51 protein-coding genes and 5 pseudogenes (2 of these 56 cut by a window edge) are annotated in these 57,671 nt (G+C 53.3%); 31 read left to right on the forward strand and 25 right to left on the reverse strand.

All coding sequences use genetic code 11. The annotated features are described in order from the left end of the window. Positions 1-375, forward strand: the final stretch of a protein-coding gene (pqqF, locus tag QMZ65_RS00250; protein ID WP_097117201.1) for a pyrroloquinoline quinone biosynthesis protein PqqF. Its footprint begins 1,944 nt before the window's first position; the window shows 375 of its 2,319 coding nt (coding positions 1,945-2,319); the start codon falls outside the window, past its left edge; it ends in the stop codon at positions 373-375. Here pqqF and QMZ65_RS00255 read toward each other — a convergent pair. Further along, positions 366-461 (reverse strand): annotated as a pseudogene (locus QMZ65_RS00255) (helix-turn-helix domain-containing protein); the annotation flags it as partial. The gene pqqF and the pseudogene QMZ65_RS00255 sit on opposite strands and share 10 nt — an antisense overlap. Before the next feature lie 199 nt (positions 462-660). Then, entirely contained in the window at positions 661-1,350 is a 690-nt protein-coding gene (locus tag QMZ65_RS00260) for a hypothetical protein (RefSeq protein WP_283215162.1), read from the reverse strand. A gap of 373 nt (positions 1,351-1,723) precedes the next feature. On the opposite strand from QMZ65_RS00260, the gene QMZ65_RS00265 reads away from it, so the two are divergent. Further along, positions 1,724-2,278, forward strand: coding sequence for a YceI family protein (locus tag QMZ65_RS00265; RefSeq protein WP_283215415.1), 555 nt, complete (start codon positions 1,724-1,726; stop codon positions 2,276-2,278). A gap of 108 nt (positions 2,279-2,386) precedes the next feature. On the opposite strand, the gene dld is transcribed toward QMZ65_RS00265, so the two are convergent. Continuing rightward, entirely contained in the window at positions 2,387-4,081 is a 1,695-nt protein-coding gene (gene dld / locus QMZ65_RS00270) for a D-lactate dehydrogenase (RefSeq protein WP_097117197.1), read from the reverse strand. A gap of 435 nt (positions 4,082-4,516) precedes the next feature. On the opposite strand from dld, the gene QMZ65_RS00275 reads away from it, so the two are divergent. The 7 genes from QMZ65_RS00275 (at position 4,517) to QMZ65_RS00305 (ending at position 9,373) form a co-directional block, all read left to right on the forward strand. Beyond that, positions 4,517-5,497 (forward strand): 6-phosphofructokinase, encoded by a 981-nt coding sequence (locus tag QMZ65_RS00275; protein WP_034827295.1) that lies wholly within the window; start codon positions 4,517-4,519, stop codon positions 5,495-5,497. Positions 5,498-5,507: 10 nt separating this feature from the next. Next, complete coding sequence (locus QMZ65_RS00280; RefSeq protein ID WP_034827292.1) at positions 5,508-5,822, forward strand: PTS sugar transporter subunit IIB; 315 nt, start codon at positions 5,508-5,510, stop codon at positions 5,820-5,822. After that, positions 5,815-7,182 carry a PTS sugar transporter subunit IIC gene (locus tag QMZ65_RS00285; protein ID WP_034827290.1) on the forward strand — a complete coding sequence of 456 codons (1,368 nt, stop codon included), beginning with the start codon at positions 5,815-5,817 and terminating at the stop codon, positions 7,180-7,182. Before QMZ65_RS00280 ends, QMZ65_RS00285 begins: the two co-directional genes overlap by 8 nt. Beyond that, positions 7,169-8,011 carry a class II fructose-bisphosphate aldolase gene (locus QMZ65_RS00290; RefSeq protein ID WP_045814340.1) on the forward strand — a complete coding sequence of 281 codons (843 nt, stop codon included), beginning with the start codon at positions 7,169-7,171 and terminating at the stop codon, positions 8,009-8,011. The genes QMZ65_RS00285 and QMZ65_RS00290 overlap by 14 nt, the downstream gene beginning before the upstream one ends. A 64-nt stretch (positions 8,012-8,075) precedes the next feature. After that, complete coding sequence (locus QMZ65_RS00295) at positions 8,076-8,345, forward strand: hypothetical protein (RefSeq protein WP_097117196.1); 270 nt, start codon at positions 8,076-8,078, stop codon at positions 8,343-8,345. 9 nt (positions 8,346-8,354) lie between these two features. Then, on the forward strand, positions 8,355-8,792 hold the full coding sequence (locus tag QMZ65_RS00300) for a PTS sugar transporter subunit IIA (RefSeq protein WP_097117195.1): 438 nt from the start codon (positions 8,355-8,357) through the stop codon (positions 8,790-8,792). Then, positions 8,789-9,373 (forward strand): P-loop nucleotide/nucleoside kinase family protein, encoded by a 585-nt coding sequence (locus tag QMZ65_RS00305; RefSeq protein ID WP_097117194.1) that lies wholly within the window; start codon positions 8,789-8,791, stop codon positions 9,371-9,373. The genes QMZ65_RS00300 and QMZ65_RS00305 overlap by 4 nt, the downstream gene beginning before the upstream one ends. On the opposite strand, the gene QMZ65_RS00310 is transcribed toward QMZ65_RS00305, so the two are convergent. Continuing rightward, entirely contained in the window at positions 9,346-10,203 is an 858-nt protein-coding gene (locus QMZ65_RS00310; protein ID WP_097117193.1) for an NAD(P)-dependent oxidoreductase, read from the reverse strand. The two genes, QMZ65_RS00305 and QMZ65_RS00310, sit on opposite strands and share 28 nt — an antisense overlap. Before the next feature lie 294 nt (positions 10,204-10,497). Here QMZ65_RS00310 and QMZ65_RS00315 point away from each other — a divergent pair. The 5 genes and pseudogenes from QMZ65_RS00315 (at position 10,498) to QMZ65_RS00335 (ending at position 15,112) form a co-directional block, all read left to right on the forward strand. Beyond that, a pseudogene (locus QMZ65_RS00315) lies at positions 10,498-11,292 on the forward strand (SDR family NAD(P)-dependent oxidoreductase). 197 nt (positions 11,293-11,489) lie between these two features. Further along, positions 11,490-11,840, forward strand: a complete 351-nt coding sequence (locus QMZ65_RS00320) for a hypothetical protein (protein WP_097117192.1) — start codon at positions 11,490-11,492, stop codon at positions 11,838-11,840. A gap of 49 nt (positions 11,841-11,889) precedes the next feature. Further along, the gene (locus tag QMZ65_RS00325) at positions 11,890-13,890 is read left to right on the forward strand and encodes a protein-disulfide reductase DsbD family protein (RefSeq protein ID WP_097117191.1); all 2,001 of its coding nucleotides are present in this window, start codon (positions 11,890-11,892) and stop codon (positions 13,888-13,890) included. Beyond that, entirely contained in the window at positions 13,890-14,612 is a 723-nt protein-coding gene (locus tag QMZ65_RS00330) for a DsbA family protein (protein WP_045814387.1), read from the forward strand. The genes QMZ65_RS00325 and QMZ65_RS00330 overlap by 1 nt, the downstream gene beginning before the upstream one ends. Continuing rightward, positions 14,609-15,112 carry a protein disulfide oxidoreductase gene (locus tag QMZ65_RS00335; protein WP_097117190.1) on the forward strand — a complete coding sequence of 168 codons (504 nt, stop codon included), beginning with the start codon at positions 14,609-14,611 and terminating at the stop codon, positions 15,110-15,112. Before QMZ65_RS00330 ends, QMZ65_RS00335 begins: the two co-directional genes overlap by 4 nt. 265 nt (positions 15,113-15,377) lie before the next feature. Here the strand turns inward: QMZ65_RS00335 and QMZ65_RS00340 are convergent, their stop codons facing one another. Beyond that, complete coding sequence (locus QMZ65_RS00340) at positions 15,378-15,707, reverse strand: cupin domain-containing protein (protein ID WP_034827258.1); 330 nt, start codon at positions 15,705-15,707, stop codon at positions 15,378-15,380. A gap of 128 nt (positions 15,708-15,835) precedes the next feature. Between QMZ65_RS00340 and QMZ65_RS00345 the strand changes: the two genes are divergently transcribed. Beyond that, the gene (locus QMZ65_RS00345; protein ID WP_034827257.1) at positions 15,836-16,471 is read left to right on the forward strand and encodes an RpiB/LacA/LacB family sugar-phosphate isomerase; all 636 of its coding nucleotides are present in this window, start codon (positions 15,836-15,838) and stop codon (positions 16,469-16,471) included. 106 nt (positions 16,472-16,577) lie between these two features. Here the strand turns inward: QMZ65_RS00345 and QMZ65_RS00350 are convergent, their stop codons facing one another. The 6 genes and pseudogenes from QMZ65_RS00350 to QMZ65_RS00375 form a co-directional block, all read right to left on the reverse strand. Beyond that, on the reverse strand, positions 16,578-17,315 hold the full coding sequence (locus tag QMZ65_RS00350; protein ID WP_160832985.1) for an ABC transporter ATP-binding protein: 738 nt from the start codon (positions 17,313-17,315) through the stop codon (positions 16,578-16,580). Positions 17,316-17,333: 18 nt separating this feature from the next. After that, positions 17,334-18,200 (reverse strand): annotated as a pseudogene (locus QMZ65_RS00355) (ABC transporter ATP-binding protein). Then, the gene (locus QMZ65_RS00360) at positions 18,172-19,077 is read right to left on the reverse strand and encodes an ABC transporter permease (RefSeq protein ID WP_283215163.1); all 906 of its coding nucleotides are present in this window, start codon (positions 19,075-19,077) and stop codon (positions 18,172-18,174) included. Before QMZ65_RS00360 ends, QMZ65_RS00355 begins: the two are co-directional and overlap by 29 nt. Continuing rightward, on the reverse strand, positions 19,074-20,099 hold the full coding sequence (locus QMZ65_RS00365; protein ID WP_283215164.1) for an ABC transporter permease: 1,026 nt from the start codon (positions 20,097-20,099) through the stop codon (positions 19,074-19,076). The genes QMZ65_RS00360 and QMZ65_RS00365 overlap by 4 nt, the downstream gene beginning before the upstream one ends. Continuing rightward, the gene (locus QMZ65_RS00370) at positions 20,096-21,727 is read right to left on the reverse strand and encodes an ABC transporter substrate-binding protein (protein ID WP_283215165.1); all 1,632 of its coding nucleotides are present in this window, start codon (positions 21,725-21,727) and stop codon (positions 20,096-20,098) included. The genes QMZ65_RS00365 and QMZ65_RS00370 overlap by 4 nt, the downstream gene beginning before the upstream one ends. Positions 21,728-21,787: 60 nt before the next feature. Continuing rightward, a complete protein-coding gene (locus QMZ65_RS00375) occupies positions 21,788-22,969 on the reverse strand; it encodes a mandelate racemase family protein (protein ID WP_441339528.1) in 1,182 nt (393 codons plus the stop codon). Positions 22,970-23,268: 299 nt separating this feature from the next. Between QMZ65_RS00375 and QMZ65_RS00380 the strand changes: the two genes are divergently transcribed. The 4 genes from QMZ65_RS00380 to QMZ65_RS00395 all read left to right on the forward strand — a co-directional run bounded on the left by QMZ65_RS00380 (position 23,269) and on the right by QMZ65_RS00395 (position 28,082). After that, positions 23,269-24,384 carry an ABC transporter substrate-binding protein gene (locus tag QMZ65_RS00380; protein ID WP_283215166.1) on the forward strand — a complete coding sequence of 372 codons (1,116 nt, stop codon included), beginning with the start codon at positions 23,269-23,271 and terminating at the stop codon, positions 24,382-24,384. Between the two features lie 132 nt (positions 24,385-24,516). After that, on the forward strand, positions 24,517-24,939 hold the full coding sequence (locus QMZ65_RS00385; RefSeq protein WP_166931240.1) for a DUF2231 domain-containing protein: 423 nt from the start codon (positions 24,517-24,519) through the stop codon (positions 24,937-24,939). After that, entirely contained in the window at positions 24,936-26,228 is a 1,293-nt protein-coding gene (locus QMZ65_RS00390) for a PQQ-dependent sugar dehydrogenase (RefSeq protein ID WP_097117183.1), read from the forward strand. Before QMZ65_RS00385 ends, QMZ65_RS00390 begins: the two co-directional genes overlap by 4 nt. A gap of 666 nt (positions 26,229-26,894) precedes the next feature. Then, positions 26,895-28,082: an aminotransferase-like domain-containing protein gene (locus QMZ65_RS00395; protein ID WP_160867259.1), complete on the forward strand. Its 1,188-nt coding sequence runs from the start codon at positions 26,895-26,897 to the stop codon at positions 28,080-28,082. Between the two features lie 33 nt (positions 28,083-28,115). On the opposite strand, the gene uxuR is transcribed toward QMZ65_RS00395, so the two are convergent. The 4 genes from uxuR to uxuA form a co-directional block, all read right to left on the reverse strand. Then, on the reverse strand, positions 28,116-28,883 hold the full coding sequence (uxuR, locus tag QMZ65_RS00400; protein WP_097117281.1) for a Uxu operon transcriptional regulator: 768 nt from the start codon (positions 28,881-28,883) through the stop codon (positions 28,116-28,118). Positions 28,884-28,967: 84 nt separating this feature from the next. Next, on the reverse strand, positions 28,968-30,386 hold the full coding sequence (gene uxaC, locus QMZ65_RS00405) for a glucuronate isomerase (RefSeq protein WP_283215167.1): 1,419 nt from the start codon (positions 30,384-30,386) through the stop codon (positions 28,968-28,970). Further along, complete coding sequence (locus QMZ65_RS00410; RefSeq protein ID WP_283215168.1) at positions 30,383-31,864, reverse strand: fructuronate reductase; 1,482 nt, start codon at positions 31,862-31,864, stop codon at positions 30,383-30,385. Before QMZ65_RS00410 ends, uxaC begins: the two co-directional genes overlap by 4 nt. 56 nt (positions 31,865-31,920) lie before the next feature. Next, complete coding sequence (gene uxuA, locus QMZ65_RS00415) at positions 31,921-33,099, reverse strand: mannonate dehydratase (protein ID WP_058959958.1); 1,179 nt, start codon at positions 33,097-33,099, stop codon at positions 31,921-31,923. 375 nt (positions 33,100-33,474) lie between these two features. On the opposite strand from uxuA, the gene QMZ65_RS00420 reads away from it, so the two are divergent. Both QMZ65_RS00420 and QMZ65_RS00425 read left to right on the forward strand, forming a co-directional pair. Beyond that, positions 33,475-34,776, forward strand: coding sequence for an MFS transporter (locus tag QMZ65_RS00420; protein ID WP_034827231.1), 1,302 nt, complete (start codon positions 33,475-33,477; stop codon positions 34,774-34,776). 15 nt (positions 34,777-34,791) lie between these two features. Continuing rightward, positions 34,792-37,185, forward strand: a complete 2,394-nt coding sequence (locus QMZ65_RS00425; protein WP_283215169.1) for a glycoside hydrolase family 31 protein — start codon at positions 34,792-34,794, stop codon at positions 37,183-37,185. 90 nt (positions 37,186-37,275) lie between these two features. On the opposite strand, the gene QMZ65_RS00430 is transcribed toward QMZ65_RS00425, so the two are convergent. Then, entirely contained in the window at positions 37,276-37,821 is a 546-nt protein-coding gene (locus tag QMZ65_RS00430; RefSeq protein WP_097117177.1) for an NUDIX domain-containing protein, read from the reverse strand. Between the two features lie 43 nt (positions 37,822-37,864). Next, the gene (locus QMZ65_RS00435) at positions 37,865-38,773 is read right to left on the reverse strand and encodes a LysR family transcriptional regulator (RefSeq protein WP_283215170.1); all 909 of its coding nucleotides are present in this window, start codon (positions 38,771-38,773) and stop codon (positions 37,865-37,867) included. A 105-nt stretch (positions 38,774-38,878) separates the two neighbouring features. Here QMZ65_RS00435 and QMZ65_RS00440 point away from each other — a divergent pair, with 105 nt between their 5' ends. Further along, positions 38,879-39,973: an oxidoreductase gene (locus QMZ65_RS00440; RefSeq protein WP_283215171.1), complete on the forward strand. Its 1,095-nt coding sequence runs from the start codon at positions 38,879-38,881 to the stop codon at positions 39,971-39,973. Between the two features lie 63 nt (positions 39,974-40,036). On the opposite strand, the gene QMZ65_RS00445 is transcribed toward QMZ65_RS00440, so the two are convergent. Continuing rightward, a complete protein-coding gene (locus tag QMZ65_RS00445) occupies positions 40,037-40,939 on the reverse strand; it encodes a ParB/Srx family N-terminal domain-containing protein (RefSeq protein WP_283215172.1) in 903 nt (300 codons plus the stop codon). Positions 40,940-41,071: 132 nt separating this feature from the next. On the opposite strand from QMZ65_RS00445, the gene QMZ65_RS00450 reads away from it, so the two are divergent. Further along, positions 41,072-41,704 carry a DapH/DapD/GlmU-related protein gene (locus QMZ65_RS00450; RefSeq protein WP_034827214.1) on the forward strand — a complete coding sequence of 211 codons (633 nt, stop codon included), beginning with the start codon at positions 41,072-41,074 and terminating at the stop codon, positions 41,702-41,704. 2 nt (positions 41,705-41,706) lie between these two features. Here the strand turns inward: QMZ65_RS00450 and QMZ65_RS00455 are convergent, their stop codons facing one another. The 3 genes from QMZ65_RS00455 to QMZ65_RS00465 form a co-directional block, all read right to left on the reverse strand. Then, the gene (locus QMZ65_RS00455; RefSeq protein WP_283215173.1) at positions 41,707-43,026 is read right to left on the reverse strand and encodes an MFS transporter; all 1,320 of its coding nucleotides are present in this window, start codon (positions 43,024-43,026) and stop codon (positions 41,707-41,709) included. A gap of 293 nt (positions 43,027-43,319) precedes the next feature. Continuing rightward, on the reverse strand, positions 43,320-44,306 hold the full coding sequence (locus QMZ65_RS00460; protein ID WP_349306762.1) for an NtaA/DmoA family FMN-dependent monooxygenase: 987 nt from the start codon (positions 44,304-44,306) through the stop codon (positions 43,320-43,322). Beyond that, entirely contained in the window at positions 44,303-44,608 is a 306-nt protein-coding gene (locus QMZ65_RS00465) for a type 2 periplasmic-binding domain-containing protein (RefSeq protein ID WP_283215174.1), read from the reverse strand. Before QMZ65_RS00465 ends, QMZ65_RS00460 begins: the two co-directional genes overlap by 4 nt. A gap of 369 nt (positions 44,609-44,977) precedes the next feature. Between QMZ65_RS00465 and QMZ65_RS00470 the strand changes: the two genes are divergently transcribed. Then, positions 44,978-47,338 carry a membrane-bound PQQ-dependent dehydrogenase, glucose/quinate/shikimate family gene (locus tag QMZ65_RS00470; protein ID WP_283215175.1) on the forward strand — a complete coding sequence of 787 codons (2,361 nt, stop codon included), beginning with the start codon at positions 44,978-44,980 and terminating at the stop codon, positions 47,336-47,338. Positions 47,339-47,393: 55 nt separating this feature from the next. On the opposite strand, the gene katE is transcribed toward QMZ65_RS00470, so the two are convergent. Continuing rightward, the gene (gene katE / locus QMZ65_RS00475; RefSeq protein ID WP_283215176.1) at positions 47,394-49,658 is read right to left on the reverse strand and encodes a catalase HPII; all 2,265 of its coding nucleotides are present in this window, start codon (positions 49,656-49,658) and stop codon (positions 47,394-47,396) included. Positions 49,659-49,944: 286 nt separating this feature from the next. Here katE and QMZ65_RS00480 point away from each other — a divergent pair, with 286 nt between their 5' ends. Both QMZ65_RS00480 and QMZ65_RS00485 read left to right on the forward strand, forming a co-directional pair. Next, positions 49,945-50,145: a hypothetical protein gene (locus tag QMZ65_RS00480; RefSeq protein ID WP_058959946.1), complete on the forward strand. Its 201-nt coding sequence runs from the start codon at positions 49,945-49,947 to the stop codon at positions 50,143-50,145. A gap of 60 nt (positions 50,146-50,205) precedes the next feature. After that, positions 50,206-50,439 (forward strand): hypothetical protein, encoded by a 234-nt coding sequence (locus QMZ65_RS00485; RefSeq protein ID WP_058959945.1) that lies wholly within the window; start codon positions 50,206-50,208, stop codon positions 50,437-50,439. Between the two features lie 284 nt (positions 50,440-50,723). On the opposite strand, the gene QMZ65_RS00490 is transcribed toward QMZ65_RS00485, so the two are convergent. Then, complete coding sequence (locus tag QMZ65_RS00490) at positions 50,724-51,269, reverse strand: P-loop NTPase family protein (protein ID WP_237448743.1); 546 nt, start codon at positions 51,267-51,269, stop codon at positions 50,724-50,726. Next, a complete protein-coding gene (locus QMZ65_RS00495) occupies positions 51,266-51,886 on the reverse strand; it encodes a LysE family translocator (protein ID WP_349306761.1) in 621 nt (206 codons plus the stop codon). Before QMZ65_RS00495 ends, QMZ65_RS00490 begins: the two co-directional genes overlap by 4 nt. A gap of 138 nt (positions 51,887-52,024) precedes the next feature. On the opposite strand from QMZ65_RS00495, the gene QMZ65_RS00500 reads away from it, so the two are divergent. Further along, a complete protein-coding gene (locus tag QMZ65_RS00500; RefSeq protein WP_097117167.1) occupies positions 52,025-52,663 on the forward strand; it encodes a glutamate racemase in 639 nt (212 codons plus the stop codon). Positions 52,664-52,710: 47 nt separating this feature from the next. Here the strand turns inward: QMZ65_RS00500 and QMZ65_RS00505 are convergent, their stop codons facing one another. Then, positions 52,711-53,226, reverse strand: coding sequence for a DUF6622 family protein (locus tag QMZ65_RS00505; protein WP_283215178.1), 516 nt, complete (start codon positions 53,224-53,226; stop codon positions 52,711-52,713). A 468-nt stretch (positions 53,227-53,694) separates the two neighbouring features. On the opposite strand from QMZ65_RS00505, the pseudogene QMZ65_RS00510 reads away from it, so the two are divergent. From QMZ65_RS00510 to QMZ65_RS00525, 4 genes and pseudogenes are all read left to right on the forward strand, one after another. After that, positions 53,695-54,464 (forward strand): annotated as a pseudogene (locus QMZ65_RS00510) (TonB-dependent receptor plug domain-containing protein); the annotation flags it as partial. After that, positions 54,434-55,198: pseudogene (locus tag QMZ65_RS00515) on the forward strand (YncE family protein); the annotation flags it as partial. The pseudogenes QMZ65_RS00510 and QMZ65_RS00515, both read left to right, overlap by 31 nt. A gap of 205 nt (positions 55,199-55,403) precedes the next feature. Next, positions 55,404-56,552, forward strand: a complete 1,149-nt coding sequence (locus QMZ65_RS00520) for an efflux RND transporter periplasmic adaptor subunit (RefSeq protein ID WP_097117165.1) — start codon at positions 55,404-55,406, stop codon at positions 56,550-56,552. A 1-nt stretch (position 56,553) separates the two neighbouring features. Next, positions 56,554-57,671: the 5' portion of an efflux RND transporter permease subunit gene (locus QMZ65_RS00525; protein ID WP_160832904.1), read on the forward strand. It continues 2,044 nt past the right edge of the window; only the first 1,118 of its 3,162 coding nucleotides appear in the window; the start codon lies at positions 56,554-56,556; its stop codon lies beyond the right edge, outside the window.

Raw genomic sequence — 57,671 nt, forward strand, 5'->3', positions numbered from 1 at the left:
CAGCAAATTGGCTATGTGGTGTCGGCACGCTACCAGCGCGTGGCGGATGTCGATGGGCTAATGCTGGCACTGCAGTCGCCACAGATTCCATGGCAAACGCTGCTTGGACACTGCAAACGCTTTTTACGCGAAATCGTGGCAGAGCTAGATATTATCACGCCGCAAACCTTAGCGGCCTGGCAAGCCACACTGCGCGAACAGTGCGATGCCAGCGATAACGCGGAAGTCGCACTGCAGGGGTTACGACAACAGCAGGGATTGCCGACCCTCACGCGCGATGCGGTTGCATCCCTGACACTGCCCCTTATCCAGCAGCTTCATACCCGCTTAATGCGCGAACGCCGCCGCTGGCGAATACTCGTTAATCAAAGTTGAAAAGCGATGTGCTTACCGTTAGGCAAAGTCACATCAATACTTATCTCTCCGCCCAATGCAGCCACGTAACGCCTTATAGTCCGAAGTTACTTCCAAAATTTCTTAGCGAGGAAAATCAATATTCCATACAGTATAAATGTACTTATTGCTAACGTAGCCCAGGTTTTCTCAGGCCATCTGTCATAGGTAAATGATGTAATGATCACCAGAAATATAATGGGTATCACAGTAAATACTTGCATCCAAAGGAAATCTTTTAGTAGGCTTTTTAAATTTCTCATAAGATTACATATTTCCTGACATGGTGAGCAAATGTTTTAAATTTTTAATTACTGTATTTTCGTCGAAAAATGAATCCTTGATGACATGGCCAAGAACCGGTTCCACTATAAAGTACATCATTTCTAATTTTTTAGTGTAAAGAACATGATGAAATAATGGATTTAACATTTTCAATCTTCCAGCTGATTCTGCAGCATCCTGAACAACACCATAAAGCCCTGTCGCCATTACAGGTATAGCCGTCCATTTTCCGACATGAAATCCAGAAATATTTAATCCACGAGTTACAGCTAATGCAATGGATAGGGAAATTCCATTGCTTAAGCCAAAGTTGGATGCTATTCGACTACAATACCCGCTTAACTCTTTAATTATTTTATCTCTACCATGAGAGTTAAGGTTTTTTATTTCATGCTCCACATATATTTGTATTATATCAACTGCAATGCTCTGCCTTTTGTAAATTTCCCGTAGGCCGAGTAAAAATCTAACATCTTCGTCCTTCAATTTAGAACACACGTCGAGATAGTTATCAGTTAAACATGACTTATACCAGCTGAGCCGGGTCACACCAGAGCCAATCTGGCTCATTTGTTTTGCAAGATTTTCACTCACACCTTTGACGGCGTTCTCTAAGCGCAGAGCTAGAGACCTGTCTGACTCGATTTGAGAAATGATGTAGTCGTTGTGCAAGTTGATTTCCTTATCAATAATTCCATTACAGATTGTAGGTATATAAACGAGAACATAGCAAAATACGGGGCAAGCCGCTATTTTTAATTGAACACTACTTGAATGAATCGCCAATCAAATAATGCGGTGTTGTGTGCGCAATCCCACAGTTTTTTCTGCTATGACAGATGTCATAGTTAACAGGCTATGAATACTATCAGTCAAAAAAACTTTCACCACACTAAACCATTACCTACTGATATTTTTGAATATATTTGAAGGTCACGGGCAAATCTCTTCACTATTCCTCAGCCCCCGATTTGGAGACACTCAACAAATTCTCCCGATCTAAAAGGAACTCTGAGTGAAAAACGTTACCCGTTTAGTCCTGCCAATGTTGGCAGCCGCTGCTTTGTATGCACCCGTTTCACAGGCTGCGGCGATGCATTATGACCTCGACCCCGCGCATACCTCGGTTATTGTGACCTGGACGCACTTCGGTTTTTCCCATCCAACAGCTGACATCCCCAACAGCAAAGGAACGCTGGTGTTTGATAAGGTTCATCCAGAGCAGTCGCGCGTCGACGTTACGCTGCCGGTTTCACAGATTGATACGCATGTGCCCGCGCTGACCAAAGAGTTCCTCGGTACGGAATATTTCAATACGGCTAAATATCCTTCAGCTGTGTTCCACAGCACCAAAGTGGTGGCCAAGGGTGACAATAAGTTTGATGTGGAGGGTAATCTGACGTTGAAAGGCATCACTAAGCCGGTGACGCTGCACGCGACGTTGAATCAACAGGGCATGCACCCGATGGTGAAGAAGCAGGCGATTGGTTTTGATGCTACAGGCGTAATCAAACGTTCGGACTTCAAACTGGATAAATATGTGCCAGCGGTAAGCGATGATGTGACGCTGACCCTGTCTACCGAAGCGTACGCGAAGTAATTCGCACTGCATATTAACGTCGCAAATTCACGCATCCTGTCCACCAAACAGCAGCAGGATGCGTGATAACTCAAGCCGCTACAGCTAAAGTCTTTTTACCCTGTAACCTTAACCCCAATACTTCTTCTTACTGGTTTTACCCACGCCAGGGTTGCAGCTATTAGTCGGATCCAACTGCTTCCAATGATCCACATGCTCGCACGATGCCTGATAGAGATGCCCCACATTATGCTCAGCCGGATACTTTGCACCACGCTCAGCCAGATAGACTTTCACCGCCTCCTTAAACGCCTTCGCATCGACCCCTTCCTTCAACACATAATCCTGATGATTCACATAACAGAAAAAGTGTCCGCAGCAGGAATCAACCTGCACCTGCGCTGCTAAGTGATCCGGCAAGGTTAAACGCCAGTCCTCATCATTGCGGCGTAGCGCCACGTCGAAGGCCACCAGCCTTTCATTCGGGTTATAACCCAGCGCATCACAATAAGAGATGGTGCACCCGCCCACGCCAAAGCGCACCAGGAAGGCATCTGCGCCTTCCCGGGCATCACAATGGAAAAAGCCGCCGCTGTGCCCGGCAAAGAACTGCTGCAATAACGTCTGCAATTCAGGTGTCTGCTGGGCATCGACTTTAATCATCAGATGATGTTGATATTCATCACGATAAGCCATGACGCGCGGGGCAATAAAGCTCGGCGTGAGCTGGTTAAAGCATTGCAGCGCCCGATCAACAAAATTACGCGGCAGGAAAGGCAGATGGCTGACACGCACGTCCCACTTCGCTTTATTGCCCATCATTTTAGGAATAGCCTGCGGGCCGAGTTTGCGGATCGCCAGATACATATGCTTGGCGTACCGCACGGTTAAGTCGAAGGCGTTGCGATGAATGTATTCTGCCTGCAGCGGCAGTTCGCTCATCTCGGTGAGGAGAAAACGACGCAGTGCCACCAATTCGCGTTCATCGTTTGTGCCAATGTAGAAGGTATCGCTACCCGCGCTGGCCTCAAAGGTGGGCAAGCGCACCGCAAACACCACCACTTTACCCGCGCTGCCAGAACTGTCGTGCAAATAGCGCAGATCACCATTAAAACGCGCAGGGGAGTCAGCGTTGACATCACGCAAGCGATCGGCGTAATCATCGGCCCAGATTTTGCCGTCCCAGTCTGCCTGGTCGCCGGTCTGATACTGTTGCTCAGTCAGACTCTTCAGCATTGCTTCCGGCGTTTCACCCAAATCGATACCCAGATGATTGACCATTTCTAAGCGCCCATCATCATGAATACGGGCAAACAGTGATTTTTCAGTAAAGGCGGGGCCCCGGCGAATCAGCGAACCACCCGAGTTGTTGCAGATACCGCCCACGACAGAAGCGCCAATGCAGCTGGAACCAATCACCGAGTGCGGTTCGCGTCCCAGCGGTTGCAGCGTGTGCTCTAGTTCGGTCAGGGTGGTGCCGGGGAAGGCGATGACCTGACGCGCCTGATCGATCACCTGCACGCCCTTGAGCTGGCGGGTACTGATGATCACCACTTCGCGGTCATAATCATTGCCATCCGGCGTTGAGCCACCGGTCACACCGGTATTCGAGGCTTGCATCAGGATAATAGCGTCCTGTGCCACGCAGACCTGTAGACTTTGCCAAAGTTGTAGCAAGTTTTGCGGCAATATCACTGCCAGTGCCTCACCGCGACCGACACGAAATCCTTTGGTGTACCAGGCTTTATCATCAGCATGGGTCAATACCTGTTTGTCGCCCACTATGCCAGCGAGCTGACGCAACATCTCCTGCGAGTTGGTCATGTTTTCTCTTCTTCGTCATTTATTTGCTGCGATATTGGACAGCCAGATAAACGTGACGTCAATCATTCATCGGCACTGATCAACAAATAACGTACTGAATCATTATCCCTTTATCTTTCGTGGGGAAAAGTCGGCGTACCGATAAAAATGCGCGGGCAATCACAATTCAGATCGAAAGAAACTCAGGCGCAAACGTGATGGCAGGCTAAATGCGTTTCACACCATGAAATAAATATAACCGGATGATTTTATTGGTTTTGTTAAATAATGGGTAAGAATTGCAATGTGATAAATATCACAAAAAACAATGACTATTAATCCTTGTCAACGTCATAGGGAATGAAATACATGGCAAAAATGTGATCTCTGTTGCAAATGGAAAAGTCGTTCACCGGAAGAATGAATGTCAGACGCGCAGCATACGGAGTGATGACAATGAGAATTGGCATAGTGATAAGCGGTGGCGATGTTACCGGAATAAATAACTTTGTGTTTCAGATATCACGTATGACGCAGGCGGATATGGTGTTATTTAATGGAGGCATTCCCGGTTTATTAGAAAATCGCCATCAGGAAATGTCACAGCGCGATCTGGTGGACTATGCCATCACTTCCATTCCCGTGATGCAATCAGGACGAACCACGCGAAAATTAATTCGCCCTGAGTATGAGATGATCGCCAAACAACTCAAATCGCTGCGCATTGATGTATTAATTATGGCCGGGGGGGATGGCTCATTACAGTTTTTACATACATTAAGTGAATTCGGCGTGAATTGCTTTGGTGTAGGCATGACCATTGATAATGATGTTTTTGGCAGTGACTACACCATTGGTTTCTCTACCGCTTGTGAGCAAGTCTTGAAAGAAGTCTCGAAGTTAAGAAATACCGGCCGTGCATTAACCGGTCGCGTATTCATGGTGGAGTTGCTCGGCGGTTATTGTGGTGAATTGACGCTGCAGTCAGCGATTAAATCCAATGCTGATTTTGCGCTGATTCCGGAGTGCCAAATCCCAACACAAGAGTTGGCAGAGCGCATCACGCAACGGCTTGCTGCACAAAACAGTGTGGTAATCCTCTGTTCTGAAGGCTACACCCGCGAATACTCGCCGGGCTTTCAGGGCGCGATTGATACCTTAATTAAACAGATTGAGCCGCTAATAGGGGTACGAATTCGTAAAACTATTATCGGTTACGGCTTGCGTAGTGGTGACCCGACCTGTGAAGAGATTTATCAAGGCACCATTATGGCCAGTGAAGTTGCGCGCTGTATTCAGTCGGGGATGCGCAACAAAGCGGTGATTATTAATGGCAGTAATCGACCGATACCGATTGATCTTATAAGCATGAAAAAACGCCTGGTTGATACCGAAGGGCATCATTACAAACTTGCTAAACAACTGCATATTCTGTGAGGAAAACGCCATGCTGAAAATATTATGTGTCTGTGGATGTGGTCTGGGCTCCAGTTTCGCTATCGAAATGAGTGCCAAATCCGTATTAAAGAAACTCGAAATTGAAGCGGATATTGATCACACCACGATTTCAGAAGCCAATGCTTTTAAATCCGACATGATTCTAACCCAAAAAGCCTTTGCGGATGTCCTGAATGCCGATGCCAGCCCCGAGCAAATCAAACGGGTGATTATTCTCAATAAGCTGACCGACAAGGCAGAAATTGAAGAAAAAATCGTGGCGTTTATGAAAGAACGTAATCTGAAGGTTGCTAACCATGAATAGTGTGATCAACTTCCTGGTAAAAGACTTATTAGGGCAGGCATCGATTCTGATCGCCTTTATTGCCCTGATTGGTCTGCTACTGCAGAAAAAATCCGCAGGTAAGGTGGTGGAAGGCACCTTTAAAACGCTGCTGGGCTTCTTAATTATGATGGCGGGTATCAACATTATTGTCGGTACGCTGACCTTCCTGAATACCATCTTCACCCACGGTTTTGGCATGAAGGGCTATATCACCGATGTGGCCGCCATTGCCGGATTAGCCAGCCGCGAGTTGGGATCAGAAGTGGCGCTGACATTGTTGGTGATCTTTATCGTCAACATCATCATCGCGCGTCTGACGCCGTTCAAATACATCTTCCTCACCGGGCAGGCGCTGCTGTGGATGGCAACCATCGGCGCGGTGATTGGCTACAAAGCCGGGCTGACAGGTTTACCGCTGATCCTGACGGGCGGCATCTTCGGCGGCATTATGGCGGTCGTGATGCCAGCGCTGGCTCAGCCGGTGGTGCGCCGAATCACGGATTCCGATGATGTGGCACTCGGACACTTCTGCACCATTGGCTACTTGTTGACAGCCGCAGTGGCGAAGGTGGTCGGTAAAGGCTCGCGCTCAACGGAAGATCTCAAGCTGCCAGACAACTTCAAGTTCCTGCAGGACACCTATCTGTCGATGGCAGTGGTGATGGTACCGATGTACCTGATCCCGGCAGTGGCAGCAGGCCCAGAATTTATCGGCCAGTACAGCAACGGCATGAACTACCTGATGTATGCCTTCATGCAGTCGATTCAGTTTGTTGCGGGTGTCTTCGTGTTGTACAGCGGTGTGCGTTTACTGCTGAACGAACTGGTGCCAGCCTTCCGTGGTATCGCTATGCGCCTGGTGCCGGATGCCAAACCGGCACTCGATTGCCCGGTAATGTTCCCTTACGCACCGAATGCTGTGATTGTCGGCTTCCTGGCAACAACGCTGGGTTCCGTGGTCGGTATGCTGGTATTCCCCATGTTCGGTCTGGCGATGATTCTGCCTGGGCTGCTCACTAACTTCTTTGCCGGTGGCACCGCTGGCGTGTTTGGTAACGCGCTGGGTGGACGCCGCGGAGCGATGATTGGCGGCTTTGTACACGGTCTGTTTATCACCTTTTTGCCGGCCATTCTGGTACCGATGCTCGAAAGCTACGGCTTCACCGGTGTGACCTTCAGTGACTCTGACGTCATCAGTACCGGACTGGTATTGGGTCATGCGTTCCAGGGCAACTGGTTGTTCGTCGCACTCTTTATTGTCTTTATCACTCTGATCGCCTGGTTTGTTAACGGAAAATCCCCTAAATCCCACGAGGAAAAGCTTCATGAAACTTTATAACTTTACCGATCTGTTACAGGTGGCTAAACAACGTGAATTTAAAGCGCTAGGTTCCTTTAATTTGCACTGCCTGGAAATGTTACCGGCCTTTTTTAAAGCAGCAGAGAAAACCAACAGTCCATTAATGATTCAGATCTCAACCGGCACGGCGAAATATCTCGGACACAAATTATTAGTGGATGCGATTCGCTCATTATCTGAAAGCCGTAATGTACCGACGTGCCTGCATTTGGATCACTGTTCAGATCTCGATGCGATTCAAACGGCACTGGACGCCGGATTCAGCTCCATTATGTACGACGGCTCGCATTTATCAATTGAAGAGAATATTGCCAATACGCGTCGCGTGATTGATATGGCGCGCCCATTGCAGGTATCGGTTGAAGCCGAACTGGGTGCTATCGGGGGTTCAGAAGACGGTAAAGAAGTCGAAATGAACGATGCGTCCTTTACCACCGTAGATGATGCTAAGCGTTTCGTGGATGAAACAGGCGTTGATATGCTGGCCATCTCCATCGGTACTGTACATGGACTGTATACCGGTAAAGCGCATATTCAGCATCAGCGTCTGGCCGATATTACTGAAGCGACTAAAACCCCGTTGGTGTTGCACGGCGGTACGGGCGTGAGTGATGAAGACATGCGCCTGGCCGTGCGCAGCGGTATCGAAAAAGTGAACGTCGGCACGGAAATGAATGTGCAGTGGGTGGCAAACTGCAAGCAGACGTTTGAAAAAGGTAAAGTGAATGACAGCGTACGCAACTTCCTGGTGCCCGCAAATGATGCCGTTACCAATGTGCTGGTAGAAAAGATTTCACTGTTCCGTTAAGTACGACTCACTCATGACGTAATAAACCTGAGGTGCCCTGGCGCCATTCGGGGCAGGAGACGCTATGTTTGGATTCTTGAAAAAGGGCTCAGAAAATAAAAGCCAGGATTCACAAGAAATAGATCTTCAGGCAGAAACCATCAGTGGAAAAATTAGCGAGCTGGAACAACAGCTCGCTGTTAATCCGCAAGCGGTCGATGCGCAAAAACAATTAATGCTGGAATATAATCGTGCATTAAATATCTTTGCGAAAAGCCGTCGTTTTCGTCAGGAAATTGATCCGCTGTTCGTTAAAATTGATGAACTGCGTAATACCATTCGCAAATCAATTTAAGGAGGCAGTATGAGTATTAAGCGACTGCTGCAAGAAGCGAATGCGATTCAGGTGGGGATCAGCGCCACGGACTGGCGCGAAGTGATCGCGCTGGCCGCACAACCGTTGGTGAGCGGTGGATATGTGAAGAATTCCTATCCGGAGGCGGTGATAGCCAATACCCTGACGCACGGCGCTTATTATGTGTTTGAGGAAGGGATAGCCATTCCGCATGCGCGTCCGGAAACGGGCGTGCTGAAAGATTGCTTCAGCATGATTGTGCTGGATGAGCCGATCTCTTTTGAAGGGAGTGACAAAGCCGATATCGTGATCATGTTCGGCGCGCGCGACAGCAATGCGCACATCGAAGAGGGCATTCGCGCCATCGTCTCATTATTGGAAGATGAAGAGACGCTGATGCGGTTACGCCAGGCCAGCAGTGTGGCGGAGGTGATAGAAATCCTATGACTTCTCACACTGCAGAAAAGGTGGTGGTGCTGGTCAACGGCATCCCCGCGTCGGGGAAAAGCACCCTGACACGCGCCATGGCGGAGCAGTTTGGTTTTCCAGTGCTGACGCTGGACAGCCTGAAAGAACCGTTTATGGCCAGTTTCGCGCCGGTGGACCGACTGCGTAACCGGCAGTTGGGGTGCGCGGCCTATCAGGCGATCTGGAAGGTGGTCGGACAGGCTCCCAACTGCTGCGTTTACCTGATTGACGCCTGGTTTGGTTTCCAGCCCAAAGAAGTGCTGCAGCAAGGATTGCAGCAGGCGGGCATTACCCGGGTACTGGAGCTGTGGCTTTCCATCACACCGGACGAAGCGGTCGCGCGCTATCAGTCACGATTGACCGATCGCATGCCAGGCCATCCAGGTGCCGAGTACCTGCCGGAACTGCGAAAGCTGGCGGAAACGGCGCAGCCGATGGCGCTGGGACCGGTGCTGCAACTTGATGCGGCCGACCCGGATGAAGCGGCCGCGTGTGCCTGGTTGCAGCGTCAGCTGCGGCTGCCGGTGAGTGCTCAGCCCGCTTTGTCTGCATCAGGTTGAAAGAAGTCCGCCAGTAAGGCGCTGAACTGTTGATCGTGTTGGCGATCGTCAGCCAGCTGGCGGCAGATTTCCCCTAATGCGCGATAAAGCTGGTCGGTGGCCAGTTCGCCCTGATTGAGCGTGGCAATCTCATCCATCTCCGCCGCCCAGCGCCAGGCTTTTGGCAGCATGTCCGGGGCGGCTTTTTCCATTCGTTTCAGCAGGGCCTGCTGGCTCTCCTGCATCTCTTCACGTAACGCTTCGGCGGCACCCACGCGGCTGGCATTAATCAGCATCGCCGAGGTCAGCAGGGTAATGCCTTTGTTGATACCGGCGTACGCCATCTTCAATGCTGAGGCGGCGCCGTTTTCAGCGTTCATCACCCGTATCCGCAATCCATAATCACTTAACTGCGCCAGTTTTCCGGCATGGGGTCCTGCAAACCATAAGCGTGGTCCGGTGGGATTTTGCTCGCCCGGCGGCAAGCCAATAATCGCTGCATCGGCAAAGGGTGTGCCGGTGCTTTCGATCACCTGAGCCACCTGCTTTAGCGTCTCCGGACTGATGGCGTTGCAATCTACATACAGCGGCTTATGTGCGGCAGCTTGCAGAAGCGGGGCCATCTGCTGCGCCCAGCTGAGTGCCGATTCGGGCGGCAGGATTGAAAGGATAATATCGGCCTCGCAAATCGCCTCTGCGCTGCAGTTGGCAATATTGGCTTGTTGTGCACGCTGTTGAGATTGGGCGGAGCGTTGGCTTAGCGGGGTAATCACCTGCGCCCCGTGCTGGGCAAGCACAGCCCCGATGGCCGCGCCCATAGCGCCCGGTGCGGCGATAGCAATAGTCGTCATCACGATAACTCCTTCAGGCATCAAGTTCTCAGTATGGAACGTGTTAAAAGGATCGTGTGCAGGGAAGTGCAAGCAAATACAACCGTTAACTCGATGTGGTTTTGCCCCGGCACTTTTATTACTGCTGACGGTGGCGCTGTGGACGATTTGGCGGGGAAGAAAACGGGCCGCAAGCGCTTATGGTCATCCCGGATCGTGATAATAACCGCATGATTTGATAAGGCCTATTTCATACGCTCAACCAGGCTTGATGGATGTTCTGCATGATATTGCGCATCCATCAAGGAGACCTGTATGAAAATTGATTTGCACGGTAAAACCGCATTAGTCACTGCCTCAACGGGCGGCATTGGCTTCGCCATCGCTCAGGGATTGGCTGAGAGTGGGGCCGAAGTGGTGCTTAACGGTCGCAGTGAAGCCTCGGTAAGCCGCGCGCGTGAGAAGCTGAATGGATTGGTGGCGGGGGCCAAAATTCATACTTTTATTGCCGATCTGGGTAGCGCGCAGGGCGTGAAGCAGTTGCTTAATGGGTTACCGCCCATCGATATTCTGGTTAACAACGCCGGGATTTACGGTCCGAAGGACTTCTATGCCACCGATGACTAAACCTGGGAAGCCTACTGGCAAACCAATGTGATGTCAGGCGTGCGACTGTCGCGCGCTTTGTTGCCGGATATGGTGAAACGTGGCTGGGGCCGCGTGGTATTTATCTCTTCTGAGTCGGCACGCAATATCCCTGCCGATATGGTGCATTACGGTGTGACTAAAACCGCGCAGCTCTCACTGGCGCGCGGGCTGGCGAAAGTGGCCGCAGGGAGCGGCGTGACGGTGAATAGCGTGCTGCCGGGCCCCACGATCTCCGATGGCTTTGCCGCGATGATGGAAGATGAGGTAAAACGTACCGGAAAATCGTTAGAGGTGCTGGCAAAAGAGTTCGTGATGGCACAGCGTCCGAGTTCGGTGATCCAGCGCGCCGCCACAGTAGAGGAAGTGGCGAATATGGTGGTGTATGTGTGCTCGCAACAAGCTTCGGCCACCTCCGGCGCGGCGTTGCGCGTTGATGGCGGTGTGGTGGATGATATTGTTTAACCATTTGATGGTAAGCACAAAACCGTAGCGGCGTGATTTATCGCGCCTTCTGACAGCTATCAAACTGCCAGAAAGCATAAATCATTCGCTGCTACGCTATCGACATGCAAAACACCAAGACAAAAGTTTACACAGCAAAGCTTGGTGTTTCTGCTGCATGTGCATAAAATGCCCGCACTTTACTCTGGGGCGATGGCATGACCAAATCAGCACAACGCGCAAAATGGATTCTGGCACTGCTTTGTCTGGTGCTGGCGTTCTGTCTCGCCCAGCGTAGCTTTAATCTGCCGAGTGCCCCTCAGGCGCAGATCAGCGCCTCGTCGTTCAGCGATCATGAAACGTTCGGTGGCGAAAAACTCTGCTCCATCAGCGGAAAATCACTGCACGCGGCTGCCCCGATTATCGACAGCGTCATGCCGTTTTTATTGATGGTCGTGGCTCTGCTTACCACGCTATGTCCGTCCAATGCTGTTAGCGGCTATCGTCGCGAACCCCTCTTTCCGCCGATACAGCGGCGGCATCTGACCTTCTGTGTCTTCCGGGAATAACACCACGCTGTCCATCGCGTAAACCTTGTTATTCACCGGAGAAAAATGAATGAATCTCTTTATCAGGAGCCTATTGCTCCTGTTGGTCAGTTGCACGAGTATTGTGCACGCTGCCGACACAGGCTGGCTGCGTAATGCACAAAACAGCCATGCAGAAGTGCGCTTACGCAACGCAAACAATGGCGCCGATGCGCAAATATTGCTGGATATCCGCCTGGAAAAGGGTTGGAAAACCTACTGGCGGTCACCGGGCGAAGGCGGCGTGGCCCCTGAAATTCGCTGGCAAACGCCCGATATCAATGCCACGTGGTATTGGCCAGCACCTGCTCGTTTTGACGTGAGCGGACTTACCACCCAAGGCTATAAAGGCGATATCACGCTGCCGATCGAGTTGGCTAAGGTGTCAGATAAACACCTCGCCGGCACGCTCACGCTGTCGACCTGTAGCGATGTCTGCATTCTGACCGATTTCCCTTTCACGCTGGATTTCAACCAGCAAGCTGATAGTGATTTCGCCCGTGATTACGCCCAGGCGATGGGGCAGATCCCCGCTGAAAGCGGTTTGACCGATCAACTCGACGTCAGCAACGTCAATGGCGAACTCCAAATCCGCGCTCAGCGTCAGGGTGGTTGGACTAAACCTGAGCTGTTCTTCGACTATCCAAAAGGCAGCATGCTGGCTGCACCGCAGATCACGGTGAAGGGCGACATACTCCGCGCTCGGGTCGCGGTCACCGATGAGTGGGGCGAAGCAGCACCCGATTTGCGGGGCAAAACCTTGTCGCTGGTGGTCGTTGACGCGGGAATTGCCCAGCAGAGTTCTGTGGTCATCGGCGCGCAGCCACTTGTCACAGGCGGAAGCCCACAAACCCTATGGTCGGTGATATTGCTGGCACTGATGGGCGGCTTAATCCTCAATCTCATGCCTTGTGTGCTGCCGGTACTGGCGATCAAACTCAGCAGTCTCGTACAGCAACAGGGGCAATCACGCCGTCAGACTCGCCAGCAGTTCCTCGCCTCCAGCGCCGGAATCCTGTTCTCGTTTCTGCTGCTCGCGGCGTTGATGACTGGCCTGCGGCTTAGCGGCCAGGCACTTGGCTGGGGCATCCAGTTCCAGAGCAGTGGTTTCCTGCTATTGATGGTACTGGTGATGTTCCTGTTCACCGCCAGTCTGTTCGATTTGCTGCATTTCCGTTTACCTTCAGGCCTTAACACCCGACTGGCAACGCAGGGCGGTAGCGGGCTGCTGGGGCATTTTGGTCAGGGGGCATTTGCCACCTTACTGGCGACGCCGTGCAGCGCGCCTTTTCTCGGAACCGCAGTGGCCTATGCGCTTACCGCACCCTTGCCGCAGCTGTGGTTGCTGTTTGCGGCACTCGGTATCGGTATGAGCTTGCCATGGCTGTTGGTGGCGGCATTGCCAGGTTTGGCGCGCTGTCTGCCGCGTCCGGGGCGCTGGATGGTTCATCTGCGTACTCTGCTTGGTCTGTTAATGCTGCTCGCCACCTTCTGGCTGGTCACGCTGTTGATCCCGCATTGGGGTAGCACCGTTGCCACGGTACTGGGTGGCGTATTGCTGCTGGTGCTCTGTGGCTGGTTAATTCAGCGTCGGGCGCTGCAACAAGCCGGTGTGGTATTTATCACTCTGACGTTGGTGGGGGCGGTATTCCTGATGACGCGCATTGAGCCAGAGGAGGAAACGCTCTACTGGCAGCCGCTGACCGAAGCGGCAATCAATCAGGCGCTAGAGCAAGATAAACGCGTGTTTGTCGATGTCACCGCCGACTGGTGCATTACCTGCAAGGTGAATAAATCCCGCGTGCTGAATCAACCTGACGTGCGCGCCGCGCTGAAAGCCGACGATGTGGTGCTGCTGCGCGGTGACTGGACCCAGCCCGATCCGGCGATCGGTGAATTCCTGCGTAAACGCGACCGTGTCGCCATCCCTTTTAACCAAATTTATGGCCCGGCACTGCCGCATGGCCACATTTTGTCACCGTTGCTGAGTCGTGAAGCGGTGATTTCTACTCTCTCTGAGGCCAAAAAATGATGAAAAAATCCCTGTTACTGTCCCTGATGTTTCTGACTCTGCCTGCGCTGGCGGCGGCACCCTTTACACCTGAACAAGAGGCACGCATCAAACAGCTGATTCGAGAAACGCTGGTGCAGAATCCGGCGATTCTGGCTGAAGCAGCGGATGCCTTTGATAAAGAAGCGGCGAAACAGCAGCAGAGCGTTGTCGCGCAGATGGTGAAGAAAAACCACGATGCCTTGTTCAACGATGCGGGTTCACCACGCATCGGCGCTGAAAAACCCGCGCTGACGCTGGTGTACTTCACTGACTACAACTGCGTGTTCTGTAAGAAATTCGATGCGGATATTGAGAAGCTGCTGAAAACCTATCCACAGGTGGCGGTGGTATTAAAACCGCTGCCGTATCGTGCCGAAACCTCTTTGACATCCGCGCGTCTGGCATTGACGGTTTGGGAACAGCAACCTAAAAACTTCCTGAAACTCCACGAGCGGTTGATGGCGAAAAAGGGCAACCACGACGAAGCGAGCATTGCCGCGGCGCTGGATAAAACCGGCATTAAGCTGAAAGAACCCAGCAAAGCCAGCCTCGATACCATCAACGAGAACCTGACGCTGGCGCAGCAGTTAGGTGTTCAGGGCACACCCGCCACGCTGGTGGGCAATGAGCTGATCAGCGGCGCGGTGCCGTATGCGCAACTCGAAGCGGCAGTGAAGGGCGCGTTGCAGGCGAAGCCATGATGCGCATTAAGCGCTGGCTGCGTGAAGCGCTCTGGCTGGTGCTGATCGCCGCTGCTGTCATTTGGGGGATGGATTGGCTGCGCGCCCCGCAGCTGCCAGCCGATCTGGCACAACAGCCGCTAACGACGCTGCAAGGCGAAGTCAATCTGGCCACATTAAGCCAGGACAAGCCGGTGCTGGTGTATGTGTGGGCCACCTGGTGCGGGGTGTGCAAACTCACCACGCCAACGGTAGCCGCGCTCAGCCAGAGCGGTACGCAGGTGGTGAGCGTGGCATTGCGGTCGGGTGATGACTCGCGTGTTGCGACCTGGTTGGAGAAGAAAGGGCTGCAAGGCCCAGCGGTGAACGATGAAAACGGTGCAGTGAGTCAACGCTGGGATATCAGCGTGACACCGACCTTTATCGTATTGCAGCAGGGCAAAGTGGTGAGCACCACCACCGGCTGGAGCAGCAGTTGGGGATTGAAATTGCGGCTCTGGTGGGCGGAAAAATTTAGCTAGCGCGTAAGTGAATGTCAGATCGCGCTAAACAGCGTATTGACTGACAGATAAGATTACTGCTTAGCCAGGCTGTCACTTCTCGGAGTGGCAGCTTTTTTCGTGCTAAGGCAAACGAATGACATGAAGGCTCCGTGTTAGCGGCGCGAGGACCGCCAGCCCCAAAGCGGCCCCAGACTGCGTTAACGCTGATCGTTTAACAGACAAGCGGCAATCCAGCAGGAACGCATGCACTATCCAGAGATGCAACTGCATGTGTATCCGCTATCTACCGCGCTCCGAGGAAATCCTCGCGCTGCGGTGTAAAGGTATCCAGCAGGGTACCCGCTTCCAGACAAACGCAGCCGTGCACCACATTGGGCGCTTTATACAACGTATCTCCAGCGCCGACCTCCTGCGTAAGCCCATCAATCGTAAAAGCGAAACGGCCCGACAACACGTAGGTTAGTTGTTCATGTGGATGATGATGCAACGGTCCAACCGCATCCTTCTCAAAGGTCACTTCGACCGCCATCATCCGTCCCCCGTGGGCCATGACTCGCCTCTTCACGCCGTTACCGAGGTCTTCCTGAGTGGTTGCGCTTTTATAAATAAACATGGGTTCTCCTCACCAGTGACTTCATCAATGTGTGACGTAAATCACACCGAAAAGGGCATTTCAGGGCTGCATTTTAGCGCACCTTGATTAAAATGAAACAGTGTTTCAATTTAATTTGAGGATGGATCATGAAAATCGCTTTGATGATGGAAAATAGCCAGGCCGCTAAGAACGCAACCGTATGGAAGGAGCTGCAAACCGTCGCGCAACCGCTCGGCCATCAGGTATTCAACGTCGGCATGAGCGACGAGCAGGATCACCATCTGACTTATATTCACCTCGGCATCATGGCCAGCGTCCTGCTTAACAGCAAAGCGGTGGACTTTGTGGTCGCCGGTTGTGGCACCGGACAGGGCGCCTTGGTATCGCTCAACCTGCATCCTGGCGTGGTGTGTGGCTATTGTATCGATCCCGCTGATGCCTATCTGTTTGCTCAGATCAACAATGGCAACGCGCTTTCGCTGCCGTTCGCCAAAGGTTTTGGCTGGGGTGCTGAACTGAATCTGCGCTTTATCTTTGAGAAGGCCTTTACCGGCGAAAAAGGTCTGGGTTACCCGCCAGAGCGCAAAGAGCCGCAGGTGCGCAATGCGGGCATTCTCAATGAAGTCAAAGCCGCGCTGATGAAAGACAATTACCTCGATTCACTGCGCGCGCTGGACCCTGAGTTGGTAAAAACCGCAGTGAGCGGGGCGCGTTTGCAGGAGTGCCTGTTCGAACACGGACAGAATCAGGATATCGTGCGATACGTGCGTGAATTGCTTTAATGCGCTGCTGTTAAGCGGATCTTGCTACTCAAATCAGGTGCGCACCCTTGCGCACCTGATCAGAACTCACCTCAGCGCCATCCCCGTTAATGGCAACCCGTACCGTTTAAGCCCTACTCGACTCCACCAACATCTGTGTATACGCCACTTGCGCGCGATTCCCCACCAATGCATCGACATCCAGCGTCTCCAACATTTTCCCGTGCTGCATGACGGCAACCCGATGGCACAGATGCGCCACCACACCGAGATCGTGTGTCACCATTAAATAAGTAAGATTCTCCTGCTGCTGTAAATCACTCAACAGGTTCAGGATCTCTGCCTGTACGGAAACATCCAGCGCCGAGGTCGGCTCATCCAGTAACAGCACGCGCGGTTCGAGGATTAACGCACGTGCAATCGCCACACGCTGACGCTGACCGCCCGAAAGCTGATGCGGATAACGAGTTTGCCAGGCGCGGTTCAAGCCCACTTTTTCCAGCATGGTAATCACGCGCTGGGAACGTTGTCCGATACCGTGAATATGCAGCGGCTCTTCAAGAATGTCGCCAATAGTATGGCGCGGATGCAACGAGCCATAAGGATCCTGGAACACCATCTGCACCTGGCGGCAGAGGGCACGATCAATGCGATGCTCCAGTTTTCGTCCTGCAATGGCGAGATCTCCATCCCAATGGGTAAACAGCCCGGCAAGACATTTCAGCACCGTGGTTTTCCCCGATCCAGACTCGCCGACCAGACCAAAAATTTCTCCTTCACGCACCGACAAATTGACGTCATATAGCACCTGATTGCGCTGCTCGTCCTCGCCAAAGCTGAGATTAAGGTGACTCACACGGATCATCTCGTTCATGCTCACTCCTTAAGGTTGTAACCAGCTGGCCTGGCGCTGTAGCACTGGCAACCGAGAACGGCGCGCATCCATATCCGGCAGCGCGGCCAGTAATCCCTAGGTATAAGGATGCTGGGCGTGGTCGAGTTGATCGGCAGACAGCGATTCGACCACGCGACCGGCATACATCACCAATACGCGATCGCAAAAGCGCCGCACCAGATTGAGGTCGTGACTGATAAAGATCAGGCCCAGTCCGCGCTGTTGCACCAGTTCATCCAGCAGCGTCAATACCTGCAAGCGAACGGAAACATCCAGCGCCGAGGTCGGTTCATCGGCGATCAGCAGTTCCGGGTCGGTAATCAGCATCATGGCGATCATCACACGCTGACCTTGTCCGCCGGAGATCTCATGTGGGTAGCACTGATAGACGCGCTGAGGATCGCGGATCTGCACCACCTCCAGCATCTCCAGCGCCCGCTGGCGTGCCACCTCACGCTGCCCCGGATGGTGACTGCGCCAGGCTTCGGCAATTTGTTCACCCACGCATACCACGGGATTCAGTGAGTATTTCGGGTCCTGCATGATCATCGAAATACGTTTGCCGCGCACGGCACGCATTTGTGCAGGAGAAGCCCGCAGCAGATCGACATCAGCAAACTGCATGCGCTGGGCAGTGACTTGCGCGCTGCGCGGATGCAGTTGCAACAGCGCGCGGCCCACCGTGGATTTACCTGAGCCTGATTCGCCAACGATGGCCAGTTTCTCTTTGCCTAACTGAAAAGAGATGCCGCGCACTGCTGGGGTAATCTGGCGTCCGTTAACGAAGTTAACCTGAAGATCCTGCACGTCGAGCAGGGGAGCAACGCTATTCGCTGCGGGGATCGAGGATGTCACGTAAGCCATCTCCTAAAAAGTTAAACGCCAGACTGTTGATCAGAATCGCTAACCCAGGCACGGTGACCACCCACCAGCACTCCAGCATATACGTGCGGCCACTGGCGATCATCGCACCCCATTCCGGGTCGGGTGGCTGCGCGCCTAAACCGAGGAAACCCAGACCTGCCGCGGTCAAAATGATGCCCGCCATATTCATGGTGATGCGGATGATCACCGAAGGCAGACACAGCGGCACAATATGCTTCCACAAAATACGCAGAGACGAGGCACCTTGCAGGCGCACGGCAGAGACAAAGTCTGCCTGCCGCAGCGACAACGCTTCCGCGCGTGCCAGTCGAGCAATCGGCGGCCAGGCGGTGAGGGTAATCGCCATCACCACATGTTCCAGGCCGGGGCCAAGCGCCGCGACAAACGCCAGCGCCAGCACCAGGCTCGGGAATGAGATGAAGATATCGGTGACGCGCATTAATACGCTGTCCACTTTGCCGCCAAAGTAGCCGGCGGTGACGCCCAACAGCAGGCCTAATGGCCCGACGGTGATCGACACCAGCATGACGATATACAAGGTAATGCGCGCGCCCCACACTAAGCGGCTGAAGATGTCGCGTCCAAACTCATCGGTGCCAAACCAGTGCTGCGCGTTCGGCGGCGTGAGTGCGTTATTCAAATCCTGAATCAAGGGGGGGTAGGGGGCGATCCACGGCGCAAACAGCGCCACGATCAGCAACAGTAAAATGATGCCGCCGCCGATGGCCGTGAGAGGGTTACAAGCCATTTGCCACAGGAAATGGCCGATTCGCGAAAGCGTACGACGATAGCGCGCCACACGTTCGCGCGTGCTGCTGGCATGAAGCAGATCGAGAGAGGCAGTCATACTTTGGTCCTCGGATCGAATACCTGATAAAGCAGGTCAGAGAGCAGGTTAAGCAGCACGAAAATCAGGCCGACCACCAATACGCAGCCCATCACCGCATTCATATCGCCGAGCATCAAACTGCCGGTGAGGTAAGAGCCAAAGCCAGGCCAGGAGAACACGGTTTCAATCAGCACCGCGCCTTCGAGCAGGGATCCGTACGCCAGTGCTACCACCGTCAGCAACTGCACCAGAATGTTGCGGAATGCGTGTTGCCAGATCACCTGCCACTCGGTCAGGCCTTTCACTCGCGCAGTCAAAATGAACTCCTGCGACAGCTGCGCCAGCATAAAGCTGCGCGTCATGCGACTGATGTAGGCCAGTGAGTGGAAACCCAACAGCGAAGCGGGCAGGATCAGATGATTGAGCGCGTTGTTAAACACCTTGATATTGCCTGCCAGCAGTGCATCCACCAGCAGCAAACCTGTACGGCGCGGAACAATACCATCCAGACTGAAATCGACCCGACCGGCACCGCCGACCCAACCCAAATGCGCGTAGAACAGCAGTAAACCGATCATGCCGACCCAGAAGATTGGCGTGGAGTAACCGGCCAGACTGATAATGCGCACCAGATAATCCACCAGGCTGTTGCGGCGTGCCGCAGCCCAGACGCCCAGCGGTACGCCGAGTCCGGTGCCAAGTACAATCGCCAGCGTGGCGAGTTCCAGGGTGGCCGGGAACACACGCAGGATATCGTTAATCACCGGCTGCCCGGTGAGCAGCGCCAGCCCAAAATTGCCGTGCAGCAAGCCTTGCAGGTAGATCCAGAACTGCATCCACAGCGGTTTATCAAAGCCTAACTGGTGATAAACCTGCTGGTAAGTGGCGTGGTCGGCATCCGGTCCAACAATCGCCAGTACCGGATCGAGCGGCATCACGCGGCCAATAAAAAAGGTCAGCAGCAACAGGCCGAACAGCGTGATGGCGACCTGCAATGCGCGGCTGCGCACCCGCCGCCAGTGGCGTTTGGTTAAGGTCATTGGACACCTCCGGCCAGGCTGTCTGGCGTTTTCCACACATCACGCAGGAAGGTGGTGGCAGAAGGATGCGGCACATAATCCTGTACGCGATTATTTACCACCACCGAATCCGTCATCTGCGAAATCGGCATCAGCGCCGGGATCAACTGGTCGTAACGCTGCTGAATCGCCACGTAATCCTGCTGCTGTTTGAGACTGTCTCGTTCCAGCAGCGCCTGATCGATCATCTGATTAAGCTGAGCATCGTAGAAGCTGGTGCGCCAGCCCTGGAAGTTGGTGAGTCGGGCGCTGTCGGCGTTATTCGGGTTGTACACCAGCGATCGCAAACTGGAGTGCGGATGCGGTTCAACACCACTGCCGCCACGCCCCACCAGCAGATTGAACTGACGTTCGCGCATTGCGCCATAAATCTGGTTGCCAGTGCCGGTGATGATTTTGGCGCGAATGCCTGCCTGCATCAGCGTGGATTGAATGGCGATAGCAATGTTCAGGAACGGTTGATCGGCCAGCACACGCAAGGTGGTGTCGAAGCCATTGGGGTAGCCCGCTGCGGCCAGCAATGCTTTGGCTCGCGGCACATCAAGACGATAGCCGGGATCGGGCAGTGTTTCAGGCATACCAGACTGGATCGGACGCTGATGCAAAGTGCCATAACCGGCCATCAGGGTTTTATTGATGCCCTGATAATCGACTAAGTAGCGCACGGCTTCGCGCACCTGCGGATTGGCGAAGTGGTTATCCTTCATGCTCATCGCCAGGTAATAAAGGGTGCCTTTCTGCACCGCATCAATGGTGAGATCCGGATCGTGGCGCAGCGCCTGCACATCAGGAATGGCCATGTTACTGGCAATGTCGATATCGCCTTTCTCCATCATCAAGCGCAAGGTTTGTGACTCCTGCAAATGCCGAAACACCACGCGGGTTAACCTGGGAGCGCCACGCCAGTAATTTTCATCCCTGCTCATGCGCAATACATCTTTGGCCTGCCAGACATCAAGACGGAACGGGCCGGAACCGGCTTCGTGCGTGGTCAGCCAGCGGTTGCCCCAGTCATCGTTCACCGCGTTGGCCTGTACAGTTTTACTGTCCAGCACCACCATGCTGCCGAGTGCTGCCAGGGAGTAGATCACCAGTTGCGGATCGTTCGGCTTAGGCAGCTGGATCACCACCGTGCGGGCATCAGGTGCAGTGATCATCTGATCCACGTTGTCTTTACTGAAGCCATAGGATTTCCACACTGACGCCTGGGCCAGATTGAGATGCAACACCCTGCGCATCGACCAAATCACGTCTTCGCTGGTGAGTGGGTTACCGGAATGGAAATGCACGCCTTCGCGCAGATGGAAAGTGAGTTGGCGATGATCGGCGCTGATCTCCCAACGTTCCGCCAGAGCAGGGCGCACGTGGGTGAGCTGGCGCGGATCTAACTCGACGAGCCCATCATAAAGATTGACCACAATGCCCACCACTTCATTGCCGGTCATGGCAGCGGGATCGAGCGTCAATAGGTTGTTCATGTTCATGCCCACGATCAACTGGTCGTCTGGCGTGGCGGCCAGCAGCGACGGGCTACCCGTGAGCAGCATTAGCGCGGCGCACCATGCTCTGCAATAACGAGATATGTTCATAAGCAAAGTCCAGCAGGTCAGAGGTTTATAGTTGTTTGCCGTACTGCTTGTGTTCGACGCTTACCAGCGATTGAGCGTGTGGGTTTCAATCCAGCTGAAATTAATGTCCTCCCCAAGTCCAGGCCGGGTAGGCAGGTGAACAAAGCCCTGATCGTCCATCGGATCGACCAGGCTATTGAGGTAGGCCGGCGGCTGTTCGTAATCGAGGAAAGGGTGCAACAACCCCCGTTCGTACCAACGGCAGTTACGAATGGCACCCACCACCGCGATGCTGGCCGCGCCGTTGCCGTGCACTTCACAATCCATGCCGAAGGCTTCTGCCAGGCTGGCCACTTTCAGGGTGGCAGAGATGCCACCGACGCCGTTGGCTCCGGCACGCAGGATGTCACAGGCACCTGCACGCACCCAGTCGGCACGACTGTGGTGTTTGCCGCCGAGGCTTTCCGGGCCGAGTACGTCAATGCTGAGATTTTCCGCCAGCCAGGCGTAAGAGGCCATACTCTCCTCTTCCATCGGTTCTTCAAACCAGGCGAAGTTAAGCTTCTCCAGCGCTTTACCTATGGTGAGTGCCTCGCTGCGACTGTACCAGTGGTAGCCATCCAGCATCAGGGCGATATCCGGACCTACCGCTTCGCGTACCGCGGCACAGGCTTTGATATCCATTGAGGTGCTGGGGGCGAAAGAAACCGGCGGCATCCAGGTATGCAGTTTTATGGCTTGATAACCGCGTGCTACCAACCTCTCGGCAAACTGGGCGTACTCGTCCGGCGTTGAGAGGCCACCCTCCAACTCATCGCCGCACATGGTGCTGCCGTAAGCGGGAATTTTTTCACGGTAACCGCCCATTAGCTTATGCACCGGTTGTTTAAGCTTGCGGCCAATCAGATCCCACATGGCTTGTTCGACAGCGGAGAGTGCGCGCTCAGTGAGTTGGTGCGCGCTGCCACGCTGCCAGTGCACTAAATCCTGCCACAAGCGTTCACGATCGAAGGCGTTTTGCCCGATCAGCACCTTACGGAAGAAGGCGTTGACCACATGCGGCCGTATGACTTCGGCTGGTGCGAAAGCATATCCGCAATCGCCGTCTTCGCTGGTCAGCGTGAGCAGCGCCATTTGCGCATCGGTTTCTGCACCAGGGTGCGAGTGGCCCGCGCTATCTGATACGCGGCGCGTAGGGTAGGTAAAGAGGGTGACATCAATGGCGCTGATCTTCACGGTAAGACCTCCAGACAGGATTTCCATGCTCAGGGCGAGCGTTAAATTAAAAATAAAACAGCGTTTCAATTCGTAATTTAGCGTTCACAATTTGTTTACGCATTAGGTGAAATGCGGGAAGAGAAGGTCATTACCTGGGCAGTTGCATGGGGTGCTGTGAGCACTTTCACGAAAGGAGGTCGTTTTGTGAGCGGCTACACAGTAAGAAAAACGGCAAGGGGATGTAAAAAAATGTGTCTCAGGGGCTTTTCATTTCGCGTCTGCCAGGTAATAGTGACGCCGCGAAATTTTAATAATAATCATTATCATTTGTATGGGTAGACACAATGAAAAAATGGCTGTTAGCACTGGGGTTACTGGCTGTAACGGGTTCTGCTTCGGCAAAAATCATCACTGACATCGCAGGGCGTCAGGTTGAAGTCAAAGAAGAATCCAAACGTATCATTCTGGGTGAAGGGCGTAAGATGTATCTGCTGGCGGCATTCGATACCGCCGCGCCTTTCCATCGCGTAGTGGGCTGGCGTGATGATTTCCATAAGGCCGACTATGACGGTTATATGGCTTATGAGAACAAGTATCCGGAAATTAAAAAGCTGCCTACCTTTGGTGGGGCGAAAGACGGCACCTTCAACGTTGAGCAGGCGCTGACGTTAAAGCCGGACCTGGTGCTGATGAACCTCGAATCAAAAGCCGCCACGGATGAAGGCAAGTTGATTGAAAAGTTGCAGGCGGTTGGTGTACCGGTGGTGTTTATCGACTTCCGCGAGAAGCCGATGGAGCACGCCGAGAAGAGCATCCGCATCATGGGCGAACTGGTCAATAACCCGCAGCGTGCTGAAGAGATTGTGGCTTTCCGCCTCGCGCAGATCGAAAAGGTGACCGATCGCCTGAAAAACTTCACCGGCACACGTCCAAAAGTGATGATTGATCGTGCAGGTGGCTACACCGATGAATGCTGCATGTCGTTTGGTAATGAGAATTTTGGTCAGATGGTCGAAATCTCCGGCGGGAGCAATATCGCTAAAGATCTGATCCCTGGCACCTTCGGTACCCTGAACCCAGAGCAAATCATTGCCAGCCGTCCGGATGTGGTGGTAGTGACCGGTGCCAACTGGAAGAACTACAACACCGTGGGCAAATGGGTGGGCGTTGGCCCTGGCGCAGACACCAAAGAAGCCACGGCACGTCTGAAGTTGCTGATGATGCGCGATGCGTTTAAAACCCTGCCGGTTGCCCACAACGGCAATGCACACGCCATCTGGCACCAGTTCTACGACAGCCCATATCAGTTTGTCGCGATTCAGGCGATGGCCAAGTGGCTGCATCCGGATCTGTTCAAAGATATCGATCCTGACGCCACCTTCCGTGAGTTCCATGAAAAGTTTCTGCCATTGCCTTATCAGCCGGGTTACTGGGTGACACTGCCTGCGGATAAGTCATAACCTTTAGGCTTTTTGCGGTAATCGCGCGCATTACTCTTCATCTTTACTAATATTTTACAGGCGGTTGGCTGCGATTTCGGGGAAGCGAAACGCAGCCATCGCCTGAATAATAAACGTAATAGGGAGAGTGAAATGTTGTATACCTCGGGACGTTCAGCGTTTGCGGTGGGGCTTTACGCTCTGCTGGAACCGCTACCGCTGGGCTTTTTTGTTGCGGCCTGGCTGTTCGATATCATCTATCTGCAAACCTTCGTCATCATGTGGACCAAATCAGCCAGTTGGTTGATTGCTATCGGTCTGGTGCTCGCTATCCTGCCAAGATTAATCAGTCTTGTTTACTTATTCCGCGGGCCTTATCCCAGTGAAAAGACCCATTTCTGGCTGTCACTGCTGGCCATCGTCGTGGCTATCGCAAATGCCTTTATTCACAGTCGTGATGCGTATGCCGTGGTGCCGCTTGGGGTAACGTTGTCGACTCTGGTGGTGGCACTGCTGTTGCTCGCCAACGTGCAGTTAGCGCTGCGTGGACGCATTACAGCAGGAGGTCGCGCATGAAACAGATTTTGAGTGCAGTGACCCTCGCCATGCTTCTCAGCGCTTGTGATGATGGCTCACTTATCGATCCGCAAAAACAGATTGGCCCCAATCCTGAACTCCCCCAGGCGCAAAACTTCTTTGTACCGCCGATGCAGGTGCCGGAGGGTATCCCCTGGAAAGCCGGTGAAATGCCAAAAGTGGCGGAGGGGCTGAAGATTGAAAAGATCGCTGATAACTTACAGCATCCACGTCAGGTACTGGTGCTGCCGAACAATGATGTGCTGGTGGCCGAATCCAACGGCACACCGAAACCGACAACCGCGCCGAAAGATCTCATTACCGGCATCGTAAAAAATGCTTCGGGCAAAGGCGGGGCCGGTGGCAATCGTATTACGCTGTTGCGTAATGTGAACGGCAAGTGGGAGCAGCATCGATTTATCGATAACCTGACCGCGCCGTTTGGCATGCAGCTGGTGGGCAATACGTTGTATGTTGCCAACGCCGATAGCCTGGTGAAATTCCCGTATGAAAACGGACAAACTGAGATTCGTACGCCGCCGGTGGTGGTGACTGAACTGCCCGGCGGGCCGATTAACCATCACTGGACTAAGTCACTGCTGGCCAGCCCCGACGGCAGCAGGCTATATGTCGGGGTAGGGTCAAACAGCAACATTACGGAAAATGGCATTGGTGCCGAATATCGTCGAGCGGCGGTACTCGAAGTCGATGCGGCGAGCGGTGCCAGCCGTATCTATGCCAGTGGGCTGCGCAACCCCACCGGTCTGCAATGGGAACCGCAAACGGGCAAGCTGTGGGCGATCGTTAATGAACGCGACGAGATTGGCTCGGACCTGGTGCCGGATTATATGACCTCGGTGCAGGACAAAGGCTTTTACGGCTGGCCATACAGCTATTATGGCCAACATGTCGATGTGCGGGCGCAGCCTCAGCGGCCTGACTTAGTAGAAAAAGCCATCAAGCCAGATTACGCGCTCAGTTCACACGTGGCACCGCTTGGCTTGCTGTTCTATGGCGCAGATAACATGCCGCAGTATCGCGGAGGGGCATTTATCAGTGAACATGGCAGTTGGAACCGCACGCCGTTGAATGGCTATCAGGTGGTGTGGGTGAAATTCGAAAACGGGAAACCGGTTGGTCAGCCACAGCCGGTGGTGACCGGATTCCTGACCGATGACCAAAAACAGGTACGGGGCTTACCAGTGGGACTGGCATCAGATCAGCAGGGCGGTGTGCTGATCGCGGATGATGCAGGTAATGCCATTTGGCGTATCAGCTCTGCCAATTGATTTCTGCAGGCAATAAAAAAGGATTTGGCTTGATAGCCAAATCCTTTTTTTATGTTCGCTAACCGGCTGGTAACCGCGCTGCGAACGGGGTGCTCAGCACTCCTCACAAATCAAATCATAAAATGTGCGGGGGAATATTTCAAGTTTCGCAAAAGTACTGTATGGTTATACAGGTGTTGAGTGGCGAGCGCAGTCTCATTGTTTTCTGATGACTCCCAGGGGCGCGGATTGTCAAATCCCGGCAGGTTTCAGGTGGTGCTGGCCTGTGGCTTCCACAATGAGTGGCGCTCAGCACTCCTCACAGCTGTGCTCAGGCCATCGGCGGGTGGAGTCAAAGCTCCGAAGGCTGAAAAGCGCGCTCCTGTCAGAGGAGAAGGAAAGTGATGGAACTTGTTCGGTTACTCCTGGACCTGGTCCGGGTGATCCTGCAAATCATCGTTGCCCTTTTGCAACTGACCGGTCAGGCGCACTGACCGGAACTTGAAACAAGGCGGAGCTTACCCCTCCGCCTTTTTTCGTTAGTTTCAACAGGTGATTTTTTCTCAATATCGGTAGTTACCTTCCGGCACTAAATTCTCTTTGCCAGACAGTGAAAATGTGATTATCAGCTTAGCTAACTTATGTTATGAATTTAGTCTTAGAAAAAAATAATCAGGTAAAGGTTTTATGTCGTCGCAAAAATTGTCCAAAAGCGTTCAACGCATTCATTCATCTGCCATTCGGGATTTATTGAAACACAGCAAAATGGAAGGGGTGATCTCTCTGGGTGGTGGCATCCCGAATCCCGACCTGTTTGATACCGAAGGCCTGCAGATCGCCATGGATCGCGCCTTGTCGCAGGATGGTCACAACGCATTTCAGTATGGCTTGAGTGAAGGGGATCCGCTATTACGTGAAGCGATCTGCCGCATTTCAGCCGACCGCGGTATTGATTGCACGCCAGACGACGTGGTGATCACTTCTGGCTCCCAGCAGTCACTGGATATTCTCGCCCGCGCGTTAATCAACCCCGGTGATGTGGTGGTGGTGGAGCGTCCAACTTATCTCGCCGCATTGCAGGTTTTCCAGTTGGCTGAAGCGCAGTTCAAATCTGTTGGCACTGACGGCGAAGGCATGATTGTTGATGAGCTGGAAGAGCTAGTCAAACAGACACCAATCAAAGCCGTGTATATCGTTCCGACCTTTGGCAATCCAAGCGGCGTCACCTTATCTGATGCGCGTCGTCAGCAGTTAGTCGCGCTGGCGAAGCAGTATGATTTCCTGATTTTTGAAGACGATCCCTACAGCGAGATCAACTTCACCAATCAGACATTCCGCCCATTAAAATCCCATGCGCAAGCGATGGGGGCCAGCGAGAATGTGATTTATACCTCGACCTTCTCCAAAATCCTGGCACCGGGCGCACGCGTTGGCTGGATCACCATGCCGGGCTGGTTGAAGTCATCAGTGGTGAACCTGAAGCAGGCAACGGATCTGCACACCAGTGCCTTGTCACAATCCCTGACGCGTCATTATCTGGAAACCGGTCGCTTGCCGGAGCAGATTCGCTTGATCCGCGCAGCCTATAAGCAGAAGTGCGATGCATTGTGTGCAGCGCTGGAGACGGAGTTGGGGGATAAGCTGCACTTCTATCGCCCGCTGGGTGGCATGTTCCTGTGGGCAACGTTCAGGGAAGCTTTCAACACCACCGAATGGCTGAAAACCACGCTGAGCAAGGGTGTGGTGTATGTCCCGGGTGAGTTTTTCTACTGTGATAATCCAGATACTTCAACGCTGCGTATTTCGTATGCCTCAGTATCGGAAACCAATCTGGCCGTAGCAGCACAGCGTTTGAAAGCTTCATTACCGCAGTAATCGCCTGAAAGCCCTTGGTAACAAGGGCTTGTTTTAGCCGTTGGCACTGTCCAGCGGCCAGGATTCAAACAGATAACCATCAAAATCGATGTCATCGACATCTGAAAATTCCAGCAATCGCTGTTTCACATTTTCCAGATGCTGCCACATGGCTTGCTTGGCGGCGCGTGCATCTTTCTTGATCAATGTGGCGAGGATCTTCTTGTGATCGTCGAGCCACTGCTTACGATAATGAGTGTTCACCAGATGACGATGTAACTGACTCCACATCACATTATCTTCACGCCACTGCCAGGATTGTTTGAACAACTCGACCAGCATGCTGTTATGGGTCGCTTCGGCAATCGCTAAATGGAAGTTACGATCGCCGTTCTCGCTCTCATTCACGGCGCCGGATGCCAGTTCTCTCTCTTCCAGTTCCAGCGCCTGACGCATCTTGATGATGTCTTCACGCGTGGCCTGAAGGGCGGCAAACTCCGCGATATTACTCTCCAGCAATTGACGCGCCTGCAGCATCTCAAACGGGCCGGCATCGTTACAGGCGGCTTGTGTCGTCGCGCGCGGTGCAGGACTGTCGTTTACCACGTAGATCCCGGCACCACGACGCACTTCAATCAAGCCTTCCAGCTCCAGCATGATCAGTGCTTCACGCACCAGCGTACGCGTGACATCCAGCAGCGCAGCCAGTTCACGCTCAGGCGGCAAGCGTTCGCCCACGGCATACTGCTTTTGCATAATCATGTTACGCAACATTTCCCCCACTTCCTGATAAGGGCGCTGCGCTGATGCTTGTGTTTTCATGAGCTCTTTTCTGCTGATTAAGAAGTTGACGACCACTGACGCTGCCATCAATTGCGCCCTGCACTATAGCACAGGGCGGAATTCTCAACGTGGATTGAGGGTAAAGTAGCGCTGTGCGTTATTGAAACAGATATCCTGCAGCATGTTGCCGAGCACCGCTTCATCGTGCGGCACAATGCCATCCTGCACCCATTGACCGAGCAGGTTGCACAGAATACGGCGGAAGTATTCGTGGCGCGTATAGGAGAGGAAACTGCGAGAATCGGTCAGCATCCCGACAAACTGGCTGAGCAAACCGATTTGCGACAGTTGCTCCAACTGGCGCAGCATGCCATCGCGCTGATCGTTGAACCACCAGCCGGAACCAAACTGCACTTTACCGGCGATGCCCGCACCCTGGAAGTTACCTGCCATCGTCGCCAGCACTTCGTTGTCACGCGGATTGAGGCAGTACAGAATGGTCTTTGGCAGTTGGTCGTTAACATCCATCGCATCCAGCAGGCGCGAGAGCGGCAAAGCAATATTGTTATCGCCAATCGAGTCAAAACCGCTGTCTGCACCCAGCAAACGGAACAAGCGAGTGCTGTTGTTGCGAATGGCACCGATGTGTAACTGCATCACCCAATCACGTCGTGCATACTCGGAACCCAACCAGACCAGCACCGCGCTGCTAAACTGCGCGATTTCCAGCTCGCTTAGCGTGTCGCCGTTGCGACGTTTCGCCAGAATGGCGTCCAACACGCTATCGTCGGGAACAGGTGCAAAGCGCAGCACTTCAATCCCGTGATCCGCTGCACGACAGCCGTGAGCGGAGAAGTGATCTAACCGGCGCAACAGGGCGGTGCGCAACGCATCAAAGTCGATGATCGCCACATCCGCTGCTGCCTCAAGCCGTCCCAGGTATTCAACAAAGCCTTCAAGCTCAATCTTGAAGACCTTATCAGGGCGCCAGCTTGGGGCGACATCAATATCAAAGCTGCTGTCTTCAGCAATCTGACGATGATATTGCAGCGAATCAACCGGATCATCGGTGGTGCCAACCATACGTACATTCATTTGACGCATAATGCCGCGTGCAGAAAATGCCGGGGTTGCCAGTTTCTCGGCGCATTCGTCCCATACGCGTTGTGCGGTGTCCGGCCCAAATAACGTATTGGTGATGCCGAACGGGCGACGCAGCTCCAGATGAGTCCAGTGGTAGAGCGGATTGCCCAGCGTTTTGGGCACGGTGTGGGCCCACGCGAGGTATTTATCGTAATCGCTCGTAGATTTACCGGTGATCAGCGATTCATCCACGCCCGCAGCACGCAAGGCGCGCCATTTGTAATGGTCACCTTCCAGCCAAATTTGTCCGAGGTTGGCGAACTGACGATCCTCGGCGATCTCCTGCGGGTTGAGATGACAGTGATAATCGTAGATCGGCATATCAGCCGCATAGTCATGGTACAAACGACGCGCAACGTCGCTTTGCAGCAGGAAATCGTCATCCATAAAGTGCTTCATTTCGGCTCCTGATTCAGGGATGCAACGGCGGCGCGGGCACCATGCTGGCAAAGCTGCGCGTACACCTGTTGAAGATGGCTGACGAAGCCCGGATTGGCGGGCAAATCGTCTCCAAAAATGGTTCTCACGGCGAGCAGGGCGCTAACGCGCGCATCGCCTTCTGGCGTGAGCTGGTTGATGTCATGCAAGGTTGCAAGTAATGGGTCAACCACATCAAATGCTTCACCTCGCTCATCCTGCCCGACGACGTAACGCATCCAGCCGGCAATTCCCAGCATCAAGTGGCGATAGTCACTGCCGTGCTTCAGGTGATAGCGCACGGAATCGAGCCAGCGCTGTGGCAGCTTCTGACTGCCATCCATCGCAATCTGTTGCGTCCGGTGTCGCAGGGAAGGGTTGCTAAAACGCTCGATCAGCTGATTAGCATAGGCCAGCAGATCAATACCCTCTGGCATTGATAGCGTTGGTGCCTGTTCCTGCATCATCAGTGCTAATGCTGCCTGGCGATAGGTCGGGAGTTGCATGGTGTCAGCGATGGTTTCACAGCCACCCAAATACCCGAGGTAGGCAAGAAATGAGTGACTGCCGTTGAGCATACGCAGTTTCATCATTTCAAATGGCGCAACGTCGGCCACAAACTGCGCGCCCACGCGATCCCAGTCAGGACGGCCGTTGACAAAGTTATCTTCGATCACCCATTGGCGAAACGGCTCACAGGCCACGCCGCAGGGATCGGGTGCGCCCAGCAAGTCGCGAATCTCCTGATGTGTTTCGTCGGTCACTGCGGGAACGATGCGGTCAACCATGCTGCTGGGAAAAGTGACGTGCTCATCAATCCACTTCGCCAGCGCTGCATCGCGTAACTGAGCAAGCCCCACCACGGCAGCTCGGGCCACATGGCCGTTATCACGCAAGTTATCGCAGGAAAGCACAGTAAACGGCCCTAAACCACGCTCACGACGCACACGTAATGCTTCGACAATAAAACCAATGGCGGATTTCGGCGTGCCAGGGTGCGCAACATCGTGTTGAATAAGTGCATTATCCGCATCCAATTCACCGTTGGCACCCTGAGTGCAATAGCCTTTTTCCGTCATCGTCAATGAAACGATAGCGGTTTCCGGACGAGCCAGCGCTTCGATAATGCCGTCGTGTCCATCCAGTGCAGGATGCAAGGCTTCTTTGATGGCCGCAACGAGGTGAACGTCGTTCTGCCCGGCACCTTTTTCCGTCACGCTGTAGAGCAGATCTTGCTGGCGCAGTTGTTCGACCAACAGTTTGCCGCTCGCCGACATCAGGTTGACCTCACAGATGCCCCAGTCAGTGTCACTGATTTCAAGCAGGTGATGCAGACACAACGCCTGATGCGCGCGATGAAAGGCGCCACAGCCGATATGCACAATACGCGGCACCAGCCGCTGATGGTTCCAGGCGGGGCGGGTCACGTTCAGTTCGCCATTGGCGAGGTTAGGTTCCATGTAAACTCCATCAAGCCGGGTGCGCCATCAATGGCACCCGGCAGCAACGAATGCCATCAGAAATAAGCGCGATGAATCGCCAGTTCCACACCGCGAATTTCCGCCAACCCTTTCAGACGACCAATCGCCGAATAGCCGGGGTTGGTTTTCTTTCTCAAGTCGTCGAGCATCTGGTGACCATGATCCGGGCGCATCGGAATCAAATCCTCCTGACCGGCCGCTTTACGACGATGTTCTTCTTCAGCAATCGCCTTAATGACGGCGAACATGTCAACATCGCCGCCTAAATGCGCTGCCTCGTGGAAGGTGTTCGGGTTCTCTTCGCGTTTGGTTGACCGCAGGTGTGCGAAGTAAATGCGTGGGCCAAAACGTTTCACCATGCCGGCGAGATCGTTATCTGCCAACACGCCGTAAGAGCCGGTGCACATGGTGAAGCCATTCGCCGGGCTGGGTACGGTATCGATCATCCACTGCAAATCTTCTGCGTTAGAGACGATGCGTGGTAAACCCAGAATCGGACGCGGGGGATCATCCGGATGCACTGCCATCCGAACACCCGCCTCTTCCGCCACTGGAATAATCGCGCGCAGGAAGGTGGCGAAGTTTTCACGTAACTCAGCTTTGCCGATGCCGTCATAACGGGCTAATTGAGCACGGAACTGGTCCAGCGTGTAACCTTCTTCTGCACCCGGTAAACCAGCGATGATATTGCGCGTCAGGCGGGTTTTATGTGCTTCGCTCATGTTGGCGAAACGCTCAGCTGCCTGCGCTATTTCCGTGGCGCTGTAGTCCTTCTCCGCACCGGGACGTTGCAAGATGTGCAGCTCAAATACGGCAAATTCGATCTGATCGAAACGCAGCGCTTTCGCGCCATCGGGTAACAGATATTCAAGGTCTGTGCGCGTCCAGTCGAGAATCGGCATGAAGTTGTAGCAGACGGTTTTAATACCGCACTGCGCCAGATTTCGCAGAGACTGCTGGTAATGACGGATCCACTTCTGACACTCACCGCTGCCGGTTTTGATCTCTTCGTGAATCGGCACGCTTTCCACCACTGACCACACCAGCCCAGCGGCTTCCACGATGGCTTTACGCTGCATAATTTCGTCCACCGACCACACTTCGCCGTTAGGGATGTGGTGCAGGGCGGTGACGATGCCGGTCGCGCCAGCCTGTCGTGCATCGGCAAGAGAAACGGGATCATTTGGGCCATACCAGCGCCAGGTCTGCTTCATGTTGTTACCTCTTTTAGGTCCTGAAAATGAAACCCAGGACAATTATTATATTGGTTGACCTATTTATCGGTTAGCGCACCGCTTTTGGCGTGGATTGCGCTCTCAGAGCCTAAAATTCGGCTCTTTAACGTCTGATGTCAACCTCGCAAGCCATTTTGGTTAACCAGATCACAAATGCGGCATCTGAGTGGCGACCAGGTTCCGCATCTGTGGTTCACTCCTGGCGGATGGTTAGAGATGACTCACTGAAGTCGCTCCTCAACAACAAGCAACAATTCCTGGGCGGCAGCCAACGATATTTCCGGTTTATCGCTTACCCGCGCATTCACCACAGGATTTGTAAGCTCATGATGTTAATAAAGAATGGAGAACCAGATGAACCGCAGTTTGAATCCAGGGATCGCTGCCGCTGGCAGCAAACGCACCTTCCGCAATTTGCGCTGGTGGGTATTGGTGTTGTTCTTAGCGGGCGTTACCGTCAACTACATCACGCGTAACTCATTAGGCATTCTGGCACCTGAGCTGAAAACCAGCCTGGGCATCACCACTGAACAATATTCATGGATCGTCGGTGCGTTTCAGCTGGCGTACACCTTCTTTCAACCAATTTGCGGCTGGCTGATTGATGTCATCGGCCTGAAAGTCGGCTTCCTGATTTGTGCCTCGGTCTGGGCGGTCGCCTGTCTGTTCCATGCAGGCGCGGCGAGCTGGGTACATCTTGCCATTCTGCGTTTTGTCATGGGCGGAGCGGAAGCCGCAGCCACGCCAGCCAACGCCAAAGTGATAGGCGAATGGTTCCCGAAAAAAGAGCGTCCGGTTGCAGCGGGTTGGGCCGGCGTGGGCTTCTCAATTGGCGCTATGCTGGCGCCGCCCATCATCTACTTCGCGCACGCTTCTTTCGGCTGGCAGGGCGCTTTCCTGTTTACGGGTTGCCTGGCACTGGCGTGGGTAGTGCTCTGGTGGTTGCTGTATCGCGATCCGGAAATTCATCCCAATCTGTCTGCATCGGAACTGGAATTTATTCGTCAGGATAATGAACCGCCTGCTGTCAAATTACCGTTCTTTAAAGCCCTGAAAAGCGTCTCAAAGAATAAACGTTTTTACGGTATCGCCATTCCCGCTTTTATGGCCGAACCGGCGTGGGGCGTGCTGAGTTTTTGGGTGCCGCTCTACCTGGCGAAAGATCTCGGCATGGATCTCAAACAGATTGCCATGTTCGCCTGGATGCCATTCCTCGCGGCGGATCTCGGCAGCGTCGCCAGTGGCTATCTGACGCGCCTCTATACCCGCCTGTTTGGTTTCAGACTGGTCAACTCCGTGGTTGCCAGTTCGGTCACCGGCGCTTTCCTGATGCTCTCCCTCGCATTGGTGGCGATGACCAAAGATCCCTACGTGGCGATTGCACTGATCTCGATTGGTGGTTTCGGTCACCAGATCATCTCCTGCATGCTCAGCGCGCTGGTGGTGGAGAAGTTTGATAAAGGCCAGATGGCCACCGTCAATGGCATGCGCGGTTCCTTCGCGTGGATATCCAGCTTCCTGTTCTCACTGGTAATTGGTGTCACCGCCGACAAGATTGGCTTTAACCCGTTATTTGTCGCCATGGGCTTCTTCGACCTGATTGGCGCGGTCTTCCTGATTGCATTTATTGCTGAACGTCGCGCCCAGCGCGCCTGATTAAAGTAGGTAACAATGAAAACCTTAAAGAATTGGTCACTCACGCATTCTGATCAACACCATGTTGCGTTAACCGTCGATGGGAAGTACCAGCTGAACCTATTCGTGCTGGAATCAGGCATGTTCCGTGTTTCGATTAAACGTCAGAGCGGCTATGCACTGGACCGCACCTGGAGCATAGCGCCAGACAGCGATGTGCCGTGGGAAGGGCGTCCACGTGACAGCCTGGCGGGCTTTACCCTGCCAGGGTTCACGCTGGAAGAAGAGGGCGATACGCTGGTGGTTTCCACCGATGTGCTGCGCGTGATTGTCCATCAGCCACTGGCGCTGGAGTGGCAACATCGTGATAGCGCTGGCGCCTGGCAACTGCTGACCTGCGACCGCCCAACCAGTGCCTACCTGATTAACGCGCACGGCGATGGCGTGGCGCACTACCAGCGTCGTATGAATGACGATGCCTATTACGGTCTTGGCGAGAAAACCGGTGACCTTCAACGCAATGGCAAACGTTATGAGATGCGTAACCTCGATGCGATGGGCTACAACGCCTCGTCAACCGATCCGCTGTACAAACACGTGCCGTTTACCATTACGCGCCGCAGCGATGTGAGTTTCGGTCTTTACTACGATAACCTCAGCAGCAGCTGGTTTGATCTCGGTAACGAGCTGGATAACTACCATCAGCCTTATCGCCGCTGGCAGGCGGAAAGCGGGGATATTGATTATTACCTGTTTGTTGGCAACAAAGTGTTGGATGTCACCAAGGCCTTTGTGCGCCTGACCGGTAAAACGCTGTTTGGCCCAAAATGGAGCCTCGGTTACAGCGGCTCAACCATGCACTACACCGATGCACCGGATGCACAAAATCAGCTGATGAACTTCATTCGCCTGTGCGAACAGCATGATATTCCGTGCGACTCTTTCCAATTGTCATCGGGTTATACCTCGATCAATAACAAGCGCTACGTGTTCAACTGGAACTACAACAAAGTGCCACAGCCGGAAGTGATGAGCCAGGCGTTCCACGATGCCGGTTTGCGTCTGGCTGCCAACATCAAACCTTGCCTGTTGCAGGACCATCCGCGCTACGAAGAAGTCGCGGCGCAGGGCTTGTTTATTCGCGATTCAGAAGAAGATGCGCCAGAGCGTTCAGTGTTCTGGGACGACGAGGGTTCACACCTCGATTTCACCCATCCTCAGGCGGTGGCGTGGTGGCAGGAGAACGTCACCCAACAGCTGTTGGCGAAGGGCATCGATTCGACCTGGAATGACAACAACGAATATGAAGTGTGGGACGGCGAAGCGCGTTGCCATGGCTTTGGTACGCCCATCGCCATCAAGCATATTCGCCCGGTGATGCCGTTGTTGATGATGCGTGCGTCGATGGAAGCGCAGCAGCGTTTCGCGCCAGAGAAGCGTCCTTTCCTGATCTCGCGTTCTGGCTGTGCCGGTATGCAACGCTACGTGCAGACATGGAGCGGCGATAACCGTACTAACTGGACGTCACTGCGTTACAACATCCGTATGGGCCTGGGGATGAGCTTGTCGGGTCTGTATAACGTCGGGCACGATGTCGGCGGTTTCTCAGGTGATAAGCCGGACGCTGAACTGTTTGTACGCTGGGTACAAAACGGCGTAATGCACCCGCGTTTCACCATTCACTCGTGGAATGACGATCACACGGTGAATGAGCCGTGGATGTATCCGTCGGTCACGCCTGCGATTCGTGCTGCAATCGAACTGCGTTATCGCCTGTTGCCGTACCTCTACACCTTGCTGTGGCAAGCGCATGCTGATGATGAGCCGATGCTGCGTCCAACCTTCCTCGACCATGAGCAGGATAAACAGACTTTCGCCGAGTGCGATGAGTTTATGCTGGGCCGCGATTTGCTGGTGGCCAGCGTGGTGGAAGCAGGACAGCGTGAACGCAGTTTGTGGCTGCCAGATAACCAAACTGGCTGGTATGACTTCGCAACGCAACAGTGGTACAGCGGCGGTCAATGGATCACGCTGCCAGCACCGCTGGAAACCCAGCCGATGCTGGTTCGCGCCGGTGCGGCCTTGCCACTGAGCCAGCGTCTGCGTCATGTTGATGCACAAGCAGATGACCGTCGCACGCTGCAACTTTATCCATTACAGGGTAAAGGCGAGAGCAAAGGCCTGGTATTTGAAGATGACGGTGAGTCCTGGGGTTATCAGCAGGGTAATGCGCTGTGGTTAAGCTGGGAGATGCGCAGCGATGCCGAGGCAATCCACCTGAGCTTCACACGCAAAGGCGATTATCAGCCAGCATGGAAAACGCTGCAAATTGCTTTGCCAGCCGGAGAAACGCGCCAGCTTTACATTGATGGTGTCGCGGTTGCTGCGGCAGATGCGCAAGCAGTGCTGGCGGAGATAGCGAGTCACTAAGCGTCATTGTTCAGGGAGGAGTGCGCAGCAATGCGCACTCTTCAAACGCACAGCGACCTGACATCAATGTGGCCCTGTGCGTTACCCGGCTTAATCAAGCAACCCTTTGGCCCGCGCCAGTAAAAACGCGGTCACTGAAGTGGCATCGGTCACTTTACCTTCCAGAACTAGCTGCAGAAACTCGCTGATTTTCATTTTGCGTGCAGTGAGTCCGACTTCCTCGGCATCCAGATTCTGCCCTTCATAGCGTAATTCGCTGGCAAGATAGATGTGATAACCCTGCGCGGAGTATCCCTGCGCCAGTTTTTGATAGCCCACGTACTGCCAACGATCGGCAATCAATCCTGTCTCTTCCTGCAGTTCGCCCGCCGCCAGTGCTTCCGGTGTAGCGCCAGGGTCCAGCTCCCAGCTGCCTTGCGGCAACTCAATGGTGCGTTCACTTATCGGATAACGATACTGCTCAACCACAAAAATGCTGTCCTGCTCCACCGGAACGATGACGACAAAATCGTTTTTTTCGATCACCGAATAGAGACCTTCGCTGCCATCGGCACGCTGAATTTTGTCCTCTTTTAACGTCATCCAGCGGTTACGATAGATCTCTGTCGATGTGAGGGTTTGTATTTCTGGTTTCAAAAGGGGCCTCCATGAAGTGAATCAGTGAGTCAACGATTTAAGCCTATAAACGGGGTGCCGTGACAGGTAACTTATCTGTTTTTTCCATCGCTTGTTTTAACGCATGAAGAAATACCGTCACCCGTGCTGGCAACTGGCGAGTCGTGGGGAACAATGCCCAGACACCGAGCATCTGCGGTTGAGCATCCTGTAATTCAATGGCGATGAGCTCGCCTGAAGCGAGCTCTTCACGGATGTCCCACTCAGATAACTGAGCAATGCCGCTTCCCGCCACGCACAGAGTACGCACCCCTTCCACGTTACTGCCACTGAAACGGCCTTCCACGCTTAAGCTCGAAATATGCCCATCAATGATGAAGCTCCACTGCAACACGCCTGAGAGTCGCAGGCAGTTGTGATGATGTAAGTCGTTTAATGTCTGAGGCGTGCCGAAGCGTTGAAGATAATCGGGTGAAGCACATAGCATACGCGGGTTGTTAGCGAGACGGTGAGCCACTAAACGGGAGTCACGCAGCGGTGCAATGCGGATAGCGACATCGTAGCCCAACCCTACCAGGTCGGTGACGTCATCGCTCAACTGAAACTCAATGCGTAGTTCCGGGTTGGCCTCCATCAAGGCAGGCAACAGCGGAATGATGGTGCGACGACCAAAGCCAGAAGGCGCCGTAATCCGCAGCTGGCCAGTTGCACCTTGCTGGTGTGGTGAAAACAGATTGCGTGCGCTCTGTTCGGTTTCCGCCAGCGATTTCGCATAGGGCAGAAACTCTGCTCCCTCGACGGTGAGCGCGATGGCGCGAGTCGTGCGGTGCATCAGCCGCACGCCGAGATCGTCCTCCAGCGAGGCCAGCCGACGCGACACCGTCATCGGCGTAGTATTCAGCCGCCGTGCTGCCTGGGTCAGGCTACGCGTTTGCGACACCATCAGGAAAACCTCAATATCTTTGGAGTTCATTTTAACGATTTCCGTTATACAGACGTATCATATTCGGTCATTTTTGCCGCTAAAGCGACACACTATAATGCGCTCTGACGATAATCAGGGAACACGATGTAGCAAATGGCCGATAAACACTTATTTCAGAGCGGGACATTAAATCGACTCGCGCTGAAAAATCGCATCATGGTGGCACCCATGACGCGCATCTCCGCCACGGTAGATGGCGTACCGGGCGACCGCATGAAGCACTATTACGAACGTTTCGCGCGGGGGGGTTTTGGCACCATCATCACCGAAGGGCTGTATATCGACGAAGCCTGGTCGCAGACGTATGCGTTTCAAGCGGGGCTGGTTAATAGCCGCCAGGTCGCAGGCTGGCGAGCCATTACTGATGGTGTGCATCAGTATGGTGGCAAGATCATTGCGCAACTGATGCACGCCGGTGCGATTTCCCAGGGCAATATTTACCGACGCGATACCCTGGCTCCCTCCGTCGTGCAACCGCGTGGAGAACAGCTGGGCTTTTATCATGGTCATGGCGACTATGCGTTGCCAGGAGAAATGAGCGAAGATCAGATTCAGCAGGCGATTGACAGTTTTGCCGAGACCGCCGCGCGCGCTATTGGCGTAGCGAGATTTGATGGCATTGAAATTCACGGTGCCAATGGCTACCTGCTCGATCAATTCTTCACGGATTACACCAATCAGCGTGGTGATCGTTGGGGCGGTGATATCGCTGCCCGCCTGTCACTGACCCTGGCGGTGATCCGCGCGGTACGCCAGCGTATAGGCCACGATGTCACTTTAGGTGTGCGTATTTCACAGGGCAAAGTGAATGATTTCCATCATAAGTGGCAGGAAGGAGAAGCGGGCGCAAAACAGGTGTTTCGCTTATTGGCCGAGTCAGGTATTGATTACCTGCATCTCACCGAATACGACGCACTACAACCCGCTTTTGCGGACAATGCGCTTTCGCTGGTACAGATAGCGCGAGAGGCAGCACCAAGCCTGACTATTGTGGCGAATGGTTCGCTGTCAAACAGCCGTGCCGCCTCTCAGGCGCTGGAGCAGGGGGCGGATTATGTGGCGTTGGGCAAAAGTGCATTGGCCAATCCCGACTGGCCGATGCGTCTCCGTGATGCAGCAGCCTTGCGTGAGTTTGATAAAAATCTGTTAGCCCCTTCCGCGGATGTTAAGGATTGCGAGCTGGCGTAAGAGGTTAATCGCATCGGAAGATGGTGATCAGTACGGGGGCACGACATGTCCCCGTACTGACTATTATTCTTTAAATGCCCAACCCAATTTTCCATCCGCAGAAATCATCTTATCGAGTTTCTTCTCGTTGACCTTTTTCATCGCCCCCAACTTTTCAGCGGTGAGCGGTCCGGCGTCGCTCTGGGCAATCACCGTGTCTTTAGGTACGTCGGTGATTTTTTCAGCAATGGCGGTGACCGCTGCGCCATAGCCTTTGCGATCGTGCAGATCGAATGATTTCAGCGGAAGTTCAGTCTCCAGCCATTTACCCCAGTAGAATTCAAGGAACGGCGGCGGATTGTCCTCTTTCTCAAAGCCGATATCGCGCACGAAATAGACCAGCGAACGATATTCATCATCCTGCATGTGTTTACGGCCCAACTCTTTAGGCAGGTCATGCGGGGTGATTTTGCCTTTAGGCGTATCCAGCCAGACCAGATGGGCGGCTTCCATTTGCTGCCAGAACGCATTCATCGTTTTCAGACTGCGGAAATCATTGGTGATGCGCACCTGTACCAGCGTTTTCAAACCCCCAACATCAGCGAAATTACTGAAGGTGTGATGCCCATCAGTGAGATAGAGCGCATTATCCGGGGCGATGACGGCAGTTTTCATCGGTCCTGGCTGCGCACCCACCGGGGCTTTACAGGTGAAGCTGTCAGGATCGGAGATGCGTGATTTGCTGTTGAACTTGTCTACGCCTTTCTGCCCCATGCTTTCACAAAAATCATCGAACAGCTTTTTGGGATCGGCCTGGTAACGGTGCAGTTTGTAATCCAACTGGCGATAACCAATCGCGGCTTGCGTGGGATGCAATTGTGATAACTGCACCTGCACGATATCACCTGCTTTGATATCAGCGGGCAGTGCTGCTGACGCCTGGCCAGAAGACCACAATAGAGCTAACAGTGACCACGGTGTTCTCATTCCCTTTCCTTAAATGGCCTCAAACGAAGCCGCTACGATAGCATTTCTGTCATCTTGCCGCTTTAGTGTTGTGCTTCGCGCTTGACCTATTACAACTCGTTATCCAGACCTCTGACCACATTGGAGCTTGCTATGGCCCTTGCCGCTGTCCAACCGGCTAAACTGCAACACACCGTCATCGATCCTAGCGTGCGTATGCGCGAAACCCACATTGGTCAGCAATGTGAGATCCTCGCCGAAAGTTATCTTGAATATAGCGAATTGGGCGATTTTTCTTACCTCGGCGAGCACTGTTGTGTCGCTGATGCGCAAATTGGTCGCTTTACCGCGATAGCCAATCAGGTGCGTATTGGTGCGCCAAATCATCCGATGGATCGTGCGTCCCAGCATCGTTTTACCTACTGCCCGGAATATTATGACCCGCAGGCGCAGCGTGACGCAGGCTTCTTTGCCGATCGCCGCGAGGACCGCGTGATCATCGGTAATGATGTGTGGATTGGTCATGGCGTCATTGTGCTGCCGGGCGTGACCGTTGGTGACGGCGCGGTATTGGCTGCTGGCGCGGTTGTGACTAAAGATGTGGCCCCTTACACCATTGTGGGCGGCGTCCCTGCGAAACCCATTCGTGGCCGCTTCACACCAGAAATCGCGGCGCAGTTGCAGGCGATTGCGTGGTGGAACTGGCCGCTGGAGAAGCTGATGACGCATCTGGCGGATTTCCAATCGCCAGACATTGCTGCGTTCTGCCAGCGGCACGCGGTGTAAAATTACATCGCCTGCTGTGCTGCCACTTTGGGTGCATCAGCCTGCAGGCGTTTCTCGGGTTGTAATAGCGTCATCGCCAGCATGCTGCCAAACGCAATGCAGGCGGTAACGGTGAACATGGCGTTATAACCGTAATATTCCGCCAGCCAGCCGCACAGCATCGGGGAGATGATGGAGGCAAGGTTGGCTATCGCCAGCGTCATGCCACTGTAAGCACCTACCGAAGCTTTTGGCGTTACATCAATCACCACCGACCAATACACGTTATTCACCAGCGCATTGAGCGCGTTACCTAGCGTCATCAGAGCGATGATCCCTGCCGCTGAACTGACCCACGGAATCGCCATAAAACAGCAGGCGGTCGCGCACAGCGTGACGGCTGCGAAGACGTTCCTTGCCAGGCGAAGGTTGTTAAAGCGTGCCAGCAGACGATCGGCTATACGTCCGCCAAGCAACACGGTGAAACAGGCACCGCTCCACGGAATCATCGCCACGTACCATAACGAATGTAGATCGTAGTGGAAGTTATCTTGCAGATATTTAGGCAGCCAGGTGACCAGCGTAAAGGTGATATAGAGAAAACTGAAATAGCCAAGTGCGTTGCACACCAGCGTGCGACTGGTAAAGAAACGCCACCACGGCAGTGCACACTCATGTTGGCTTTCAGGCTTTTGTCCATTGATGATCAGCTGACGTTCGGCCGTATTGGCGCGGGGATGCAGCAGCGGTGTGTCGGTAAAGTTGCGTGCAAACAGCAACATCGCCAGCAGCGAGAAAGCGCCGAGCAGGATAAACATCATGCGCCAGTCGTTGGTTAACAGCAGCAAACCCACGGCAATGGGTGCGGTCAGCAGTGAACCCACCTGAGTACTGAGCAAGCCGATGCTCAGCGCAAAACCGCGTTCATTATCCGGGGCCCAGTGGGCAATGGTTTTGTTCATCAACGCATAGGCCGGGCCTTCGGAAAAACCAAACAGGATACGCAATGCAGCAAATCCCATAATGGCTGAACCACCAAACAGCGCCATGCCGACTTCACCGGCCCATGCGGTGCCAATTTCCAGCAAGGACCAAAGAATCCCCGCCATCAACCACACTTTTTTGGTGCCCAATCTATCAGCGAGAAATCCGCCACACAGTGAGCCGAACAGGTAGCCAAAACCGAAATAGCCCAATACCGCACCCAGTTGAATTTTGGTGAAGTGAAATTCCTGAGAGATAGCGTTAGCAGCAAACGAGAGTGCGCCACGATCAACGTAGTTGATCAGCGCGATGAGAAACAGCAGTGAAAAAATAGTGTAGCGAGTAGAAGATGCTTGCATAGCGCGACTCCTGAAATAGAACACAGGAATCATTAAGCAAAGCTGATGCCAGAATGGTAAGGCTGCTAACAATTAGCGCGGATATACAAGGTAAGGCCTTTCTGTAGCAAGGGCGACCATCAGGACGCCCGTTGTATGTCTGTCTGCACCAGCATGATCACATAAGCGTTCTTTTATAGTGCGAAGGGTATAAATGACCTCTGAGCGACATCCAGTCATCTGTTAACTACTCATGATCGCAAGCAATCTCAAAACACCCACATTTTGCGATTACTTGCGATGATCAAAATCCATCAATGAAAGCGATTAGCTGGTTTCACGAGGCCTAAACGTTCGCGCAGCGTGCCCGCTGCATAATCCTGATGAAACACGCCCGCATCCTGCAAACGGGGTACCACCTGGCTGAGGAAGAGATCTTCATTTTCATCAATGTAGGTGGGGAGAATCACAAACCCATCGCAGGCTTGATGTTGATACCAGTCAATCATCTGTTGCGCGATTTGATCCGCCGTGCCAGTCGGTGAAGGGAACGACAAGCTCTCCGCATAGCGTTTGGCCATCTCCCCCAGAGTGAGTTTCTGCTGTATGGCGTTAGCAATCACATACTGAAAACGTCCTTTACTGCCGGTAATTTGCTCGCGCAAGTCGGGCACCGGTCCATCCACCGGATACTGTGATAGATCGATGTTCATGCTGGCAGAAACAAAACTGAGCCCGGATTCCACGGTGATCAGTGATTTGAGGTGTTCAGCGCGGTCGCGTGCATCCTGCTCGCTGTGGCCGACAATCGGCACTAATCCCGGCATGATTCGCAGCTGATCTGGCTGTCGCTGATAGTGCTGCGCACGCTCCTTGATCGTTTGGTAGAACTGCTGTGCGCGTTCCCGGTTCGGTTGCACAACAAACAGCATCTCCGCGTGTTGGGCCGCCAGGTCAATAAACGCCTCAGAAACACCAGCCTGTATCACTACCGGATGCCCTTGCGGTGGACGGGGCAGGTTCAACGGTCCTTGTACCTCGAAAGACTCGCCCTGATGGTCGAAGCGGTGGAAACGTGCCGGATCGGCAAAGCGTGCGCTGCTTTTTTCCACCACCAACGCATCCTCTTCGAAGCTGTCCCAGAGCGCTTTCATCACGTCGATGAACTCTGCCGCGCGGCAATAGCGATCCTCATGGCTGAAGTGTTGGCTGCGGCCAAAATTACGTGCTTCGGCATGGGTTAATGAAGTCACCACATTCCACGCGGCGCGCCCACCGCTGATGTGATCGATGTTGGTCAGCTGTCGCGCGGTGGTATAGGGCTCGGAATAGGAGGATGAGACGGTGCCGCCACGGCAAAAGCCAGCGGACCATCACCGACTAATCCGGCATCCAGATGCTGGGAATTGAGTGATTCCAGCAGCGGTGCAGCGTTAGGGAATTCGTACCATTTGATTTCATAAGGCACATTGGTGAGTTCACCGGCTGCTGACATCACGGCGCGGGCGTTCCCCTTTTGGTCGCCGACCACGAGTTCGGTATTGGCGGCATAAGTGGTGAAGGTGGCGGCCAACAATGCGCTGGCGATAAACGTGAGTTTCATGATGTTTCCCTGAGAAAAAAGAAAACAGCGTAAGTTTTCCGCTACAGCAGGCGTAGTAACAAATCCGCGCAACGATATGCAATGAGCGCAAAATCCACGAAGGGTGAAAGATTTCGCAACTCCCGTTATCAAAAAATGCGATTTATCCTCACTAATGATTAATTATCACAACGAAAAATAAAACGTGATTTCAGTCACAGATTGAAGGCTGCCTGATTTGTCAGTCATTAGCCCGGCTACATTCATAAGCGGAGCTAACGACACACTCAGCAACGGGTTTTTACTATTCGATAACGTAAGTTAAAATTCTGTTGAGTTTATGTAGGTTTATTTTGGGTGGTAATTGATGAAAAACGTTGAGGGATTGGCATGGTTAACAAATTAACCAGTATCGTGCTGGCGATTCTGGCATTAGCGTTGCTCTATATGGGTGGTAAGTTGCTGATGCTGGGCGGCAGCGCGTTCTATGCATTGATGGCGGTGGGCTTACTGATCACCGCCATTTTACTCTTCAGAAACCAGCGTAGTGCACTGGCGCTGTATGCGGTTTTGATGTGGATTACCCTGGCCTGGATTATCTGGGAAGTGGGCTTTGATAAATGGCAGTGGATCCCACGCGGCGACCTGTTTGGCGTGATTGGCCTGTGGCTGGCGATGCCGTGGGTGGTGAAACCGCTGTATCAAGGCGAACGCCGCTTCCACACCTTCCTGGGTGGCACGGTGATCGTGATGATTGTGGTGGTGATCGGTCTGTGCTTCTACGATCCGTTACCGCAGGCGGGCACGATTAGCAATGCGCGTGAACAAGCTAGCGAGCAGGGCGCCGCTAACGACTGGACCGCGTACGGCGGCACCACTGATGGCCAGCGTTTCTCTTCACTGAATCAAATCACCAAAGAAAACGTGCAAAACCTCGAAGTGGCCTGGACTTACCACACTGGTGACCTGCGTCAGGATGCGGATGCCAGCGAATACACCTTCGAAGCGACGCCGGTGAAAGCCAACGGCATGCTGTATTTCTGTACGCCGCATAACGAAGTGCACGCACTTGATCCCGAAACCGGTGCAGTGAAGTGGAAGTACACGCCGAATAAAGATCGTTCTTACCTGCAGCAGCACCAGACCTGCCGTGGCGTGAGCTATTACGAGCAAAGCCCGGTTGCTGCGCAGGATTCTGCTGCAGCGCCGGCCATCTGCCGTAAGCGTATCTTCAACGCCACCACCGATGCACAGCTGATTGCACTGGATGCCGATACCGGCAAACCTTGTGCTGATTTCGGCACCAATGGTGTGGTGGATCTGCATGCCAACATGGGTGAAGTGCGTCCACATGCGTTGATGCAAACCGCCGCACCGCTGGTGGCCGGCAAGCTGGTGATTGTCGGTGGTTCCGTGATGGACAACGGCTTCAACAGTGGTAACCCATCAGGTGTGATTCGTGCTTATGACGCTGAAACCGGTCGTCTGGTGTGGAACTTTGATCCATCGAACCCAGAAAATACGGCGCCGATCGCTGCGGGACAAAACTACCCGCAAGATACGCCAGTCGCCTGGGGTACGCTGAGCGCTGACCTGAAAAATGGTCTGGTTTACGTGCCGTTTGGTAACGCGTCACCGGATGAAGTGGGTATCGAACGTGATGCCAACAGCAACACCGAGAAGTTCCGCGATGCGTTAGTGGCGCTGGATCTGCAGACCGGCGCATTTAAATGGCGTTATCAAAGTTCTAACCACGATCTGTGGGATCGCGATAATCCGTCTCAGCCGTCATTGCTGGATATCGATTATCAGGGCCAGAAACAGCCTGTGGTGATCCTGCCAACTAAAACCGGCAACCTGTTTGTCTTGAATCGCCTGACCGGTCAGCCCGTGTATCCGGTTAATCAGGTGAAGGTTTCCACTGAAGGCGGTGTGCCGGGTGAGAAGTTTGCCGCGACACAGCCGGTATCAAGCCTAAACTTCATTCCAGACCCGCTGACTGAGAAATCAATGTGGGGCATCACGCCGTTTGACCAGATGTCATGCCGCATGGACTTCCGTTCGCTGCGTTATGATGGCAACCCATGGACGCCAGCTACTGAAGCCGGTTCGCTGATCTTCCCGGGTAACATTGGCGTGTTCAACTGGGGTTCGGTGGCGGTTGATCCGCAGCGTCAGATGCTGATTGCCGCGCCTGTGCGCCTGGCTTACAAATACAACCTGATCAGGCGTACGCCGCAGACCGAAACGCAGCGTCTGTTCACCAAAGATGGTCAGCCATACTGGAATGAAAACTTCCAGGGTGACTACGCGATTCACATTCAGCAGCTGGCCTCTGGCCTCGGCATTCCGTGTATCGCACCGCCGTGGGGTCGTATGGTGGGCGTAGACCTGAAAACCGGGAAAACCGAGTGGTTGCGCCGTGTGGGTGTCACCAAAAACCTGAAAACCAGCTTCCTGCCGGGCCGCTTCCCAATCGGCTTCCCGATGGGCATGGTGGCACACGGTGGTCCATTGCTGACAGCGGGTGACCTGGTGTTCCATGGCGCAACCGCAGATAACTTCTTCCGCGCTTACGACAGCACCACCGGTGAACTGCTGTGGCAGACCGAGCTGAGCGCGGGTGCGCAGGCCACGCCGTCGACCTTTATGGGTAAAGACGGTAAGCAGTACGTGGTGATTGCGGCGGGCGGTCACGGTTCGCTGGGCACCCAGGCGGGTGACAGTGTGGTGGCATTCCGTTTGAAGTAATGTGAAATAACAGCCAAGTCGTCCAGAGGAATATTCCTCTGGACGATGCGGAACATCAGGCAGGAACGGAAAGGGCTTTCTGGCTACGTGACCAGACACGGTGTGCTTTCATTGCATCTATAAAAGCACTCAGCAAAGCATCATCTGAACTGTCACCTTCAATAATTCCCTCTTCTTTTTCGCTCTCCTGCAGCGCAAACTGGGCTTTAAAGCGGCGTGCTTCACCGCTCAGGCCGATCACCTTCAGATGTTTATAAGCCTCCAGCAAGAAATAACGGCTGTCACCACTCAGCAACAGCGCATCAATGTTGCCATCGGGTACAAACACCGCGTCAAAGGTCAGTGAAGGAAGCCCAGCAAAGGTCGCATCAATGGGTAAGACTGAACCATCGTCGGCTCGAACCTGTCCCATGTGAGCCGCCAATAATTTTGTATGTACGCCAGCCGCTTTAAGTGACTGTAATACAGCCAGTACATCTGCTGATTTCACGCCATCGTTCAACAGCAGGGCAACCTGGCGGCCTTTGATATCACCGTCGGGAACAGCATACAAACTCAGACTACTGTCTTTCTGCAGGCCATTAACATCGGGTGCTGGCGGCGTCTTCAATTGATCAGCCGTCAAGGCAATCCCGAGGTTATCAGCAACCCCTTGCGCTAAGGCAATATCAATATTCAACAGATGATCGACCACTCGCTCACGAATGTACGGTCGGGCGACTTTGCTTAACTCAAATGAATAGGCATCAATGATGTGCTGTTGCTCGACAGGCGTTTGGCTTAACCAGAATAGTCTCGGCTGAGAGTAATATTCGCCAAAGGACGGGCTACGCTCGCGCACTTTATGCCCCTCCATGCGCTCCTGATAACTGTCAAAGCCGCCACCTTCCGCTGCCGGCGGTGTTTCACGTGGCCAATTATCATTAATCGAATTGGGTTCATAATTCGCTGGATTAGTATCAATGTCCTGACGGTGCATGCCCTGCCGTTGGAAATTATGGTAAGGGCAAACCGGACGATTAATAGGGATCTCATGGAAATTAGGGCCACCCAGGCGGCTAATCTGCGTATCGGTATAGGAGAACAATCTGCCTTGTAGCAGGGGATCGTTTGAAAAATCCAGCCCCGGAACAATATGTCCTGGATGGAAAGCAACCTGTTCCGTTTCAGCAAAAAAGTTATCGGGATTGCGGTTTAATACCATCTTGCCAACGATTTCTACCGGCACCAGCTCTTCCGGAATCAGTTTGGTGGCATCCAGGATATCGAAATCGAACTTAAACTCGTCCTCTTCGGGGATCAGTTGTAGGCCTAATTCATATTCCGGGAAGTCTCCGGCTTCAATGGCTTCCCACAAATCGCGTCGGTGGAAATCAGGGTCGCGTCCGGTCAGTTTTTGCGACTCATCCCAGAGCAAAGAGGCTTTACCTGCGACAGGCTTCCAGTGGAAGCGCACAAAGGTCGCTTTGCCTTCCGCATTGATCAGTCGGAAAGTGTGAATACCGAAGCCTTCCATGGTGCGGTAACTGCGTGGAATCCCGCGGTCGGACATCGCCCAGATAACGTTATGCAAGGTCTCAGGCTGCAGGGAAACGTAATCCCAGAAGGTGTCATGTGCACTTTGACCCTGAGGGATTTCATTGTGCTGCTCAGGCTTAACGGCGTGCACAAAATCCGGGAACTTATGAGCATCCTGAATGAAAAATACCGGGGTATTGTTACCCACTAAATCAAAAACCCCTTCATCGGTATAAAACTTAGTGGCAAACCCGCGAATATCGCGCACGGTGTCAGCCGATCCGGCACCGCCCTGGACGGTGGAAAAACGGACAAACACCGGCGTGACTCGTTCCGGATCAGAAAGGAAGTGCGCTTTAGTCAGCGCTTTTAACGAGTGGTATGGCTGGAAGTAGCCGTGTGCAGCGGATCCTCGGGCGTGAACGATGCGTTCAGGGATGCGTTCATGGTCAAAGTGCGTGATTTTTTCACGCATGATGAAATCTTCAAGCAAAGTCGGGCCACGCGTGCCCGCGCGCAATGAGTTTTGATCGTTCGCAATCCGCGTGCCCTGATTCGTCGTTAGAGGCTGCTCGGTGCCGTTTTTACGATGCGCAGCAAGTTGCTCAAGCTTGGTGCTCTGTGTATCAGGAGCTTTGAGGCTGCCCGGTGCCGTAGGCTGCTTTCCGGGTGGAGTTGGTTCAGCGGGAGGTTGGTGTGAACCGTCTTTGGGTGCCAGCGACCCTAATCCAGGTTGTGATGATTCTGGCCCTTTCGTCGGGGCTCGCTGAGTCAGCTTTTTCTTATCGGTTTCGCTCGACATTGCTATTCTCCAGTGACTGATTTAATGACCCCATTAAATATAGGAGAAGAAAAAATATTAGCAGGTGGTTATTTGTTCGAACGAAAATAAACGAAGCCGTATAAATGGTTCAATCTCGGGCAAGTGAAGGTCAGAACATTGTCAGTGTTTTTACACAGTGATAAAAGCCAAGCGGGAAATTATTGATGTCCGGATACATGCGATTAAATAACTAAAACGCTAAGTCATGAAAGCGAACTTTTAAAAGTTAGCCTAACCTAAAACATTCCTTCCTAAGGAGTTAATTATGAAAGCACATAATACGAACGAACAGCGAAAGAAAGAAGGCGATGTCAAAAAAGGCCTTCCGGAGGCCGCGCCCAATGCCGGCAATGCGTACGAAGAGGATGATCATCCCGCTACAGATAATCCTGATGAACATGGCGAGATCCCTCGCACGCGTGATGATAGCCAGGATCACAAGCACGATCCATTCAAGGATAAGTAGCGTGAGTCGCGCATTAAAAGTGCGTAATCATTGATTTTTATAGCATTAAGGGGATAAACAATGGATTATTCTTCACTTGCAAATGAATTAGGTCTGACGGAAGACGAAGTCAAGGAGATGGGTCTACACTCAGACGATATTTTTCAAGAGAATAGCTCTTCAGGTACGCCATCAGGGGCGTATTATTTCAATGTGCCGGACGGCACGCCAGACCGTATCCTGGGGAAAAAAGGCTGGTCGTTAGGAGAGCGAGTAAAAATTAACAGTAACGTGTTTGATGTCAGCAATAAATAATGATGTTCTTCACGTCCTCGACTTCACATTTCACCAAAAAATTCTCATCGCTACAAAAATAAAGCCCGGGAGTGGTGGCAACCGGGCTTGTACAATCCTGTACCAAACATTTCCAATGAGAGCAGGTCTTATCACAGGGCGTAATAAAGACTTATTTATCATAGCCGGCCCTGAAGGGATTGCATGCGAAGCGGTAAATATTAACGTTGTCAGGATGCCGGTTATCTTCTGAATTCAATCAAATCCATGATTAAATTATTGCCACCAAGGCTGTGACGCGTGGATTAGATTTTGTCCGTGAGCAAGCCCCATTCTCGGCAGAGTTGGTTAACCTCATAAGGGGAGCTAAGCAACAGCTTGGGCAAGGTCCATTCCGCATACATGCGTTGGTTGCGCGGGCGGTGGCGCCGAGAGGTGATAAGCAGATAACGCGTCATTTCCCAGGTCAACTTCTCGCGCTGATGTGAGGGGACAACACCGCCAATGCGCTGGGCATCAAACAGCGTACGACGCAGATAACGAAAGAAACTTTGAGTCGGTGGCAGGTCAAGCAGAATGATACCGCTGGCACGCGTTAAGCGGTCCGGTAGCGTGCGCACATAATTGCCGTCCATGACCCAGCTTTCCCCTGCGATAGCGTCTAGATGCAGTTGCCGGAAATCTGCTTCAGCGCGGGCTTGCCAGTGCGTGTTGGGGAGGTGATAAAGCTGATCCAGGTGGATGAGCGGGCGCGCTGTCTTGCTGGCGATGGCCTGAGCCAGTGTCGATTTACCGCTGTTTGAAGGCCCCAAAATGCAGATGCGTGGGCCGAAGTCGCTTAATGCCATCATGATGAAAATCCTTTTAATGTCATAAAAAGCTGAACCAAATTGCTGATAGCAAAAAACACCAGTATCAGCCCGCCGCCAATGTTGATGGCGATGGACAGCTTACGAATGCTGATCACTCGTGCTGAAGTCAGCAGCGTAAAACAGATGATCACCAGCCACAGTGCCATAATGGCAACGTGTATGGAGGCCAGCAGCAGATAATGCAGCAAGGCATGATCGCGACCGGCGAATTGCGATACCACGGTGAGATACAACATCACCGCTTTTGGATTAAGCACATTGGCTAGCCAGGCATCTTTAATCCCCATGCGGGCGCTACGGTAAGAGGCGACGGGTTGGGAAATATGACGACCTCGACGCAACAACTGTACGCCGAGCCACAGCAGATAAGCAGCACCCGCCACGCTTAACAGATTAAAGATAATGGGGGAACGCACCAGCAGGGCGCTGATGCCCAGACCAATCAGCAGCGCATGGGTATAAATACCCAGTGCCGTGCCGAGAATGATCGAAGCCAGCCCGCGCGTGCCTGCCACCAGCGTGTTGTTAATCGCGAGGGTAAAACTCGCCCCTGGCGACAAGGCCACAGGTAAGATCGCAATGATAAAGGCGAGCACGTGCAGGTTCATGAGGGTAACGGCTAAGGAATGTTAAATAATTTTGAATATTATTAGATGGTGAAGCAATAATCTACCACTGCAATCACGCCGCCAGGACTCAGCGGACCTATAAATAGCATAACTATAAGGATGACCATGACCATCGCTTGCCTGCACACCGCCGCCAGTAATATCGCGCTGTTCGATCACGCGGCACACGCCCTTGAATTACCTCCCCACACACTGAGCCATATTGTGATGCCGCATCTGCTGGCTGAAGCCGAACAAAGTGGCGGTATGACGCAGGAGCAACAGCAACGTTTGGCTCAGCTGTTGCACAGTATGGGACCGTGGTTTGATGCGATAGTCATTACCTGTTCAACGCTGGGGCCAGTGGCCGACACCTTCCAGCCGAAAAACACGGGCTCCCCGGTCTATCGCGCAGACCGAATGCTGGCAGATCACCTGCATCAAATGGCAGGGCCTGCGCTGGTGCTCTGCGCGGCTGAGTCAACGTTAGCCGCCACACGCCTGTTGTTCTGTCCACCCACGCTGCCAGCGGAGAAACAGCCGCAGGTCGCGCTGATCCCTGATGCCTGGGCCGCATTTAAAGCGGGCGATCATCAACGCTACCACGCGCTCATTGCCGACGCGGTAACACAGGGACGCGAGCAGGGCGCACAACACGTAGCACTGGCGCAGGTATCGATGGCGGCGGCAAACAGCCTGCCGGAGAGCGAGCGTCCGTTGACGATTCCGCAACTGGCATTAGCCGCGGTTATGGCAAAGCGTTAATGTCGCTAAGGGGACGTCCGCGGGTGGCGTCCTCCCTCTTTTGCCCGCTATAGGGATAATCTCTTACGCTGGCGATACCAGGGAATGAAATAAACCAGCATGCTCCCCCAGAATATCCCCGCAGTAACGCCGCTGATTGCACCGTGAATCAGATTAAATGACAGGGAAGCGATTAATTCAGGGTGCAAAGCCACAGAAACGGAAAGCGTATATTTGGCGGCAAAGGCTAATAACATAAATATTAATGGCAACGTCGAACCTGGGCGAATAATCATGCCGTGATTTTCACTGGAGATGGGTTTGCCTGTCGCGTGAGACAACATGGCACCGATGATACCCCCAATCAGTAAACCGATAATCATGGAAAACAGCGTATAAGCAACCCAGGTGGTTTCCCGAAATACGCCATAAAAGCCCCAAACTAAAAACAAAACTGGAATGTAGAACAGTTTTTGCACCGCGACTTCACGAGTCTGTAATGCCTTAATGCCGCGAAAAATCAGATAGACGAGTAATATCCACACCCATGTTGGCGTATGTCTCAACAGTTCAATCAGTCCCATTTTTCATCTCCAGCAACCTGAACAAGGTTGACAAAAAAAATTAAGAATCCGCTTGTGATTTAAAATCATATCACTGTGAGATTATTTTAGTGCAGATATTTATCGCATGTTAATAACCGCTGAATCCGGCAGGTTAATAGATCCGCTAATAACAATACGCTTTCATGAATGTGTAATATTTGTTTGCATCGCCTGATATTAGTGATTATGGTTGGCAACACTTTTTTACGCTTCACGAACATCTTCTTATAACAACCTCTGCAAAAGAGGTGGCTTTGCTATTGCCGTTAGTCAGAAAAATAAAGACTGATGGCACTCAATAAAATGTGGGTTGTGTCAATAAACATGAATGTTTTTTAAACCTTTGGGATGAAGGAGACATGCGAAAAGCGTCAGTCTATTACCACACACCACGGCTATTATGCGCGTCTTAAAGTCATCAGTATCGCTATCGGCCTGTGTATTGGCATGTCGGGTTCCGCCGTCGCCGCAGAAAAGGACTCGGAGGAAGTTACCAGCAGTCGGGAGCGTAGCTATCAGGACGAACAAGAGCTGTGGTAACCGGAGAGAAAACGGAACGATCGATTTTTGATACCGGATCGAGCGTTGAAGTTTTTGATAGCCGCAGGATTGATTCACTGCCCGGTGCTGAAACCGTTTCAGACTTAATGCGGATGACCGCGAATACCGTTGATGTCGGGATCGGCAACGATCTGCCAACAGTGCGCGGGGTGCATGGCTCCGGCCCATCGACGGGTGCAGGGGCATTCCTTAGCGGAACACGCCCGCGTTTAGGATTATCACTGGATGGCCGTGCGCTCACCTATAACGAACAGGCCTATGGACCGCAATCGCTGTGGGATTTAGATCGCGTGGAAGTGTTTCGAGGGCCGCAAAGTTACATTCAGGGTCGCAATGCCATCGCCGGTGCGATTGTGATGACCACCAAAGATCCCAGCTTCGAATGGGAGAGCGCTATAAAGGGTGGATTTGGCAATCAGCACGCCTCATAACTGGCGGCGATGGCCAGTGGCCCACTGATTGATGAACAGCTGGCGTTTCGTGTCAGCGTTGATCGCCAGCGCCGCCGCAGTGACATCGATCTGCCCGCTTACACGCCGGTGGGCGATCCGCGCGAAGTGCAAACCACCAATGCGCGCGCCAAACTGCTGCTCAATCCGGCGGGGCTGCGTGAACTCACCACTAAATGCTGGAAGAGTTACAGCGCTTCGGTATCAGCGATGATTACTTGTACAAAGTACGTGAAGTGAAATATGACGCGCGCAGCGGTCGACTGTTTTTACCCGGTCTGGGCTACGGCGTAGAAAGTGTGCTGTTCGTCGTGGATACCCGCAAGCAGCAGCTTGAGAAAGTCATTCCTGGTTTTGGCTTTTACGCCACCGGTATCGCCATTGATGAAGCGGGGCGTCGGGTGTTTGTCTCCAATATGCAGGGGCAACTGATGACGCTGAACGCGGACACGCTTGAGATCACCCATACGCAGGAGATTGAAGCCGATCAACTGCTCAATCTGGTCTATGACCCGCAGGGGAATCGCCTGCTTGGCGTTGATCAGGGGATCGATCGTGACAAGCCGCGAAATAACTATCTGGGACAGACCTACACCTGACGCAGCAGCGGACATCAGCTGTTTGCTCTGGATGCAGACAGCGGCAAGGTTCTGGCGAAGGTGGATACCGATCAGGTGCCGATTGGCTTACTGCTGGATGCGCAGCAGCAGCGCATTTATGTCACCAACCGCAACGGTGTCAGAGTCGAAAAGGGCGCGGGCACGGTGACGATCTTTGATGCCCGATCGCTGCAGCGAATTAACACCCTGGCGTTGCCTCCGCACCCCAATAGCCTGGCACTCGATGAGGCTAATCACGCCCTGTTCGTCACGGTGAAAAATGACGGCGCGGCGACCAAAGCGGCAAAGCTTGAGAGTGTTGTACGTATATCGGCGGAATAATGCTTCGTCGCAGCACGAGAGTTCGTGCTGCGACGAAGTTTGGGAAAAGCATGTGTTATAACGACAAAGATTCATCATCACCTTATCTAAAGTCCGCATTGTAAAAATCCACTACGCCCTCTCTCTTTTCATTTTCCTGACAGTGTAAGGAAAGCTAATTTGATAGACTTCATTCTGAGAATGAACGTTCACTACAGGGTAATTCATGAAGAATTTTCAGCGCAGTGTGATCGCCGGGCTGGTGATGTTAGTCGCCGCCTGCGATCAAAACAGCAGTCAACAAGCCGCCACTCCGACCACCGAAGTGGGTGTTAAAACCTTGCAAAGCGAGTCAGTGGCGCTGGACAGCCAGCTCGCGGGCCGCGTGACGGGCAGTATGACCTCAGAAGTGCGCCCCCAGGTTGAAGGGATTATTTTGAAGCGCCTGTTTACCGAAGGGGATGAAGTGAAAGCCGGTCAGGTGCTGTATCAAATCGATCCGGCCAGCTATCAGGCCAGTTACGATCAGGCTTTGGCACAATTAAAGAATGCTCAGGCATTGGTGAAAAGCAGCAAACTCAAAGCGGAGCGCTATGCAGCACTGGTGAAAGAGAACGGCGTGTCGCGTCAGGATGCAGATGACGCGTTAGCCACTTACCAGCAAAATGTCGCATCCGTGGATCAGTATCGTGCTGCGGTTGAAAGCGCTCGCATCAATCTTAATTACACGCAGATCAAAGCCCCAATCAGTGGACGCATTGGCATTTCCTCCGTGACGCCAGGTGCGCTGGTGACTGCTAGCCAGACCACCGCGCTGGCGACCATTCGCGCGCTCGATCCTATTTATGTCGATCTCACCCAATCCAGCGTTCAACTGCTGAAGCTGAAACGTCAGCAGGCTTCCTTGCAGCAGAGCACGGATGCCGTGCCGGTGACGGTGAAACTCGAAGATGGCAGTGCTTATGACCATCCGGGCAAGCTGGAACTGACGGAGGTGTCGGTAGATGAAGCGACGGGCACCGTGACGCTGCGCGCGATTTTCCCTAACCCGCAACATGAGTTGTTGCCGGGCATGTATGTGCGCGCCAATGTGACTAACGGCGTTAAAACCGACGCGATCCTCGCACCGCAACAGGGCATCACACGTGACGCCAAAGGCAATGCCACCGCGCTGGTGGTGGATAAAGAGAATAAAGTCGAGAGCCGTGAAGTGGTGGCCGATCGCGTGATCGGCAATAAGTGGCTGATTACCTCTGGTCTCAACAGCGGCGACAAACTGATTGTTGAAGGTACCGGTAAAGTGCAGGCGGGCATGAGCGTTAAAGCCGTAGAAGTGACGCCAAACGATATAGCCGCGACCAGCGAGGGCAACTGATATGTTGGCTCAGTTCTTTATTCGTCGGCCGGTGTTTGCCTGGGTTATCGCCATCTGCATCATGATGTTCGGTTTACTCAGTATTAACAGCCTGCCCGTGGCGCAATATCCCGATGTGGCGCCGCCACAGATCAGCATTCAGGCCACCTACACCGGAGCCTCGGCGGAAACGCTGGAGAGCAGTGTCACCCAGGTGATTGAGCAGCAGTTGACCGGGTTGGATGGTTTACTCTATTTCAACTCCACCAGCACCGCATCGACCGGTCAGGTAAAAATCAATGTGACCTTCCAGCAAGGCACTGACCCCGATATCGCTCAGGTTCAGGTACAAAACAAGGTTCAGCAGGCAGAAAGCCGTCTGCCTACCGCCGTGACCACACAGGGTGTCACCGTGGAAAAAGCGCAGAGCGACTTCCTGCTGATCCTTGCGGTGTACGATAAAACCAATAAAAGCAGTTCTTCCGATGTGGCTGACTATATGGTCAGTAATATGGAAGATACGCTGGCGCGTGTGAGCGGCGTCGGGAGCGTGCAGGTATTTGGTGCCGAATACGCGATGCGTATCTGGTTAGATCCGAGCAAGCTCGCCTCCTATTCGCTGATGCCGTCGGATGTCACCACCGCACTGGAGAGCCAAAACACCCAGGTCTCTTCCGGCCAGTTGGGTGCGCAGCCTGCCAGTAAAGAGCAGCAACTGGTGGCAACGGTGCGTTCGCGTTCACGTCTGCAAACGCCAGAACAGTTCCGTAATATTGTGCTGAAAAGCCAGTCTGACGGTTCCGTGGTGCGCCTGAGTGATGTGGCGCGCGTCGAGATGGGTGATGAGGATTACAGTGCCAACGTGCTGGCGAACGGCCATCCCGCTTCGGGTATCGCGGTTCAGCTGGCGTCGGGTGCCAATGCGCTTTCCACCGCCGAACAGGTGAAATCCACCATCAATGAGTTCCGCAGCAGTATGCCTGCGGGTTATGAGATCGCTTATCCGCTCGACAGTACCGACTTTGTAAAAATCTCGATTGAAGAAGTGGTGAAAACGCTGATCGAAGCGGTGATTCTGGTGGTCATCGTGATGTTCGTGTTCCTGCAGAACATTCGTACCACACTGATCCCGGCGATTGC

Origin of the sequence: Pantoea sp. EABMAA-21 (assembly GCF_030053335.1) — a bacterium.
Taxonomy (GTDB): Bacteria; Pseudomonadota; Gammaproteobacteria; order Enterobacterales; family Enterobacteriaceae; genus Pantoea; species Pantoea communis.

Bases quoted from the DNA above. Each gene is read 5' to 3' on its own strand.
- QMZ65_RS00375 (WP_441339528.1), bottom strand. From the start codon at position 22,969: ATGGAAATCCTGTCTGGAGGTCTTACCGTGAAGATCAGCGCCATTGAT.
- QMZ65_RS00310 (WP_097117193.1), bottom strand. From the start codon at position 10,203: ATGACGACTATTGCTATCGCCGCACCGGGCGCTATGGGCGCGGCCATC.
- QMZ65_RS00440 (WP_283215171.1), top strand. From the start codon at position 38,879: ATGGCCGATAAACACTTATTTCAGAGCGGGACATTAAATCGACTCGCG.
- QMZ65_RS00300 (WP_097117195.1), top strand. From the start codon at position 8,355: ATGAGTATTAAGCGACTGCTGCAAGAAGCGAATGCGATTCAGGTGGGG.
- QMZ65_RS00480 (WP_058959946.1), top strand. From the start codon at position 49,945: ATGAAAGCACATAATACGAACGAACAGCGAAAGAAAGAAGGCGATGTC.
- QMZ65_RS00370 (WP_283215165.1), bottom strand. From the start codon at position 21,727: ATGAACATATCTCGTTATTGCAGAGCATGGTGCGCCGCGCTAATGCTG.
- QMZ65_RS00485 (WP_058959945.1), top strand. From the start codon at position 50,206: ATGGATTATTCTTCACTTGCAAATGAATTAGGTCTGACGGAAGACGAA.
- QMZ65_RS00395 (WP_160867259.1), top strand. From the start codon at position 26,895: ATGTCGTCGCAAAAATTGTCCAAAAGCGTTCAACGCATTCATTCATCT.
- QMZ65_RS00295 (WP_097117196.1), top strand. From the start codon at position 8,076: ATGTTTGGATTCTTGAAAAAGGGCTCAGAAAATAAAAGCCAGGATTCA.
- QMZ65_RS00280 (WP_034827292.1), top strand. From the start codon at position 5,508: ATGCTGAAAATATTATGTGTCTGTGGATGTGGTCTGGGCTCCAGTTTC.
- QMZ65_RS00305 (WP_097117194.1), top strand. From the start codon at position 8,789: ATGACTTCTCACACTGCAGAAAAGGTGGTGGTGCTGGTCAACGGCATC.
- dld (WP_097117197.1), bottom strand. From the start codon at position 4,081: ATGACCAACTCGCAGGAGATGTTGCGTCAGCTCGCTGGCATAGTGGGC.
- QMZ65_RS00520 (WP_097117165.1), top strand. From the start codon at position 55,404: ATGAAGAATTTTCAGCGCAGTGTGATCGCCGGGCTGGTGATGTTAGTC.
- uxuR (WP_097117281.1), bottom strand. From the start codon at position 28,883: ATGAAAACACAAGCATCAGCGCAGCGCCCTTATCAGGAAGTGGGGGAA.
- QMZ65_RS00425 (WP_283215169.1), top strand. From the start codon at position 34,792: ATGAAAACCTTAAAGAATTGGTCACTCACGCATTCTGATCAACACCAT.
- QMZ65_RS00455 (WP_283215173.1), bottom strand. From the start codon at position 43,026: ATGCAAGCATCTTCTACTCGCTACACTATTTTTTCACTGCTGTTTCTC.
- QMZ65_RS00385 (WP_166931240.1), top strand. From the start codon at position 24,517: ATGTTGTATACCTCGGGACGTTCAGCGTTTGCGGTGGGGCTTTACGCT.
- QMZ65_RS00380 (WP_283215166.1), top strand. From the start codon at position 23,269: ATGAAAAAATGGCTGTTAGCACTGGGGTTACTGGCTGTAACGGGTTCT.
- QMZ65_RS00490 (WP_237448743.1), bottom strand. From the start codon at position 51,269: ATGATGGCATTAAGCGACTTCGGCCCACGCATCTGCATTTTGGGGCCT.
- QMZ65_RS00320 (WP_097117192.1), top strand. From the start codon at position 11,490: ATGACCAAATCAGCACAACGCGCAAAATGGATTCTGGCACTGCTTTGT.
- QMZ65_RS00325 (WP_097117191.1), top strand. From the start codon at position 11,890: ATGAATCTCTTTATCAGGAGCCTATTGCTCCTGTTGGTCAGTTGCACG.
- QMZ65_RS00465 (WP_283215174.1), bottom strand. From the start codon at position 44,608: ATGAAACTCACGTTTATCGCCAGCGCATTGTTGGCCGCCACCTTCACC.
- QMZ65_RS00390 (WP_097117183.1), top strand. From the start codon at position 24,936: ATGAAACAGATTTTGAGTGCAGTGACCCTCGCCATGCTTCTCAGCGCT.
- QMZ65_RS00505 (WP_283215178.1), bottom strand. From the start codon at position 53,226: ATGGGACTGATTGAACTGTTGAGACATACGCCAACATGGGTGTGGATA.
- QMZ65_RS00420 (WP_034827231.1), top strand. From the start codon at position 33,475: ATGAACCGCAGTTTGAATCCAGGGATCGCTGCCGCTGGCAGCAAACGC.
- QMZ65_RS00470 (WP_283215175.1), top strand. From the start codon at position 44,978: ATGGTTAACAAATTAACCAGTATCGTGCTGGCGATTCTGGCATTAGCG.
- QMZ65_RS00275 (WP_034827295.1), top strand. From the start codon at position 4,517: ATGAGAATTGGCATAGTGATAAGCGGTGGCGATGTTACCGGAATAAAT.
- QMZ65_RS00340 (WP_034827258.1), bottom strand. From the start codon at position 15,707: ATGTTTATTTATAAAAGCGCAACCACTCAGGAAGACCTCGGTAACGGC.
- QMZ65_RS00265 (WP_283215415.1), top strand. From the start codon at position 1,724: ATGTTGGCAGCCGCTGCTTTGTATGCACCCGTTTCACAGGCTGCGGCG.
- QMZ65_RS00330 (WP_045814387.1), top strand. From the start codon at position 13,890: ATGAAAAAATCCCTGTTACTGTCCCTGATGTTTCTGACTCTGCCTGCG.
- QMZ65_RS00450 (WP_034827214.1), top strand. From the start codon at position 41,072: ATGGCCCTTGCCGCTGTCCAACCGGCTAAACTGCAACACACCGTCATC.
- QMZ65_RS00365 (WP_283215164.1), bottom strand. From the start codon at position 20,099: ATGACCTTAACCAAACGCCACTGGCGGCGGGTGCGCAGCCGCGCATTG.
- QMZ65_RS00410 (WP_283215168.1), bottom strand. From the start codon at position 31,864: ATGGAACCTAACCTCGCCAATGGCGAACTGAACGTGACCCGCCCCGCC.
- QMZ65_RS00285 (WP_034827290.1), top strand. From the start codon at position 5,815: ATGAATAGTGTGATCAACTTCCTGGTAAAAGACTTATTAGGGCAGGCA.
- QMZ65_RS00345 (WP_034827257.1), top strand. From the start codon at position 15,836: ATGAAAATCGCTTTGATGATGGAAAATAGCCAGGCCGCTAAGAACGCA.
- QMZ65_RS00290 (WP_045814340.1), top strand. From the start codon at position 7,169: ATGAAACTTTATAACTTTACCGATCTGTTACAGGTGGCTAAACAACGT.
- QMZ65_RS00500 (WP_097117167.1), top strand. From the start codon at position 52,025: ATGACCATCGCTTGCCTGCACACCGCCGCCAGTAATATCGCGCTGTTC.
- QMZ65_RS00435 (WP_283215170.1), bottom strand. From the start codon at position 38,773: ATGAACTCCAAAGATATTGAGGTTTTCCTGATGGTGTCGCAAACGCGT.
- QMZ65_RS00445 (WP_283215172.1), bottom strand. From the start codon at position 40,939: ATGAGAACACCGTGGTCACTGTTAGCTCTATTGTGGTCTTCTGGCCAG.
- QMZ65_RS00360 (WP_283215163.1), bottom strand. From the start codon at position 19,077: ATGACTGCCTCTCTCGATCTGCTTCATGCCAGCAGCACGCGCGAACGT.
- uxaC (WP_283215167.1), bottom strand. From the start codon at position 30,386: ATGAAGCACTTTATGGATGACGATTTCCTGCTGCAAAGCGACGTTGCG.
- uxuA (WP_058959958.1), bottom strand. From the start codon at position 33,099: ATGAAGCAGACCTGGCGCTGGTATGGCCCAAATGATCCCGTTTCTCTT.
- katE (WP_283215176.1), bottom strand. From the start codon at position 49,658: ATGTCGAGCGAAACCGATAAGAAAAAGCTGACTCAGCGAGCCCCGACG.
- QMZ65_RS00350 (WP_160832985.1), bottom strand. From the start codon at position 17,315: ATGATCCGTGTGAGTCACCTTAATCTCAGCTTTGGCGAGGACGAGCAG.
- QMZ65_RS00335 (WP_097117190.1), top strand. From the start codon at position 14,609: ATGATGCGCATTAAGCGCTGGCTGCGTGAAGCGCTCTGGCTGGTGCTG.